Origin of the sequence: Sphingobacterium sp. HSC-15S19 (assembly GCF_050433745.1) — a bacterium.
In the GTDB taxonomy this organism is placed as follows: Bacteria; Bacteroidota; Bacteroidia; order Sphingobacteriales; family Sphingobacteriaceae; genus Sphingobacterium; species Sphingobacterium siyangense.
This window is the reverse complement of record NZ_JBNPWQ010000033.1, coordinates 1-57,671: the sequence shown is the minus strand read 5'-3', so window position 1 is coordinate 57,671 and position 57,671 is coordinate 1. Positions and strand designations below refer to the sequence as shown.

The window sequence follows — 57,671 nt, the reverse complement described above, 5'->3', positions numbered from 1 at the left end:
GTAGAAAATCGGTTTTTTGTTCCCACTTTTCTTCATGGCATTCACCATTCGACCGATATAGTCCGACGTCGTCTGAATGGCACCTGTATGGCAAGGTTCATTATTTATTTCAAAGCCTATGATGTAAGGGTCCGTCTGATAAGCATTTCCGGTATACGGGTTGACATGATGAAGTAACTGGGTAATGTATTTTTCTTGAGCAGCTATCGCCTGTGGATTAGCATGAACCTCACACTTATCATAATGATACGTAAATGCATCTGTATTTATATTTCTTTCAGGATAACCATTACCAAAATTGGTCATTCCCGTAATCAGGATCCTAATTCCCCTTTCCTGAAGTTTAAAAAGTAGATAATCCAATAGATCAAGGTGTTCATTGCTGATCAGGTTACCATTTTTATCGGAGATTTCTACATCCCAAATATGGATACGATAAGCGTTATATCCCAAACGGGCGAAGTGATAAACGTCCCGATCAATAGCCCGCTTTCGATCGATGCCTTTATCGTGTAAAGCCCGAAAGGCATGGGCAAAAGGAACGGTATAATTGACGCCATAAAATGAAGCTTCAGCTTTGGAGTCGGACCAGCGCATGACACCTTCACGGTCGACAAAAACTGTAGGGACCTTTTTAATAGCCTTCGATTGAGCGTAAGAATTGACATAGCCCAAGAGAGCAAAGCAGCATAAAATAATTACACGCATGGATTGTATCGATTTATAATTTTTTGGTTATTACTCTTACAAACCTATCAAACGTGATTATTTTTTAAAGCCACATATCGGACAAAGAACAACACAAATTGGACATTCCCAACCACCCAAAACAATAAACAACACTAACAATCAACCAATTACAAATAACCTTCCATATACACCTTTGGTGACATCCCAAATTCCGATTGAAAACATTTTGAGAAATAAGAAGCATTGGAGAATCCGACCATATACATCACCTCGGAAACGGTAAACTTTTTTTGCTGTAATAACAGCGCTGCTTTCTTGATACGAATGCTGCGTATATACTCCACCGGTGTATAGCCTGTTAGTTGCTTAATTTTACGATGGAGTTGTCTGGCGGCGACATCCGTGAGCTCACTGAGCCGCTGCACCGAAAATTCCGAATCGTCCAAATTTTCTTCGATCAGCTGTGTCACATTGGTCAGAAATTTTTCATCCGGTGAATGTACAGCTATTGCTTCTGTGGGTTTACTGATTTCGTCGATACGCAATTGAGCGACAATCTTATCTTTCCTATCCAAGAGCTGCAATAGCTGTATCTGGAGCAAGTCCAGATCAAAAGGTTTCGCCATATAAGCATCTATGCCGACGGCAACCCACTCGCGTCTGATCAGCTCATCGTCTTGTGCTGTCAGCAAAATGATCGGAATAGTTGCCGTCACGATATTTTGTCGTAGTTTTTTCACCATTTCAATTCCCCCCATATTGGGCATCATGGCATCCGTGAGAATAATGTCGGGCACAAAACTATGTCCGTCGATCAAGCGTAAGCCCTCGCTACCATCACTCACAATGCGGCAATCGTAATGCGACTGCATGGCATTTCGTAAAAAATCAGCGAGTTCGGCATTATCTTCGACGATCAGTAGCTTTCGTTTACCCCCTACCGGTATGCTATCGGTCGCATCCTTATCGTTTACATGGTCATGTTTCCAACTAAGCGTTACGGCTGTGCCCTTTTGATCGCTCGCTATATCAACGCTCCAGCCCAACTGCTCACAATAACTTTTGACCAGGTACAGACCAACGCCCGTGCCCTGTACAGCACTCACTTCTTTCAGGGAAGAACGATAGAATTTGCTGAAGACATAAGGTAGGTCTTCAGGTGCTATACCAATTCCCGTATCCCGAACGATAAGCTTGACATCCGGACCAATTACTTTCAGCTGCAGTTCCACGCTACCCTCCGGACGATTATACTTACAGGCATTAGCGATGAGGTTGTTGAGAATCGATCCCAGTTTGGCTACATCGGTCTGTATAAAAAAGCTCTCTACATCGGTAACAAAGTCAATATGGACGGTACTGTACTCAGGTACCTGCTGCCAGTCAGCTATAATTTGTCTGCTATAGGCGACCAGATCCATCTGAGAGGTAAGCAGGCCCTGCAAGGGCGTCTGTTGCTGCTCGACCTGATCAAAAGTCATCAATTCCTGGATGAGATGGCTTATTTTTAAGGCATTTCGATGAACACCATCCAACTGCTTCTTTTTGTCACTGTTCTTTGTCTGCCGCATCATTTGGCTGACAGGGGCCAAAATCAGGCTTAACGGGGTTTTCAGCTCATGCGACACAGCTGCCAGGAAGTCCATTTTCATCTTTGTGAGCTCAAGTACCTTTCTCCGTTCGCGCCTTTCCCATTTTAGTGTACTGCGAACCCTGAAAAAATTGACGACCCAAAATAGCAGGAAAATAACAACGAGGACGTAAGCAGCTTTGGCCCAATAGCTTGCATACCATGGATAACGGATCTGAATATGGTAGGTATAAATCTCCGACACAACATGACCGGCGACATCCACTTTAGCCAACTGAAGGTCGTAGTTACCCGAACTTAAGTTGGACAGGAGCACTTTGTTGTCACCCCGTTCCATCGGAATCCAGGTTTCATTTTTTCCTTTAAAAGCATAAGCTAGGCGATAGCCTAAATGATTTCCATAATCCAAATCGGAAAATTCAAGCCGAAGGTTATTCTGATCATGCGCCAAAGTGATCTCGTTTTTATACCGTAAACCATAGTCGTAATTACCGAAACGTTCATTATTGACATACATTGCGGTGAGCACAATCTTTTTGGAACCATCCAGATCCGCTTGCTCATTTTGCGCGGGCAACAGGACCAGCTCATCAATTCCGCCCAGCACCACTTCCTCCCGCTCTGTATCGTAATACATCGAGGATATCCTTTGCCCGTATCTTAATAGTTCAGTTTTTAAACTCTGCTTATTAACCTGCCACACTCCAATACTCGTTGCCAGCCAGATGTTTTCTTTGACCTCGGCCATGGCAGTTACTTCACCTTTACCAACAGGATCAAAACGAACCAATGTATTTTTCCCATCCGGAGCAATACGCCTCAATTCGCCATGTTCCCCTACCCACACCGTATGCTGTCCATCCTTCAGCATAAAGGTCGCCTGATCCAATGCATGCCCAGCGCTGTCTTTAAGCTCCGTTATTTTCCCTGTGGCCACATCAATGCTACTGATCCCCTTATTATAGAACAGCGCCAAGATCTTCCCCCTACCATTGTCAACGATCTGATTGGCAAAATCTTCCAGAAGACCGTCAGCTTTACTGAAATTACGGCTTGCTATGACCGGGCCCTTGGCTTCCAATAAACGGCTTCGGTTGACGACAAATATTCCCCCCATATAGGAGGCCACCCAGAGATTATCCTGTCCATCTTGCAAGATGTCGTACGACCATTTCGCATTTCGTCTTCCACTGGCATCGACAATTGTAAAGGTTTTAAACTGTTTCGTATGCGCATCAAACACATTGACGCCGCCGTCTGAGGCTATCCACACCAATCCCGTATGATCCTCAAATATATCCCGGATACGGTTGTGTGCCAGACGATAGGTCTTGGCATCCATACGGTACCAGCTGCTTTCCGTATTTTTGTCGTCCAGCCCACGTACACGGATCAAACCATTATCGCCGCCCAGCCAATACCAGCCATTGCGATCCCTGTTAATTTTATAAAAACGGTTGCCGTCGCTGCTCGCAGTCAATTGATAGATCGGCAGTATTTTTTCCACCTTACGGTTGGACCATAAGGAAAATCCCAGGTCTGTACCCAGCCAGATATTTTCCGACCGATCCTTAAAGATACTCCACACGATGTTATTGGCCAGCGAGTTTCTATTGCGGGAATCATGTTTGATCCGTTTGACCAACTGCTGATCCAGCTGATACGTAAAAAGACCATCATCCGTACCGACAAGCAAGGTGTTGGAATCTTTGGAAGCCATCGCTTTGATGGGATGATTTTGTAGTACCGGAGTTTTCTGAAGCGTATGGTTCTTCGTATTATAGCGATACAGGCCGTATTCTGTCCCCACATAGGTACTTGCTGATTCCGGAATAGAAAATATAGAATTCACAAATTGATTACTCCCCGGCCTATAATCTGGGAGCGGTAGAGGCACAATATCTTTTTTTGATGAATTTAATTCAAAAAGTCCATTATATGTACCGATTAAGATTCTATCGCCCACCTTTTCCAGTGCATACACGGCGGTTTTTGATTTGTTCTTTGGAAATGAATTCTGATAATCGATAAGTTTACGTGTCTTGGTATTATAGCAATACAAACCACTTATTGAACCGATCCACAAGGTATCGCCAACAAGGAGCAAAGACCTGACATCTCCAGGTCCCCCTGCCGGAAAAGATTCAAATCGGTCGAACTGATAGTTATAGAGCAGCACCCCCTGCCCTGTCCCCAATGCGAAATGTTTATTATCGATCAGTGCAATGCAGTAAACGAAAGTCTGAAAAGGAGATTTGGTCCCCGTGAGCGGCTGCAGCGCATAGCCATCATAATTAAATAACCCATTGTTACTTCCCAGCCAAAGCATCCCCAAGCTATCCTGTGCAAAAGAGTGGACTGTATTTGCATTCGTTCCCAAGGAAATATTGCGAAAAGAGGGATAATCCAGCGATTGCCCGAAAACAGCCGTACCCACGAAGGAACAGACAAGTAACCAATAGAAATAAAGAGACTGCATTTTTTATAAGCGCTATACCACAAACTTAATTATTTCAAATGGAATACTGCTTATCCAATCAATTGTGCCAAGCGAAAATAGCGTCCTTTACGCCGATGTGCAACTCTTACTTTTCTACCGTTTTCAAGCTGACTTTTACCTGGCAATCTTGCTTAAACGAAATTTTTTCAAACGAAGCCCCATAGCGGTTGTTCTTTTTTAAAAAAAAGTATATATGGCACATTTAGAAGTAAAACCGAGAAACGGAGCGCCCTGGTGGCTATGGCTGCTGCTTTCACTTATCGCGCTGGGATTGGTCCTGTATTTTATAAACCGTTACAACAGTGACGCCAGGTTAAATAACCCCACTCCAGATACAAGCATTAACGAAACAGCGCCGCAAACAGATACGCTTTAGACTCCGTTGCATATAAAAAATTGATCACCCAATAAAATTGAAGACATGGCATTAGAAGAAAAAAAATATAATCATCTGATTGAACTCGGTGGAAGCGACTACGAAATTGTCGATGGCGAACCTGATATCCGGGGCTGGAAAGTAAAGAATGAGGCCGGCCAACTGCTCGGCAAGGTAGATGATCTGCTCTTTGACCCTGAAAGCCAACAGGTCCGTTACATCATTATCGATCTCCATGACGCCGAATTTGTTATTGACGAAGATAAGAAAGTATTGGTCCCCATTGGACTGGCGTCGCTTTACGATGGCACACAGATTCAGGCCAGCAATGAGGAAGCTTACCCGACTCCAGCTGTCGAACCGATCGACCATAGCGTGATACTAACAGTAGACGAAATCCCAACGGAAGAACCCGCAACCGATTATCTGTACAATCCTGCCGATGATGGCGAAGTTGTGGTGATATCCGTCAACGAAGATCAGTTAATCCGCCTGCCTGCTTATCAACAGGATCAGCTCGATCCCGAAACAGAACTTAGTATCCGTCATGTATTTGAAGGCACCGGCGATGTGGGTTTTATCGTGAACGAAAGCAGCTATCACCCGACGGAATTCTATGATCATTATCACTTTAGTGAAGACACGTTCTATAGCGGCGGGAAAAAGACCGAAGGTCTTCCGCCGGATCAGACCCAACGGACCCGAAGAGTGACTGCCAGACATGAGCAAACCACAGGACATGAGCCAGGCACGCTCGACAATAACAGTGAATTATAGGATAATCAGATATAACTATTATATCAGGAACTATTACATCAGGCTTAAATTACAGCATTTATTTAAGCCTGATGTCTATTTATAGCTATTTTATCGGGCCGTATTTACCGAATTAACTTGTTAAAATACCCAAAACACCAGTATTTTATAACCTATCGCACAAAATAACTACCCAAATCCCTCTAACGTCCTATAAACTGCATTAAAATTGCAGGATTTGTAGAAAATCAATACAAACCGGTTATGAAAACAACATATAAAAACATCCACGAAAAGAATAGACAAACCATCAGGAGGTATTATGAAAAATATAGCTGGTATAAACTTGACCGGGAGGAGCTGGCACAGGAATTACTTATCCGCGGCGGTTTTCTAGCAATTTTTACCTGGCTGCTATGGTAAGCCGCTGTTCAATTGAATTTACGCGTATTGGTCTTTCTTAAGTGATGACTTATTCATCTACCTTGCCTTTTGCATATAGTAAATCATCACCGGTAAGCATGGTTTTGCATATTGGATAGATGACGGTATCAGCCCATAGCGGATTGCTGTTTAAATCAGTGGACCGATCAAATTTTGCAGGAAAGACTGCTTGTCCCAGTCATGAAGAATGTTTTTTTAAAGCTAGGCACCTTTCCACCTAGCTTTTTTTTATTGTATCCAGTTTTGTTTCAATAGCTTGAACGCTTCCGCATATTGGTTGCTTTTTTGTAAAAAAGCAAACGATTTATTTCGGGCATCCGTTCATGAAGTAAACATAAGTTTATTTACTTTTCTAAACATTGGATTATGAAACAAGAAACTGGAACTACGCCAAAATTTAAAGTTAAGGCTACTGTTAAAGCTGATCCAGCGTTGCAGGAGCTCTTTTTGGATGAAATAATGGACCTCTACTGGGCCGAAAACCATCTTGTCAAATCGTTGCCAAAAATGATAAAAGCGGCATCATCACCGGCATTGGCCACTGCTATCGAAAATCATCTCAAGGAAACAGAAGAGCACGTTTCGCGGCTGGAACAGATATTCAAGCTATTGGGCAAAGAAGCACTGGCTAAAAAATGTGATGCAATGGAAGGGCTTACCAAAGAAGCGGAGGGCGTCATCGAAAGTACTCCAGTGGGGACCGCAACCCGGGACGTGGGTATTATTTTGGCTTCTCAAAAAGTAGAGCATTATGAAATCGCCAGCTATGGTGGTCTGCTCCAGCTTGCTGCCACATTGGGACTGCAAGAAGTGGCCGAATTGCTTGAGCTGACACTCGGAGAGGAACAAACGGCTGACGCAATGCTCACTGAGGTGGCTGAAAATAAAATTAACTATACGGCGGCACAAGAATTATAACACATCAAGTAACATGAAAAAGAGAGAAACAGAAATAAAAAAGGGCAAACAGCCTGAAAACGAAAAAACAAAATCATTAGGTCAGCATATAGCCGATGCGACCGGCCAATTGATGACCACCGACCAGGGAGTGAAGATCAACGACGATCAAAATTCATTACGTGCAGGTGACCGCGGAGCTACGCTGCTGGAAGATTTTATCCTACGGGAGAAGATTACCCATTTTGACCACGAACGTATCCCCGAACGCGTGGTGCATGCCCGGGGATCGGGCGCACATGGCATTTTTAAGTTGTACAAACCGCTGGGAGAGCTGACCAAAGCTGGTTTTTTGAACGATACAGAAATAGAGACCCCGGTATTTGTACGTTTTTCTACGGTCGCTGGTTCCAGGGGATCCACAGATCTGGCCCGTGATGTTCGTGGCTTTGCCGTCAAATTCTACACACAAGAAGGAAATTTCGATTTGGTAGGCAACAATATGCCGGTATTCTTTATTCAGGATGCTATGAAATTCCCGGATCTGGTACATGCCGTCAAACCTGAACCGGACAATGAAATCCCGCAGGCAGCTTCCGCACATGATACTTTTTGGGATTTTATTTCCTTGATGCCGGAGTCTACCCATATGATCATGTGGTTAATGAGTGATCGAGCCATTCCACGCAGCTACCGGATGATGGAAGGCTTTGGCGTACACACATTTCGATTTATTAATAAGAAGGGAGAAGCCACCTTTGTTAAATTTCATTGGAAGCCGCTTCTGGGGGTACATTCCGTCGCTTGGGATGAGGCGCAAAATATTTCAGGTAAGGATCCTGATTTTCACCGGCGCGATCTTTGGGATGCTATCGAAAACGGCGCATTCCCGGAATGGGAGTTAGGCGTGCAGATCGTTCCAGAGGCAGATGAGTTTAAATTTGATTTTGACTTGCTAGACTCTACCAAAATTATTCCTGAAGAACTTGTCCCCGTACAGCGAATTGGAAAAATGACGCTCAATCGTAATCCCGACAACTTTTTTGCGGAAACGGAACAGGCCGCTTTTCACATAGGCAATGTCGTACCAGGGATAGATTTCACCAATGACCCCTTATTACAGGGACGTCTCTTTTCATATACGGATACACAATTGATTCGCTTAGGTGGTCCCAATTTTCACGAAATACCAATTAATCGGCCAATTAACCCATCATACAATAACCAGCGAGACGGATTTATGCGCCAGAGGATTGACCGCGGAAAAACTAGCTATGGGCCAAATTCGCTCGGTGGTAACGACCCTGCCCAGGTGAAGGAGGCAGATGGTGGCTTTACGAGCTATCAGGAACGTATTGACGCGAGAAAAGTGCGAGCACGTAGCGATAGTTTCCGCGATCATTTTAGCCAGGCAAGGTTGTTTTTTCACAGCCAGTCAGAGCCCGAGAAAAATCATATTATTGATGCGTTCAGTTTCGAATTGGGGAAGGTAAAAACCGTCGCTGTAAGGCAACGTATGATTGGTATCTTGTCTTTAGTGGATAAAGGCCTTGCTGCTGAAGTAGCGTTTGCACTTGGATTAAAGGTGCCGCAGGAACCCAAAAAGCCGATCAATCGCAGTTTTCCAGCCGATGCTGACCCCGAAAATTTTGAGCCTATCCAAGTTGAAGGAAAGGTTAAAGTTTCACCTGCATTGAGTATGAAAGATACGGTAAAAGATAGTATCCAAAGCAGAAAAGTAGCCATACTTGCTGCGGATGGAGTTGATGCGGTATCTCTGCAAACGGTAAGCGAAGCGATTGTAGCCGCTGGTGCGGTAGTGCATGTTATTGCCCCGAAACTGGGCGAGATCACGGCCTCTGATAATTCGAAAATCCCGGTTGAAGAGAGCTTCCTGACAGGGGCATCTGTACTGTATGATGCTGTATATGTGCCTGGTGGAAAAAATAGTGTGGCAACACTGGAAGCGGAGGCAAACGCGGTACATTTTCTGAATGAAGCGTTTAAACATTGTAAAGCAATTGCAGCGGATGCGGATGCAATTCAGGTATTGGAAGCTACTTATTTCTTCGATAAGCTTCCCGACGAATTTTCAGAGGAAACTGTGCTTGAAGAAGGAGTCATTGTCGAAAAAGACGCCAGTTACTTAGCGGAGAAATTTGTCAAAGCAATTGCGCAGCACCGCTTTTGGGAGCGTGAAAAACCAAGACAGGTACCGGCTTAGAAAAGTGGCGGTAACAATAAAAAAGCCCGGTAATACGCCGGGCTTTCGCTATTTAAGATGGTATTTATCCGATCGGATCTTTTCTTTAGTTTGCCAGTATCGCAATCGCGCCTTCATTGCCCTGCTGGGCCGCAAGGTCGCATACAGAAAGCCCGCGAACATCAAGGAGCGTTGGATCTGCGCCCTTGTCGAGCAACAGTTTTAACACATCATTTCGGCCAAACATGGCCGCAAACATCAGTGCTGTACCGCCGTTGCCATGTTGTAGGTTTAAGTTTGCACCATGTTGAATGAGAATCTCAGCGATATCCTTATAGCCTTTGAAGGCAACCCCCATCAATGCGGTATTGCCACCATTATCCTGTGCATCAACATCGGCGCCAGATTCGAGCAATAGCTTAGCCGCGGCGAGCTGATTATTATAGCAGGCGATAATCAACGGCGTGTAGCCTTTGGTGTCACGGCTATTTAAATCTACCTGCTGTCGAATAAGTTCCTGTAATACTTCGACATTGCCTAGGCGGGCGGCATGTATAATTACTTCTGTCATCTGTGTCATATCGGAATTGTCCTTATTTATAACTAAAAATTACTTGTTTAAGTTATTACAGGAACAAAAGCTAAAGTACAAGGGTTTGGAAAATATTGATCTGCACCGTTTCCCAGCTATTCTTACCTGGTTGTTATAGTAAGGTAACATATACCCAAGGAGATATCAATTCATAATATTCAAACCATTTGCAGTTCTGTGTTGTCCTATCTGTAAACTTAAATCAACAACACATTGAACAGATTTACACGAATTGCTTTAAAAACAATATTGTGGATTATCGGAGGAATAATTACGCTTCTTATTCTTATCGTTTTCCTATTACGCCTACCCAAAATACAGAATTATATTGCTGGAAAAGTAACGCATTATGTCGAAGGAAAGATCGGCACCCCTGTCAAAATTGGTTATATCAATATTGACTTTCCTAAAAAATTGGTTCTGGAAGATATCTATCTCGAAGATCAAAGTAAGGATACTTTAGTTGCCGGCAAAAGCATAGCGGTCGATATCAATATGCTGAAACTTTTGAAGAATACTGTGGAAATCCAAAGCCTGGAAGCCGATGGAATTACCGCCAAAATACGTCGCACCTTGCCAGACAGTGCCTTTAACTTTGATTATATTGTTAAGGCCTTTGCTTCTGAAAAGGAAAGTGAGCCTACCGCAGACACGACTTCAGCACTGCTGTTTAACCTGGATAAGGTTAAGTTTTCAAAAATACATGTGGTCTATGCCGACGAGGTTATCGGCACCAGTGCCGATGTCTATCTCGGCAGCATAAATACCAATATTAAAAAATTTGACTTGACCAAAAACATGGCCTTTGACTTGCCTAAAATTAAAGTCGACGGGCTAAATGCAACGGTAAAACAATGGAAACCAACAACTGATGGATCTGGCCCTTCGGTTGAAGATTTTGGTATCACCGATAAAACTGCACAGACCACATCCCTCCTTCCTGATGTAGGCATACAGGTAGCCGAGCTCAGTAATGTGCTGGTTCGTTATGAAGATGAATCGAGTGCACTTAAATCTCAATTTATCCTGAAAAACTTCTATGCCGCTATCAATAAGATCGATCTCAACAAAGAATTTGTCGACATCCAAAAGCTCGATCTCGACGGTTCGGATAATAATGTCCTGCTGGGAAAAATCCAAAAATCTTCGGTCTCAGCAGCAAAAACCAGCGAAGTTGAAGCCGACAGCAGCAGCGCTGCAAAGATGAACTGGATCGTTTCGGCAAAAGACATTAACATCAATAATACCAATATCCGATTTAAAGACGACAACCAGCCCCGCATCAAGGGATTCGACTATTTTAACATCCAAATGCCGGCTCTCAAAACCAGGCTGACTGATCTCTACTACAGCGCCGATTCCATCAGTGGATCATTGAAAGAGCTTATCGCTGCCGACCATTCCGGTTTTGTCATCAAGCAGCTGAAGGCTGATTTTAACTATAGCAATACCGGTGCGGAAATTAAAAATCTATATGCGGAAACTCCTCGTACCCTGATCCGCGATTACGTTAAGCTAAGTTATCCTTCTCTGGATATCATCGGCAAAAAGCCAGAACTGATCACGGTCAATGCCAACATCACAAAAAGCCATATCGATATGCGCGATATCCGATTTCTAGCGTCCTTTCTGGACACCATGCAGGTGATGAAGCCCCTGCTCGACAAGAAATTTTATATCGACACCCGCGTGGCCGGCCGTGTCGATGACCTGCATATTCCGAATATCGATTTCAGGACACTTTCCAATACCCGATTGATTGCCAGCCTGCATCTGAAAGGACTACCCGATATGAATAAATTGTCGGTAGACCTCAACCTGAAAAAACTGACGACCGGCCGTTCGGATATCGAAAAACTGGTTTCCAAATCGATGCTGCCCCAGAGCATCGAGCTGCCCAATACCATCGGTCTGAGCGGAACTTTTAAAGGTGGAATGACTGCCTTCAAGACCAACCTCGCATTGGTGACCGAAAAAGGCACTGCCAAAGTCGATGGAACGGTCCAAATGACCAAGCGCGATACCTTATACGATGCGGCAGTCAACGTTCGTGACCTCAATATTGGTCAAATCATGAAAATGGACAGTACCCTGGGCATCCTTTCGTTCGAAGGAAAAATCAAAGGCAAGGGTACCGATCCTAAAAAACTGGTGGCCAATTTTGACGGTAAAGTGAACCGGCTGGATGCCATGGGCTACCGCTACCATGATATCGACATGGATGTATCGGCCGATAAAGGTGCGATGAAGGCATCCATTCTGAGTCCCGATCCGAACATCAAACTTAAGCTGAATGCCAGCGCCAATATGAAATCGACTTATCCCAAAGTAGCATTCGAACTGCTGGTCGACAGCATCAACCTGCAAAAGTTACACCTGATGCAGGATGCGCTCAGCTACCGGGGTAAGCTGAGCGGTAACTTCAGCACAGCAGATCCAAACTTTTTGAATGGTGAAGCGCATATTACCAATTCGTTGATCCAATATAACTCCGATCGTTACGCACTGGATACTGTCTCACTCTTGGCCAAGGCCGATACCAGCCGCAATCAGCTGGTGCTGCGTTCTGATTTTCTGAATGCCCACCTGGTCGGCAAATACAAAATTCTGGAGCTGCAAAGTGCCGTCCAAGATTTGCTTCAAGTTTATTACAAACCCGAAAAGCCGGTCAAGATTCCGGCCTACTCACCTCAGATCATCGAATTTTCGGCACAGCTGACCCGCAATAGACTGATTCAGGATTTTCTGCCACAGCTGACAGAAATGAAAGCCATTACCTTGGATGGTCTCTTCAATAGTACCTCCAAAAACCTCTCGGCCAAACTGGATGCTCCACACATTGTGTATGCGGGTACAGCGATTGACAATGTGACCCTGGATATCAACAGTCTGGATAGTGCGCTCTATTATTCGGCCTTAATCTACAAAGTTAAAATGAACAGCATTGAGCTGACCAATACGGTTTTCAGTGGTAAGGTTGCTCAGAACATCGTCAACATGGGGCTTTGGATCAAGGATAAACAGGACAAAGAACAATACCACCTGGGCGCCAACATGGAGGCCAAAAATGGCCTATTTGAATTCAGCCTCCTACAGGACGGCCTCATGCTCAACTACGATAAGTGGGAGGTAGCGTCCAACAACCGCTTAAAATTTGGCAGCGCAGGACTGCTGGCCAACAATTTTGTCCTGAGCAACAAGGGACAGGAACTGCGCATTGCGTCACAGGACAGCATCCTGAACTCACCAATTGATGTGGCGTTTAAAAATTTCCGTATCGAGACACTGAGCAAGATGGTTATGAGTGATAGTCTGGATCTTGGCGGCGGCATAAACGGACAAACGACGCTATCCCGACTGGAAAGCAGTCCGGTTTTTATTGCAGATATGACCGTAGATAAGTTTTACTTCGGAAAAGATACCGTGGGCAACGTCAATATCAAAGTTAATAATGAACGCGAAAACACCTACAATGCCCATGTGAGCATTACCGAAAATGGTAACAACCTCGTCCTGAGCGGTGATTTTATCAATCCGCCGCAAGGCGACGCAACGCTCGACTTCACACTGGATATCGCGCCACTGACGATGAAGACGGTACAGGCATTCAGCATGGGAAATCTGAAGGATGCCAAGGGTAACCTGGAGGGCCAGCTAAAAATAGCAGGATCGCCTTCAAAACCACAGATTAGGGGTGACCTTGATTTCAGGGAAGCCGAGTTCAATGTGGCCATGCTCAATGCCCTATTCAAAGCAAAGGACGAACAGATCCGTTTTGATCAAAATGGAATATCGTTCCCCAAATTTGAACTCGAAGACAGCAAAGGCAATATTGCCCAGGTCAGCGGTTCTGTCAATACCCAGACCTATACCGATTTTGACTTTGACCTCAACATCGTCATGGACAATTTTGAAGTACTGAATTCCACGCAGGCAGACAATGATCTATTTTACGGAAAAATGTTTCTTGGCACCGATCTGCAGATCGGCGGAAATCTTAACAAACCGATTGTTGACGGTACCATCAAAGTACTTGACAGTACCGATTTTACCATGGTAATGCCCAACAATGATCCCGGTATGGCCGATCGGAAGGGTGTAGTCGAATTTGTAGACAAACGCGATACGGCCACCGCAAATGCCCTTGCCCGATTAGATTCCATGACCGTCACCAAACTGACGGGCATAGATGTCGACCTGAACCTGCAGACCGATAAGGATGCTAAGTTTAAGATTCTGCTTGATGCAGGCTCGCAGGATGCCCTAAACATTCAGGGCGAGGCCGAATTAAATGCCGGCGTAGATGCCAGTGGTAAAATAACCATGTCGGGCACTTTTACCGTGGAGAGGGGAAGTTATTCGTTCAGTTTTGGACCTGTGAGCAGAGACTTCAAATTTCAGAAAGGGAGTACAATTACCTGGAATGGCGATCCATTGGACGCGCAGCTCAATATTACGGCAGTGTACACCTTGAAAGCCCCTACCCTGGAACTGGTTGCGCCACAGCTTGGTACGCAGAACGCAAACTTGTATAAGCAAAAGATACCTTTCGACGTGCTGCTGAAAATTTCAGACCAACTGTTTCAGCCACAGCTCAATTTTGATATCGACCTGAATGCCAACAATGCCATCGTATCGCAGGATGTGATCAGTAAGGTAGACAATGCACTGACCACCTTACGTGATAATCCTTCCGACCTCAATAAACAAGTCTTTTCACTGATTGTGTTGGGGCGCTTTATGTCGGCCAATCCATTTGAAAGCCTTTCCGGTGGCGGAGGTACAGAGGCACTGGTACGCAATAGCGTCAGTTCGTTTTTGAGTTCGCAGCTCAACCGCCTGGCCTCCGATTTAATTACGGGAGTTGAACTTGATTTCAACCTGACCTCAGCAGACGATTACAGCACTGGAACTGCCCAGACGCGTACCGACCTGAACATCGGGGTGTCCAAAATGCTGCTCAACGACCGACTGAAAGTAAATATCGGATCCAATTTTGAAGTAGAGGGAAATTCACGACCAGGAGAAACTGCCAATAATATTGCCGGTGATATACAGCTGGATTATCAGCTTTCCCAAGATGGGCGCTACTTTGCGCGATTCTACCGCAAAAACCAATACCAGGTCACTTTGCAAGGACAGTTTGTTGAAACCGGTATCGGTTTTATCATTACTATGGATTACAACCGATTTAAGGAGATCTTTATGCGCTCCAAAAAACTCAAGGAATATTACAATACGGGCAGCAAGAAGTTTAGGAAACGTTTTGATGTCGAGCGTATGGAACAGGATTCGGCTTATCGGGACAGCGTCCGCACCGTCATCCGCGACAGCCTGATGCTCCATAGCCCCGAATACCGCAAACGCATGGAAGAACAGGAAAAAGAACAGCAGCGCCGCCAGCAGGTGGACAGCACGGCAAACAGCGCAGGGAAAAAGAGTACGCCGAAGCAGTTAGATACGATCAAAACCACAGCAATTAAAAATGAAGACGAGGAAAGGGCTTACCATGCAAATTAAACTACAGGGGCTGATTGGCCTATTTATAATAAGCGGCATCATTGCGGCCTGTTCGTCGACCAAAAACCTGCCCGAAGGCGAGAGCCTTTACGTGAAAGGAAACGTGAACATCGCATCCGATACCATTTCGAAGAAAAACAAGGAGAAACTGGCGACCTACCTAGCCGAATCGCTGCGCCCCAAACCCAATAAGCGGGTGCTGGGCATGCCCTATAAGCTTTATTTTAACAATATGGCGGGCGATACCGCCAACAGCAACTTTATAAAACGTTTCCTCAAAAAAATTGGCGAGGAACCTGTACTACTGAGCGATGTAAACCGGGAGTACAATGAAAATCTGCTGCGCAACCGGCTGGAGAATATCGGATTTTTCAATGCCGAAGTCACCTCCGATACCACAGTTGAAAATAAAAAAGCAACGGTAGACTATACCGCTAAGCCCAATCTGATCTACCGCATTAAATCAGTCACCTTTGATGTGGACAGTACGACCCAACTCGGCCGCGATATCCAGGGGACTTCCGGCGAGAGCCTGCTACGGCCAAACAACAACTATAGCCTGGATGTGGTACTCAATGAACGGGACCGGATAGACAATGTCCTTAAAAATAAGGGCTACTATTATTTTAGCCCCGACTATATCCTGGTACAGGTAGACAGCACCATCGGGGATCATAAAGTCAACCTCTATGTGACCGTAAAAAAGGAAACGCCCGAACAGGCAAGAACTGCGTCCAAAATCAATAAGATCTATATTTTCCCAAACTATACCGAAACCGGAGCTGGCTACCAGCGGTCGGCCCGGAATGCCGAACCCTTTGATAGCAGTTATTATTTTATCGATCCAAAACACAGCTTTCGCAAACCTGTTATTGCCAATCACATCTTTTTCAAGCAGGGCGACCTGTACAACCGCGATGCCCACAACCGGACCATCAGCCATTTGGTGAACCTGAACAGCTGGAAATTTGTTAAAAATAACTTTGTGGACAGCAAGGAAGTACCCAATGCGCTGGATGTATACTATTACCTCACTCCCCTGCCGAAGAAATCCATCCGTGTAGAACTGCTGGGAAAAATGGCTTCCGTCTACAACGGGACCGAAGTGAATGTCAACTGGACTCTTCGGAATGCCTTTAAGGGCGCCGAGAAGCTCAATATCAACGTATTTGGTGGTTACGAAATACAAACGGGTGGTAATGCCGATCTGAACTCCAGCTATTTCCGCTACGGTACCGAGGCAACCTTGACCTTCCCGAGGATACTGACACCATTTGGCACCATTAATCCTTCCCGTCAATATATTCCGAATACCTATATCAAGGCACGCTATGAATTTTTAAACCGGCGCAAAGCCTATACGCTCAATTCGATGGCGCTGAGCTACGGTTATACCTGGCAAGAGAACGAAGAGAAACAGCATGATCTGGCGCTGATGGAAATCACCTATGTACAGCCGAGAGGTATTTCGGAAAGCTACAAGATGCAGATGGATACCATTCCGGCGCTGCGGCATGTAATTGATCCCCAATTCACAATTGGGCCCAATTATAACTTCACCTTTCAGAATACCATGAAAAAGCACCTGCGCAATACGTTTTATTTCAAGGGAAACCTGGACCTTTCGGGCAATATTCTGGGACTGATCAAAGGTGCAGACTTTAATAAGGGCAAGACTTTTAAACTTTTTGACGCCTACTTCTCGCAGTATATCAAAGCCAGTGTGGATGGCAGGCATTATTTCAAGCTCAGCGAAAATTCACAGATCGCATCACGGGTGAGTATAGGGATGAGCTACTCCTATGGCAATTCGCGTTCCCTGCCCTATCTTAAGCAATATTATGTGGGCGGACCAAATAGTATCCGTGCCTTTGGCGCACGTGCGATCGGACCGGGTACAGTAGCTCCGGAAAGGCTGGGCAATGGACTTTTCTATGCCGATCAGACAGGCGATATCAAGCTGGAGCTGAATACCGAATACCGGGCAAAAATTGCTGGTCCTGTCCATTGGGCCGCCTTTATCGATGCTGGGAATGTATGGCTGCAGCGGGACGATGAGACCAAGCCAGGCGGTAAATTCAGCAAGGATTTCCTGCAGGAACTAGCCGTCGGCGGCGGCTTGGGATTACGGTTTGATTTTACCTTTCTGATCCTGCGTACCGACTTTTCCATCCCGTTCCGTATCCCCTATTTACCGAAGGGCGAGCGTTGGGTATTTAAGGATATCGACTTTGGAAGTTCAAGATGGCGAAAAGATAATCTGATGTTTAATCTTGCGATCGGTTATCCATTTTGATCTAGTCATGTCAACGTAATGATCACATAAAACCGAAGTCCTTATGATCAATGAAAACTTTCTGGGTATTATTGCGGGTATCCTCACATCTATTTCTATGCTGCCGCAGCTCATCAAAGTGCTAAAGGAAAAGAATGTGGATGACCTTTCTCCGGTTATGCTACTAACATTAATCATAGGACTTTCCCTATGGGTATGGTACGGCATAATGAAAAGCGAAGTACCGATTATCTATTCAAATAGCTTTGCTGTTCTCGTGAACCTTTGCCTGCTGATCAGTTATTTGATTTATAGAAAAAAGACCTAAAAAAAAGGCGGATAACATTGCTGCTATCCGCCTTTAACACGAAAACACTATTCTACAAACCGTTCAACCAACTATTCACCTCATCTTGTGTTTTACCTGTTTTCTTTTGAAGTTTACCTACTAACTCATCTTCCTTGCCTTCTGCATATAGTAAATCATCATCTGTAAGATCCGCATATTGCTGTTTTACTTTACCTTTAATTTCGTTCCAACGACCTTTCCATGTTAATTCGCTCATAATAATTTTCCTTTCGTTTTTTATTAATAGAACAGCCTGCAGCTGGAATCGTTTAAAAAAAATGTTATCAAATGTTAAAAAATATTTACGGTGATTTTACTCCGTTTTATCAATGGTCGTTTCTTCTTCATCGAGCGGCGCCGGCGGGATTTTATCGACATTGCGTTCGATTTCCTGTGTCTCTACATGGACCGCAAATTCAGAAGGTTCGATCGGAATAGCCATTTCTGTCGCGTACTCCCGCGTGAAAATAGCTCCAAAATAAAGAATTGCCGCGGTGTAATACACCCAGAGCAAAATAAGCACAAAAGAACCTGCTGCTCCATAAGTATCCTGTGTTGCCGAACGTTCTAAATAGATTCCGATCAAGTAACGGCCAATCACAAAAAGAATGGCTGTAAATAGAGCTCCGGCGCGAACAGTCTTCCATTGAATGTTGACATCGGGTAAAGTCTTAAAGATCACGCTAAAGAGGATCACAATGACCACAAAGGAACTGACAAAATTGATGAGATTCATGAGCACCACAGTAATATCGGGAAAGTAGCGCTGCAGCTGACCTGTCAAGGCCAGGATCACACCATTTATAATTAACGTAACCACCAATAAAAAACCCAGACCAATAACGAGCGACGACGACAGCAACCGGTCCTGGATTAACTTCAGCCAGCCCTTTTTTGGTTTTGGGCGCACATGCCAGATCTTGTTGATGGAGTTTTGCATATCGCCAAAAACCGTGGTTGCCCCAAGGATCAAGGTCACCAAACTGATCACCAATGCCATATTGGATTTGCCGGATAACTGGAGGTTTTGAATGACCTCTTCAATCTGTTTGGCGGCACTATTGCCTACCAAGCCATTCAGTTCGGTAAAAACCTTACCCTGAATAGCATCGGCCCCATAAAATATGCCGGCCAGTGCGATCATTAAAACTAGTATGGGGCCGATGGAAAAAACGGTATAGTACGACAGTGAAGCACTATATTTCATGGAGTCTTCATTTATAAATCCCGATACGGTATTTTTAAGTATCGTCCAATACGTTTGCAGCTTGTTTGTATTTTTCTTTTTTACATCCATTTCGTTCTTGTTTTTTGAGGAATTATTTTTTTAAAAGTTGTTATCGTTTTAAAAAAAGAAACTCCTTAAAGAGCCATAAGGTTTGTTTTTAAAAAAAATTAGGCCTAATCTGTACTCATCTGCTCTTACCCTTAAACGGGTCACAGACGCTATTAACCAACCTAAACACCCTAAAAATCAAGCTGTAAGACAAATATTATTATCATAAAAGAAATAAAGCTAAACTATTGATTAATCTAAGTTGTTCCTCCTAAAAACAACTATTAAGAGCATATGAAAAGTAATCAGAATGACCCCAATATTTTAAATGACCTTATTAAAATCAATAATGACCGCATCGAAGGATACGAGCTGGCTATTGATCTGGCCAACGAGCAGGGCGAAGGTGCCCGGGAAGCTGTGTTCAGAAAGATGATCGGGCAGTCTGAAAAGTTTATTGCCGAACTCAGTCCACTGGTTGAGCTTGCTGGCCAATACGCGACTGACCGGACCAAATTAAGCGGTGAGCTTTTTCGGCTGTGGATGGTGATCAAATCAAAATTATCGGGCGGTAATATGCAAGATTTATTGGAGCATTGTGAGCGCGGCGAGGCAGCGTTCCGAGAGGTTTACGACAAAGCGCTGGCGGAGGAAAACAAGCTGTCTATCGGGGCCAAAAACTTGATCCAGATTCAGCTGAGCCAGCAGCGGGAAGCCCATGAAAACATTAAAATTCTGTGCGGGATCTAGATTTTTCTGCATCAATGAGTCAATGCAAAAATAGTAAGAAAAAAAATAGGCTAGGGAACCAATACCTAGCCTATATAAATACAATAATCTAACTTGCCTAAGTTATCCAAAAAAACCACTGTCAGCGCAAGAATGTTTTAAAAATTTCTCAAAAATTCCGACTGAGCATCAGTAGCGTCGCCCCTATCGTCGTCAGGAAATTGATACATGAATTAATATCCTAGTTTTGCCAAACGTCCATACATCTCCACAAAAGCGCATTGATCTAACAGCCACTTGGATTTTTGCTTTTTCTCCAAAGTCCAGTCGACATCAAAAAGTCCGTCCTGATCCCTCATCTTATACCATGCACGGTCTAGGTTTTTCGCAAAAATATCAATATAGGTTCTATTTCCGTCCTGTTCAAATAAACTGATATATCCCCTCATCATTACAGCATGGAACCATAAGTTACTATTCTTTAACATTGGAAAAGTATCTTGGTCCGTGGTCTGAAAAAAATACGCTAAACAAGCTTTTGCCAGCTCTTGGGCATCAATCAGATATTTTTTTTCCTTGGTAAGCTTGTAAAGCAAGGCTGCTGCTTGCAATATCTGTCCGGAATTATAGGAATACTTGGCCTTACCAATATTTCCATTGAGCTGAATATTATCCCAATAGAGTTTATCCGTTGGGTCTTGCAGACCTGCCTTTGTCCACGCATAGAGTTGTCGCGCTTCATTCAGATAGTCTCCCTCTTTAGTAGCTTCAAACAGCTTTAGTGCAAATACTGCCGCAGGAGCATTGGAACAGGTATTTTTAGATTCTTTTTTCTGTTCACACCAATAGATTCCACCACCGAGCTTGTCATCCGCACCACTTTTTACAAAAGCCCAGATCTCTTTCGCATGCTTAAGATAATCGACCTTTTTTGTCTGCAGATAACTATCGGCAAAGTCAATACCCAACCAGACGTTATCATCATAAAACCGGTCTGATGGCGGAGCAGAATTGATATAGGAAGCATAACCAACAGGCTCTCTGGAATGATCCCTATATTCCATTAATCCTGGCAGCACGCGTTGGTCCAGGATCTTTTGGTAAAGCGCTTTGTTCTTTGGGAGTTCCATCAATGTGTTTACAGCGGAAAAGCTTCCGGAGAATGGCCATAGGTAAGCATATTTCTTTTGCACGGTCGCCTGTTCGGAATTATCAAGATAATCCGCTTTAAAGGTTTCGTCGAAGGGATATTTCTCGGTCAACAGTTGATTTTTGGCATTTCCATACTTAGCGTAAACAATAGCTAACGTTCTTTGGGCACGTTCGGCAGACTGTCCTTTATTGAATTGCCCATAGCCTGTTAAATAGCATAAACCCGACAGCAGCACAGTTGTCGTTATCTTATAGATTTGTCTCATCAGCATATGTATTTTAAGAAGCCTTCGAAACCTTTTGGGTCACGAAGGCTTCTTTGTGTTCATTCCATTATTTTAATTTATTTTCATAGCTTGCTAATCCTTCAAAAAGCATCGCAGCACTTGCATAGGCAGTAATTTCACTATTGCCAATAGGTGGTTGCGCCCAGGACGGACCAAAGAACAGCGTCGGTAGACTTGTTCCCTTGGTCCAGGCAATTTTACCATTATTGACCAAAAATTTCTCAAACTTACTGCGGTAGGCTGCATCAATTCCTTCCTGATTTAAATAGTCTACAAAATATCGTATAAATATCCCTTTAAACAATGCGCCGTCGCCGCTTCCCTCGTCGCGCAAAATATTATTCCCGCCATCGATACAACGTGTGATTGTGTAATAACTAATTTTTTGCGCATCAACCAGATAAAGCTGATCTTTAGTAATCTTAAAAAGCTCCACTGCGGTACCAAGGAACGTCCCCTGATTATAAGTCAGTGTTGTCATATCCACATTACCTGTCTGACCATTAATATTGTCATAAACAGCGCCCGTTGACGGATTGTACAGTGTTGCTTTTTGCCATTCGTAGATCTTCTTGGCCCAGGTCAGGTAGTTTTCATCTTTTGTCAAACGATATAGTCTAGCTGCCAGAATACTAGCTGGCCCATTCGAGCAAGCATTTTTGCTATAGCGCATATCTTTCTTCCAAGCCAATCCACCGCCTGCATATTGCTCATCCCATGCGCCAGCAATATCTGTCCATAAAAGCAATACCGTGTCGAGATATTTTTGATCCTTGGTAATTTCATATAAGCGTAATATGGTCAGTGCATTCCATTCCATGTCATCATAGAATACGTTATAATAGGTATTGCCATTTTTGATCTTCACACCTTCAAACCATTTGCTGAAATAGGCACTATATCTGCTGTCCTTCGTTCGTAGATAGGCATCGATAACAACATCCATCGCATGTGCATTGGGCCAATATTGAAATCCCAGATCGGATTGATTGATCGCATTGTTAAAATACCCGGCCTCATTCCAGAATCCGGCAATCATCTTATCGGAAACCTGCGTTGCAATAGTTGTCCAGCTTTCCTGTACAGTGTCGTCATAGGGGTAGCTGTCCTCAATCTTGGTGCATCCTAAGAGTAGAAACAATAGGGATGACAGTATAATCATTTTATTCATCGGGTCTCCTCCTTTAATTTGGTACGACAGTATGCGTATAGTCTTTGTCGCCTTGTAAAATCATCGATATTTTTGTTGGATGGCCGTCTACTGCATCCGCAAATTTCCATTTATCGTCCCATTGTGAAAGATTGGGCAATATTCGGACGAAATAATAAGAAGGAGCTGATGAACTATTGGGCGGACTGTCCGTCCCGTTTTGAGTTCCCAACTGTAAGGTTTCAGCCTTTCCAGCCTTGACGGTTTCCATTTGGAACTTATAACGTTGGTCACGACCCCAACTTTCCTGTTTAAAATTGATGATACCTGTTGCGGACCAAATTCCCTTACCTTGATAAGGTAGATCCAACACCACAGCTCCGGATGGAGAAAAATAAACGCCCATGTTTTTGATCTCTGTGTAAGTAACTGCTGCCACATTGAAATCAATTCGAATACGATATACTGCTGTCTTGGCAATGCTGTTACTTCCGGTTTCACCTTCTTTTATTTTGGTTTGATCTTCCGAATAGAAAACACGTCCCTCAGCAGACTTGCGATCCGTAAAGGTGTATTTTTTTCCGGCTTCCAATTTTGTAAAGATCTCATATTCACCATTACCTACCAATTTAAAAGGTAAAGATGCGGCAACATCCGTCCCACCCTCAGTCGCCTCTCCAGTGATAAATAATTCATCGGGGATCTCTGCAAAGCCTTCCAGTGTTTTGATATTCAATACTTTCTTTGCTTTGCTCAATACCCGTTTCATTCCACGGATAGCATATACGGACCAGATCACATCGCCGCTCTCACCAGGGTTAATCCCAGCTTTCGTTGCTACCTGATTCAATATTTTGTGACTAATATTGGCGCCGTTTGAGTTTCCATTATTATCCGACGTGACTGTATAAAGAGGCTTGCTAAAATCGCCATCGAGCTTATCAAAAACAACTTCATATTGCGCTGCCCCACCATCGGCCACCAAGGCCGACTCCCATTCAAAATACAGCGCTGCTGAGCTGGAACTTAATAATTTGACAGCTTTTCCATCTGCAGGAGCATATAGGTTCTCAACAGCCGACACCTCTGCGTCGGCGTATTTCATATCGTCTTTTTTACAGGAAACGATGCTCGCAGCCAATGCGACCATTGCTATAACTTTAAAATACCATTTCATGTCTATATCATTAATTTATGGTTCGAAACGTACATTTTTTAATGCGCCGTTTGCGCTAGTTTTTGAATTAAATTTAGTTTGAGTAGCCCAGATTGTTAGGCAATAAATTTTTATTTAGATCGATCTGAGTTCGTGGTATCGACCAGAGATAATCTCTACTTTCATCAAATCGGCGGATATCCAGTTTGATATTACTATTGTTACCACCATATTTAGCACCCAATACCTGGCCGTCCAAATAGGTTTTACCAGCTTTCCAGCGCATGATATCATAGTAACGCAATCCCTCAAGAGCAAGCTCACTTCGCCGCTCATTTCGGACAATTGTTTTCAGATCCCCGGTAGTCGGAAAGTCTAACGCTTTTGATGCTTCAAAACCAGCCCGCTGACGAATAGGTCTGATCGTCATATCCCACACTGCTGCATTGAGTTGTCCCAGTGCTTCTTTTGCTTCTGCATACATCAATAAGATATCGGCGTACCGAAACATGATGATGTTCAATCCAGCATCGTATTTTACCGTTGCTGTTACATCGTAGTATTTCTTTACGTAATACCCTGTGGCGGAAGCGTTGGCACTTGCACCCTGATATTCATCGAGCCGTTCCTTATCTGTTGTACCAGAGCCGGGTTTGATAAAGATCTTACGTGTTGTACCGTCAAAATCAGTCCATTGCCCACCATGAAAAACGATGGTTGCGGCCATGCGTGGATCGCGGTTGACATAGGGATTATTGTCGTTATATTGCGGATCCGTAGCAATGGTATTTCCGCCCAGTGTCAAATAATTATCGACCAGACTTTGTAATGGTGCATAACCATTTAAACGTGCTTGAGCAGAGATTGGTGCTGCATCATATAACTTATTCCAGGTTTTTAATAAAGGTACATAGGCATAATCCAGAATAACCTCTGAATTATATTCATTGGCTGCAGTAAACAACTCCGGATAACTGCGGAATAAAGCGTAAGTGCCAAATTCCGTTTGTTTTTTCATCAGATTTTCACAGTATTCCAATACTTTATTCCAGTTGCTTTCATAGAGATAGGCCCGGGCTTGAAAGGCTGAAGCGGCCCCCTTGGTAATCCGGCCACGGTCGTCTACCGGTAAAGCATCTCTGTTCGGTAGATCGGCCATACATTGATCCAACTCTTGATGGATAAAGGCCATGATAGTCGCTTTTTCTGTCCGAGAAAGAGTCTTAGACTCTTCCAATGAGATATCTTTGGTGAAGAAAGGCACAGCGCCATAGAAATTAACAAGTCTAAAATAGAGAAATGCACGGATAAAGCGTACCTCGGCGATACGGCGTTTTTTGAGTGCCGCATCCATTCCGGGCACACGCTCTACATTCTCTAGATAGACATGGCAGGTCTTAATACCACCGTAAAGATCGGACCACTCTGCCCCAAAACGGCCCAGTGTTGGATCGGCGGTTCCATTACGAATTGCGCGCTGGTCTGTGTTTGAGCGCCCCTCAAAAATATTATCACTCAGGGCTTCATCATTCCACATACGATCTGCTGAATACAGCTGATTATAGGCCATATTGACCATTTTTTCGGCGTTGTCTGGATAGTCCCAAAAATTTTCATCGGTAAAGCGATCTGTTGGCAGCGTATCCAACTTATTACAGGATGTTAATTGGAGAATTGCCATTAAACTCAAGCCTCCAATAAGTATCTTATATAGTTTCATTACATAAAAGGTTAGAATTGAATATTTAATCCACCGCCATAGTATTTCAACGTCGGATAATTGCGGGCACTATTGGCCGAACCACCCATGTTAGAATCAAATTCGGAGGATTCGGGATCTATCCAGGAGTTTTTGCTCAAAGTCAGCAGGTTTTGGGCATTGATGAAAAAGCGAACACGCTGCAATCCCAATTTCGACACGACTTCTTTGGGTAACGAATAACCTACCTGTATATTTTTCAATCGAGCGTATTTCCCGTTGAAAAGATAGAGATCAGAATCTTTCCCAAAGTTGTTGGTCGATGCTGTTGATCCATTTGCAGTCAGTCGGGGCCAGCGTCCATCAATATTGGTCGGCGTCCAGTAATCGAGTTGATGCTGATAAATGGTATATGAATAATTCTGATGAAATGGTTCGATCAACTCTCCCCGGATCATCATATCGCGCTTGCCTACCCCTTGCCAGAACATACTAAAATCAAAATCTTTATAATTCAGGTTATAGGTAAGCCCAAATGTAAAGCGGGGGAAACCATTGCCTAATACAAAGCGGTCCCGTGCATCGATAATTCCATCGTTATTCCGATCGACATACTTTACATCGCCGGGACGCAGATCTGCTGCCGTAATACCGCTCGGCAAGGCCGAAGTTTCAATATCCGTTATATTTTGAAAGAATCCGGCCATCTTGTACCCATAGTAGGAATTATAAGGTAGCCCAACACGCGTCAATTTAGTAATGTTATCGACTGTCGAAATACGGTCATCACCGGGCATCGCAATAATCTTATTGTGACTATCGCCCATATTCGCATTGATCGTGTGTTGGAAATCGCCAGTTGTAGCACGGTAGCTGAGGTTGATTTCCCAGCCCTCATTGTTCATTTCACCTAAATTCTGATTCTTTAGGGAGGTTCCGAATGTGGAAGGTATTTGTGGCGACATCAAGATATCAACTGTACGCTTTTTAAAATAATCGAAACTGGCCGTTAATTTATCATGAAAGAAGGTGGCGTCCAACCCAACATTGAAATTATAGGTTTTCTCCCAGCGCAGATCCAGACTGGCATAATTAAATCCCGCAGCAGAAACAGGTTTGTTGTTAAATCCATAACTGTTCTGATAAGATTCATAGGTAAAATAATACGCATAGTCGTCTACGGCCTGATTGCCAAGAACACCATAGGTAGATCTGATTTTTAGGCTACCGACATGTTGTTTATACCAATTCATAAATACTTCGTCGGATGCCCGCCATCCTAAGGATCCCGAAGGAAAGAAGCCCCAGCGATTAGCTTTCGAGAACTTAGAAGATCCATCGTAGCGAAAGCTAAATTCGGCAAAATATTTACTTGCAAAGTCGTATCCGGCACGGCCGAAGATCGAATTGATACTATTTTGCAGTGTTCCATTTGGTGTCACACGGGCACTCACAGGATCAATAACTGTTCCTGTGGTAGGTGTGCCGAGGACAGGATCAGTAAATTTCATTTTCAGTTCGTTTTGTCGGCGTGTATAGGATTCGTTGGATGCTCCAAATAGACCTGATACATGATGACTACCAAAAGTCCGGTCATAATCCAGGAGCAGCTGAAAGTTCAGTAACGAAGCTTTTTCGTTAAAATCTTCGGTATTGCGGTCTGAATTGACGTAGACCTGAGGTTGCGTGGCATCCGGATTGGAATATAATGGCACCTGGATTCTACGGATAGAACGGTGATCGGCATAGATGTCAGCTCCGAAGATACCACGCAGTTTTAAACCTTCGAAGAGTTTTGCTTCGAGATTCAGGTTGATATTAAAATAGTCGTTATCGTTTTTGATATAGCCGCCTTCATTCAGTTCAGCCAAAGGATTTTGATCTGTCAGTGCATTGTTGACAAGATATTTTCCATTGTCAGCCTGCATGCGATAATAGTAATAAGGCGGAAGTCTGGAAGCATTGATAATGGCACTTCCGGCCGTGTTGCTCATGTTGTTGTTGCGGGTATAGGCTAAGATTGAGGTCAGTTTAAAACGGCCTATCTCTGTACTGAGATTACTCCGCAAATTGTACCGCTTAATGCCAAAGTCCTGTCCGACAAAGTTGCTGGGCTGATTGTAGAAGCCGCCGGAAAACAAATAGGAACTTTTATCTCCACCCCCGGCCACACTGATATTATATTTTTGCTGGAAAGAGTTTTTCATGATTTCCGGCAAGTTCCACCGCTCGATATCCTGATGGGCATATAAGTCTGCAATAGCCTCTGGTGAAAACTGTGGATCCATTCCTGAGTTGGTCAGTGCAAGATTACGAAGGGTCGCATTTTCATATCCTGCAACAGGTGAAAATAAAATTTTAGGTTCTTGCACGCCCCACTGGGTGCCGACAGTCACCGCAGGCCGCTGATTTTGGCGTCCTCTTTTGGTGGTTACCAAAATAACGCCATTTGCAGACCTCGAACCGTATATAGCCGTAGAACCGGCGTCTTTCAATACCGACACCGTTTCGATGTCATCTGGATTGATCTTATTGAGTGTTCCGCCTTCTGTAATAATTCCATCGATCACCACCAGCGGTGCATTACTGTTTATGGTAGATATCCCACGAATATTGATATTCATCGAATTATCATTGGGATCCATGCTTTTCTGTTGGATGGTCAAACTTGGTGAGGCTCCTTGAAGGGCTTGCGTTACATTGCCTACAGGTCGGTTTTCGAAAGTCTTCGCACTGATCTGGTCAACGGCCCCAACAACACGCTGACGTGTCGTGGTACCATAGCCGATTACGATAACTTCTTCGAGCTGACTGTTGCTATTTTTCATGATCACATTGAGCTGCCCCGATCCATCGGTCCGCAGGGAAGACAGTTCTCCGCTCAATGCATCATAACCAACAGAGGAGAATATCAGCGTTGCTTTGGGTGAAAGATTTGTGAGGGTAAATAGACCATCACTATTGGTGGTAGTACCTATAGATTCATTTCCTTTGACCCGCACAGAAACATTTGCGAGCGGTTCGCCACGTTCATTGGTCACACGTCCTTTTACAGGGACTTGATTTGGGATCATCGTAAACTCCCTCGGAACGGACGTTATGGAAGCTTTTGGCTTATCATAAATGACCACAGTCTTATTATCCAACTGGTAGGACAAGGGCTGATCTTTAAAGATCTGGTCTAATACATCCGACAATTGACGGTCCCTAACTTTGATGTCAACAGGCTTCGCGTTTACCATCTGCCGTTCAGTGTACAGAAAATTGTATCCCGTCTGGGATTTGAGTTCCCTAAATATTTTCTTAAGGCTCATGTTGGAGTATTCTAATGTTACCTTTTGTGCAAAGGTGGTAGCGCTAACCTGCATAAAAGTAACCAAGATAATTATGGTTGTCAATCGCATAATAAGCCATAGTTTACGGAATAGCAGATACGCTATCTCCTTTTTTCTGATATAATTTTGATACATTTGTAAGGTTTATTTGCAGTGTATTCGAGTCGTCCAAAACAGAAACATACTGCAGATTGGATAGTTAAAATTTAATTGTCCCAAACGGCAACCGAGCTCCTTCAGGATCTTGGTTGCTTTTTTATACCCCCCTTCGTGGCTATTCGTTTTGTCGTTTTTTGTTCATCGGTTCGTTTATTTAGGTTATTGTGTCATTAATTATTTAGCGGATTATTACGGCAGTACATGTATTTTTTTTCCGTCGATTCTGAAATGAACGGCACCCGTTTTTTCGAGCAGGCTTAAGACTTTTTGAACATCATCAAAACGCGATATTCCGCCACCAAATTTCTCGGTCGTTTTTTTACCTTGATAGATGACCTCCACATTATACCAGCGTGCCACCTTGCGCATGACACTTTCGATATCATCTCCATCGAACATAAATTCGTTGTTTGTCCAGGCAATAACCGGCGCAGTATCTATTGGACGGGATTTTAGCACCCCATGAGCTGTAAGGCTCGACTGCTCACCCGGTGCTAATAACAGTTTTTGACTGTGGGAACTGACCTGTACACGACCTTCCAGTAGGGTGGTCTGTACCGCCGATTCGTCGGCATAACTATTTACATTGAAATGGGTACCGAGCACTTCGACCTGCTGATCTGCTGCCTGCACAATAAAGGGGTGTTTGGAATCCTTCGCTACTTCAAAATAAGCTTCACCGGTCAGTGTGACAGTTCTGTTTTTTTGATTTGCAAAACGAACCGGATAGCTGAGCGAAGAAGCCGCATTGAGCCATACTTGTGTACCGTCAGGTAGCTTAATCCGATAGGTTTCTCCTTTGGTTGTCGATAAGGTATTTTGCTCGATTTCGCCCTGCGAATTATCGCTGACTTCGTAAATCAATTGGCCATCTGTTGTTTTAGAGATTCTTATACCCGATTCTTCCGCAATCCGACCGTTTTGTGTTTCATGTAGATGAATCTGCTTGCCGTTGGCCAGCGTTAAGGTCGCCGATTGTTTTCCGGGTGATATCACATTTTGTGCAGCTTGCGGAGATACGTTTTTATTTTCAATGGTAAGAAACCAGCGACCAATAATTAATAGTCCGATAACAACAGCTGCGCTTGCGCCAATACGTTTCCAAGCCCATAGCGATCTTGTTTTTGGTTTATTGATCTGGAGATGCAATTGGTCCCAGGTATTATCCAGTACGGCCAATAAGGTTGGATCGTCCAATAGATGTTGATCGATGGGATCGTCCAAAACCTCTTGGATGAGTTCTTGAAGTAATATTTTATCTCTGCCTGATTTTACATAGGACAAAAACGCACGGGAATTTTCTTCGCTAAGTTTTCCCTGTATATATCGCCTTAACGTATATCGAAGTGTTTTCTTTTCCACAATTGGTTACCCTCTTTTCAGCTAATACACTTCAGCGGTAAACGTCATCTGCTCTGGTTGCGAATTTATTTTACTTTTTTTCTGTGCAATGAAAATTAGATGCGTTAATGCTGTTGGAGAAGTATAAAAGAAATAATGAGCAATGTGGATTTATCCAGGATTCCATGCTTCTCTTTTATATATTTCGTGGCTTTTACGATATGGTCGTTAATCGTAGAAGTCGATATACTCAACAAGTCGCTTACTTCGGCGTAGGTTTTGCCCTCAATTTTACAAAGTTTATAGATCAGTTTGCGTTGCGGCGGCAGCTGGTCAATGGTCTGTGACAGCCATTCTTCATACTGCTTTTCATAGAGTTCTTCTTCGACGTGACTGTACAAGGCAGTATTGTGAAGACTAAGATAGGCCTGAACTTGTTTTTCGAGGTTATTTCGCCGGATAAAATTATAGACAGTATATTTGGCGATCTGGAATAGATAAGCTCGAAAAGGCTGCTCGGGATCAATCAACTCCCGCTTATCCCATACTTTAATAAATACTTCCTGTAATAGTTCGACTGCGTCTTCTTCGGACTTGACCATCTTACGGATGTTGAGATAAATACGCCCACTATACATACTGTAGACCTGCCGGAAAGCACGCTGACAGCCAGAACGAAGGGAGATCAAGACAGACTTCTCTTCAGTATTGCAGGAATATTTCATAAGTTGGTCTTTCACGTACTGTGTCCTAGTAATTTGTGGATTACTCCCTTAATGGTTACGAACAAATATAACAAAACTAAAACGGTTTTGCTTTTTTAAATAAAAATTTAAAAAGATTAAGAAATTTTGATCTTTTTCAAGCAAATATAACAGGAATTCTCCTTCGCATAAAAAAGGAGACTAGGGTTAATAATCCCTGTCTCCTTCATATCCCAACGATACCTCGCGAAGCCTTTCTCTAGCCCTCCTTCCAAAAGCAAACTAAGGCAATAGACGAGATCTATACCATCTCCAAAGGAGAAAAAGAAGCAAGGCCAAGCCGATGATCCAAACCAGCTGGGCAGCTAGCATTTGGTTGCCACTTTTTTCATGGTTGACCTGCTTTTGTTTTTCCTGTTCGCTTTTTTCAGTCAGCTCCAATACCTGTTTGCTGACTCTTTTGGCGGACTCATGCCATACTAAACCTCCCGACCGGGCAGATAGACCACTATCTGGGGAGAAACGGAAAGCGCTGTCCGTCCAAAAATACCAAAGGCGGGAAAGCGTATCCTGATGGTCGGAATACAGCCTTTGGAGCTGCTCGGTATACTGCCGGCGCGTATCCGTTTCTTGTTGTCTCTGATATTTTTTACTATCGTAGACCTTACAGGAGACCAGCAAGGATAAGAGTCCCCCGTAAGATATCATCTGGTATAGCCTTGTTTTCATCATTCCTCCTTTCAGTCCAGCCAGTTTGAAAAGGCATAAATCGTTGCCAAGGGACGCCGCTTACACAATACACGATTATCCACATTTCCTTCGACAGTCACGATCCAATTGCCCTCCTTTTTGCACACAATCCCCACATGGTTGATACGCTGCAGACTGGAGCTATAGATGGCGAAGAGATCTGCCTGCCGGATAGTCCCCTGGTTGATCTGCCGGGCCGTATAACGCCGGGCTAATGGAAAAAGTGCCGGGCTCCAGGCATTCCGCGGAGCTGCTAGTCCAGCTTTGCCATAACACCAGGAGGCAAAAGCCGCACACCAGGCATACCCCTTTCCAAGGCCAGTATACGCGAGGTATTCCTCTACCCGCCTGCCATCGTTGTTACCAGTCATCTCTCGCACACCGATCTCCTCCACAGCTATATCGACAATACGTTCACGTACGCCCGCTCTAGCCCAGCATTTCACTGATGTGTCATTCCCATGCTCCACTGCGGGATCGGTGCTTAGCATCTCAGTATAGTTGCCTGTCAGGCTCTTGTCGTCTACAGCAGCATTGCGAGCACGGCCAGGAAAGAGAATAGCGATAGAAAGAATACCGAAAAATAGATAATGCATTGTTGCCATGAGGTCAATTGATTAAAGTGAAGACTAAATTCCTGACGGAAAAACTTAAAAGGCTGCCAAAGCATTTCCTGAAGCCAAAAGCAGCAATAAATAGCCGCTAGACCAGCAAGTATACCAAAGAGCAGCACGGAGAGGGTACCAAGATCCAATACCCCAGCTGTCGGATCGATTGCTTGTAGCAAGAATCCCGATAAAATAAAAAATAAAAGAAGACAGGCCAGTACGATGCCAAGCAGCTGCCTTCCCGTTAAAGGCCAATAGATATCTTCGATATCGGAGACCATTTGTTTTTGTACATATTCCATTTTACTTTTTTAAAAAATTATTTAATCAGATAAGTCCCTAGATACTGGCTCCGTGCATACTTTATACCATCTCTTTCGCAGCAGACAATATAAAGCAAGAGCTCTTTTCCGAGCAGTGAAGGAGGGATATCCAAGGCGACCTGTTTCTCGCTGCGCAAGGCTAGGCGCTGACTTCGTATCGCCACACCTTCTTTCACCTGATATGCGATCAGTTTGACATGATCATCCCAGGCACAAAATGAGGAAAAACTATCGTAACTGACCAGTATCCGCCCAGTTTCCTCGACTATATCTGAGACCAACACCCCAGGCAACGTACCGTCGCTGAGCCATACTTTTTCGGGATCCACAAAAGGCCCCTCTTCCTCTTCAGCAATGGCCATGTTAAGTACATGTGAAAGGGCGAGGTTAAAGGGATATACCAGTCTTTTTTTTCGTTTGGCTAGAAATTTATATCCATCAGCCAGAATCGATTTCAGCGGTGACAAAAAACTCATTGCCAGCGCAAAACGTTTCTGCTGGTCAAGTTGGGCAGCAGACCGTTTCTTATTTGATTTTTTCTTCATAATAGAAAAAAATAGAGGGGAATATCATCCATAGCGGACGATATTCCCTATGAATAACTAAATGAGCTGTATCAGCCCCAAATAACTACTTTTGGATACGCGCTTTTTCTTGCGGTCGGCCATAAAGATCCACAGATGCGCCGAGCCACCGAGCAAATGTGCAGGCACTACAAAAGTCGTGGTACCTACCTGGCGGGTTGGCACGATAGAGGGTGCCAAAAACTCGTCCTGTTCGGGATGATACCCGATGATGTACACACCGTCATCGTCTGCTGAGCCGTAGATGTCATTGTTGTTCGAATCCCAGGTGACCGTCATCTCTTCATCGGCGAAAGACGCACCTTGGGGCGGCCCCAGAAAAAAAGCTCCGTCGGCAATTCGGATTTTACTATAGTCCAGTGTAAAGCCCGGATAAGTACCCTGGATAGCCAAAGGCAGATTAAACTGAAACGCAGCATTGAGGGGTGTCTGCCGATCGGCTTTTTTCTGTCCGAATCCGACCTGCAGGTACGAATTGATGGGCATTAAAAAACGCATCAGCAATTTGAACTTTGCCTGCGTGATCAGCTGCTCCTGACTAGCCGGTTTATTACTTTTTTTATAAAGCCCTTTGAGGTAGTTGATACTCTTCCAGCTGGAGCCTATCACGGAGCCGGTCTTACCGCTTATACCTCCGTTTATTCCATTTACTATTGTTCCCATTTTTCTGTTTTTTAAAAATTAAACCCTTGTCAGTGGCTAAGACATACCGGTATTTAAGCCTGACACCACAAACGTAAAAACTTAAAAAACAAAAACATACAGCAACAAAAAGACTGACAGAACATTGGCAGGAGCAGTTCGGTAATTAGGCAGGGAGCTGGCAGGACAGCCCCCATATACCATCCTTTTTATACACTTGCATCCGACCAACACCCAAGCAAGTCCCGACGCTGCTCGGGCTTTCCAGCAGTTTTCATGCGGTCCGCTTCGGGTCACACCCGAACAGATCCCGATGGCCACCCGAAGAAAACCCAAGGAACGGTCGAACAAAGGCAGGCGAAAGGTTGAAGATGGGTAGGTGTTGGTCAGGTATTGCTCCGAAAGACAAAATAAAAAGGTCCTCCGAAAACGAAAGACCCCAAAAATAATCTCAATCCATCCTGGATTTACAGATTCCAGTAGGCACGTTTAAACCGTTCTACGCTGGTCTGCAAAAACAGGCGTTTGCCATTTTCCTTACGTACCGTTCCGAGCATCCCCTTATGCTGGTATCGGTATAAGGTTCTCTCGCTGATACCGACAAATTCCTGTACGTAAGCCGCATCCCACCAGACCGCAGCGCCTTCATCAGGGATTTCATTCTTGATTTGCATTTTTTGCAATTTGCTGTACAGCATATGGAGGGCAAACAATATCGTAGCATCATTCCCTTTATGTGTATTTTTTCGTGTTTTATTCAAAATTATCTTCATAAAATCAGTATTAACATTACATCCTTTGACTCGTGTTCGCCATCTCTTTTCCCTCCCTGACGATACCATGTATCTGAAACTTACCACTAATGGAATTCTGCTCAATCCACTGGTCAAAATATTGGTATTTTCCCTTTTCACCGCGGTTTATTTCTATACCAGGAAGGAATACATGATGGGCAGTCACCCCCAGCACGTGCTTGAGAGAAACCGCAACACTTCGGTGTACCTGTGCAAAACTCGCCTTGGGTAACAGGGCGAGCATATTACCGAACGATTCGTTGACTTCAACGAAAGTTTTATCATTCATCCATATTCTGGTCTGATTATTTTTTGCTTCAATATAACAGATCTCATCATAGTTTAGCCTCTTTTTTACAGCCCCCCGTTCCCCATAGAAAAAGCACTTATTATCATCATTCAAGTTATTTAAACCATAATGCTGAATTCTCTTTTTTGCTCTGTCCATAGCTTTATAAAAACGTTCCTGTTCGAAGGGCTTGAGAAAATAATCGGTTACCTCGTAGTGAAACATTTTGTCGCCTACTTCTCTATTCGTACTGCAAACAATCACCTGAAGATTTGCAATACCCGTGTTGCCCCGCTTGAGACTTTCCAGCTGCCCCAAAATATCCAGTCCCCCAACGATGGGCATCTCAATATCAAGAAATAGAATATCCAGTTTTAAGCGACGCAAGGCCACTAAGGCTTCCTTGGGATTGGTCGTCGCATACACACATTCGACACCATCTGTCAAGTCTACGTATCTTTTAAGATCATCTACAACATCAGGATCATCATCCACAATCCCCACACAGATTTTTTGGAGCCGTCCCTCCTGCTTTAATATTTTTTTTATTGTATCCATGTTAAAAATTTATATCCAAGTTCAAGTAAAATATGCCGTCAGCCATTTGTTTTATCAAGGAAAATGCTTCGCCGTATTCCAGACGGAGCAATTTTGTCAATTGTTCTAAACCAGTGCCTCCTTCTTCAAAGATCCAGGCAGACTGTGATGAAACCTTATTGGTACAACTTATTGATACCCTCTCCATATCACTAAACACATAAATAATACTTTCAAAAGAGCTGTCGCTATAATCGCCGTGTTTGACCATATTTTTATACAGGCTCAATAGCATCATGGGAATAATCGGATGGTTCCAGTCCTGAATATCCGACTGCAGATGAATGTGATGCTCACCATACAGGCGCATCAGCTGCTTCAGATAAAAGAGCTCATCTTCCAATTTTCCCGATATATGCTGTCTAAAGTTCATCGTTCGCATAGCATAGGCTTCCAGACCAAAGAACAGTTCTATTCGGGTCAGAACTGCAGGTCGCTTTCGTACCAGACGGGTAAAGCTCTGTGTCAGATTGCCCATGAAATGAACGGCCCAGTTACGAAAAAGCCTTGCTTTCAGACTTTCTAGAGAATGTATTCTTTTCCATCCCAAATGCCTGAAAAGACCTGCACTGAGATTGTAAATGATCTCAATAGCCAGAATTAAAATGCCTTTGAGCACAAAAGTCACATAGAAAGTAAATACGTCGATTCCAAAGTCTACCGCTCTGAACAATTTGGGGTTTTTGAGTACTTTCCGGCTAAGCTCTGTCGGAAATTGATATAGCAGCAGAAAAACTGCTAGGGCTGTCAGCAAAAAATAACCGATCATGATGCCCACCCGTTGCAAGGTAAAACGCCTAAATAGCGCACGTCGCAACCAAGCTCGATTGGTATAGCTAATGCCCAACATAAAGGGAATCATTAGTATGATAATACATACATGCCCCCAGCCGAATTTATAGATATTGACTAGGCTAATCCAGGCAAAATAGCCACCCCAAAAAATAAAGTGAAATCGCGCTGATAATGGTTTAAGAATACTGTCCTTGATCATAATTGGTTTAGGTAATAAAAAAACAAATCCTTATTTTAATAAATAAATTATTTTAAGAGACAATTTATCAATTAAAGAAGATTTATACAACCTCAGTCAAAAAAAACACGTTTAAACATTCAACCATATCTTTCTAAATTTTTGACGGGCTATTTCAAATTCCTTGATTCCAATAACCACCGAACGACCAGTCGCCAGATCAAAGAGCATTCTTTTTCCCTGCACAACAAACGGTAGCCAAAGGTTTTGTAAAGGCATCTGCTCCTGCTTTATCAGCAGCTCATGATCAAAGACTGCCGGCAGGCATTCCCATTGGATCAATTCTTCCGCAGCAAGGTCCCCCACAAGATCAAGAATATACTGCAGCGCAGGTTGGTAGTCGGACCTATTGTTCACATATCGTCCTTCCTCTCCAAACCGAAGGGTAATTTGCCCGTCTACCATTGTCATGATGGCAGCTCTGATTGGTACCTTAGTCCAAAAGCTTAACGCAGCGATCCCCTCACGTAAAAGCAGCTCCGATTTATGCAGTGTGACCGGTACCCATCCCTTTGAGGCCTGACCAGCAATAAGCTGCCCATCGATAAAGAAAATCAGGTGGTAGTTTTTCCGAAGTGCTTCCCTGAGCTTTAAAAGCGGATTACCCTGATCAGCACGAATGAAGATTAATTCGTTCTCGGTCGCTTCCCGACCAAAGGAGAGCCGGAACTGCTTCCTGTAAATCTGTCCCTGCGCTTCAAAGACATCGGAACGCAATAATATGGCCAGCTTATGCCCCAGCAGCATCAATGCCCTTGCGATCAGGCCATATGGACCAATATGTAAGCAGGCCCAGATGCGAGGCCCCGGATCGTTCCCAGGCCAGGCTTTGATCAGCTGCGCTAATAAATTGTCATCTACCTGATAATGCTGCTGATTGGACCATTCCTGATGTATCCGCAGGGAACGGATAAGCCCCCCTGCATCCCGAATCAATTGCCAATGGTATAAGAGGGCTACAGCTTTGAGCGATCTGTACCAGCTGTGGCTATTCAGGGCTAATGTATCTGTCATTAAATCGGAGTTATGCCCCATATTTTGAGGTATATTGTTCATACTTGTTCGAGTAATTGGTTATCAAAAAAGGGTGTCCGGATCACCCATCAGTTTACTATTTGTGCTTAGAAATAGTAGATATCACATTTTTCCTCCTCAGCATCGCCCAAGAGCTCTGCTGTTTCCGCATTGGAAAAGGTACAAAGTGCCTGGTTAGCCAAAAGTTGCAATTCTATAAAAAGCTGTTCCATATTGATTTCATCTTTTTTGTATCCGTCCAGCACCAAACTTGCCCAGTTTGGTCACTTTGCTTTCGGGCCAGGAAAGCGAGATGATCACGGTGGCGAATTTGGCAGAAATGCAAGACATTAGCTTCATTTTTGGGTACATCGGTTGTAGATCAGGGTGAACCGCTAATTTTTTAGCCCGTTAAAATTCACCCTACTTCTAGACCTGTTCGCCATCTCCCCAGACCCATGTACACTTTTTTTTGATAACCTCGCTCCGTTTTATTAGAATACATTTTTCAACAGATTAAAACCAATAAATCAAACAGTTAAACCAGCCATTATTAGCTAAAGTTGATCTTTATGGAAAGAAGTTATGACTTTGTCCTGCCACAGGAATATGAGCCTGTTACCTCTCCGATACAGCGTCTGACTTATCCTATTCGCAATGCCCATGTACAGCATTGGCAATCGGTACATAACTGCATCTGCGAGCAGACTTTTGATGGCCGCTATGGCTATCTCTATTATTATGAATTTTGGATGGAACATGAAGAAACCATCCCAATCTATACCTCTATGGGCGACCTACATCTTACCTACCCTTTGCTAAGTGACTCCCCCTTAAGGCAAAGCCATTACACACAGGATTTTGCTATTGAATTTGCCAAAGGGCGGGGTGCTTATCTTTATCTTGCCAAAGGCGAATACCGATTAACCATTCCAAAAGGTCGTCACATCTTGGTGGGCTTTATTTTGGATGCCGGACTTTTTCGGCCACCTGCCAACCGGCACTTCGGTTTTTTGGATCATCTGGTACAGGCCAAGAAGAATCAGTCACCGCAGTCGGACAAGAGTGTTACCTTCCGTGTGGGCGATGTCACCAAGCAGCAGCTACAATTGCTTTTCAGCAAGATCAACCCCAATATCCTCGACAATGAGCATATGCTCTTAAAGCAGCTGATCTTTCTGATCCAGCTGAGCCGTTTTAAGATACAAGACGATGGCAAGGAAGAACTGATTGAGCAGGCGCGGAATTTACTGCAGATAATGATTTTGCACCAGGGGGCGCAGGTTCGGTTATCTGATATAGCTGGAGTACTGAGGAAGTCCAGAGATTATATCAACGAAGAACATAAAAAAAAGTATAAGTGCACATTTCATGATTATCGGAATCAGCTGCTGTTGCATCATATTGCTTCCACTATCGTGGGCAATGAGAAATTGGCTACTACGGCCGAAGAGTGTGGATTTAGCAGTGTTATTGAACTCAACAAATTTATCAAAAACCAGACAGGACTTACTCCGGGATCTTTTAAGCAACAGCAGGAAAATGCGGGCAATGACCCCTTATCTGCCCGAGGTGCTCAAGAACCGCCTTCCTAACCAATCCTGTTTTCTGCCAATCGATCGCTTGTTTTCTGCTTAACGCTCGCCCTTTTATCGCTGTAATTTAGCATTGTAAAACTTGGTAAACGGTTAACAAAAAAGACTATGGAACGAAGCGGAAACTATATACAACATGATGGAACTGGGGTGGCAGGTACAGTTTCCAAAAAAGCTAAGCAATCAAAATGGCAAACCTATATGGAGTGGTATATTCTGATCGCATTAGTCATGCTGATCCTATTACTTTTCTTCACTGGACTTGGAAAAGTATTTAACCATGCAGCATTTGTGAGTCAACTTCACAAACAGCCTCTTCCGCAATGGTCGATGTCCATTTTGAGCTATTTGCTTCCGATGTTGGAGCTGGGGACTGTCCTCCTGATGTGTATTCCACAGGTAAGGATATGGGGCTTGGGGCTAGCTATTTTATTAATGACAGCCTATTCGATCTATGCCTATTTGGCTTATATCGAAATCTATGGTTATGTGCCCTGTGCCTGCGGAAAAGTATTTGAGAAAATGAGCTGGAAACAACATTTTCAATTCAATCTGGCGGTTACTTTACTTGCGGCACCGGCATGGCTGATGGAATACAAACTAAAAAAAGCAATAAAAACTATGCATAGCGAATCCCGACGGGGATTCGACCAGCAGGAAAGGTAGTCAATAGTTGAGCGATATCTTCTTTCGGGATTGCGACAATTCAGATATATCGATAAACCTACGACAAGGCAAGTCTCCGAGACAGGATATTGAAGGATTAGAAACTACCGACCTGCATTTATAAACTATAAATATCAACAACATGAAAAAAGCAAAATTATTTATCCCAATTCTGGGAGCAGTTTTGGGATTGGGTGTCTATGCTGGACACGCCAATGAAATCAGTAGAAAAGCGACAAGCACTACTGAGCAATCGTGGGAAGTCATTAATCCAAGTGGTGATCTGACCGACCCAGACAATTACCAGCCCTATTCGGGTGATATTGCCACATTATGTCCAAGCGACGAAGTTCTATGTGGTATCAAAGCTGAAAATGACGGTGCTGGTAAACCACAAATGACAAACGAGCTTAAATCTGAAATCAATTCAGGAACGCCAACTAGTCATGTGTTCTATCGCGCGGAAAATTAAGATCTGCAAAAAATAGGAAAGGGCGGTGGTTCGCCCTTTCCTATCTATCGTGGATTCTGGACAAGCCCTCCAGCAACGACAACCGAGTATGGGATCAATAGCGCAAATCGCTTATCGTTAGGTTCTAAAATATATTCCTTTCCATCAAAGTTACGTACGATTCGAATGCCCGCATTATAGTGCTTATTCAGCCGTTTTATGTCCGACCATCGCGTACCAAAGCGAAAAGCCAGTTCCTTTTTACGTTCGCTCAATATAAAGTCGATCAGTTCAGCCTTTCCAGCGGGTACAATGGGTAGCTTGCTTGTTTCATAACGTGCTTTCAACAATTCAACCATCGTATTACCAGCATCAATCAACTGATTTGACCTTGCTTCACATTCGGCTTTAATCAAATAAAGTTCATCTACTGCAAGACCGCAAAATGCATAGCTTCCTATTGTACCCGCATAGTTTCCTTTGAAATTGTAAAATCCATTTGCATTTTTTTTGTAATACAGTGTCTTCCTCAAATCACCTCCGTTGTACTGTTCAAACAGTACTGTGTCGACAAAAGATTTTGTTCCCGTAAATATGCCACCTGATGACGCCATACCACTATGAAAGATAACTTCCTTATTCATTAATTCAAATGGAATTGCCGCTGTTGGCGACACCATCCTATAATCAATAAGATCCTTTTGGATCGCTAAGGAAAGATTCGCATAGTTTAAGGCTTCACTTACATTCCCCATGTAGAGGAACACCCTGGCCAGTACAGCATAAGCGGCAGCTTTGGATGGTCTCGTCTTTTTGAGCGGCAGATTGGGGAGCAGACCAGCCGCATCCCGAAGATCTTTGGTGATTTGCAAAAAAGTATCTTCCAGATTAGTACGTTGAAAGTTAACATTGATATCTGAGGTCGTACGAAGTGGGATGCCAAGCTCGTTCTTTGCAGTACCAGCTTCATAAGCCTGCGAAAACTCCTGAGCCAGCCAGAATAAATTCCATCCCCTGTGAAACAACGCCGTTCCCTTGACCAAATCCCTTTCCGAATTTGACATACCGTCTAAATCTGCCTGATCAACGTTATCCAAAACGATATTTGCATACATAATCTTTTTGTAGCTTTCGGTCCAGTCTGTCAATTTAGTCTGTTCGTTATTCAAAAGATAAACATCACTTAATTCTGCCGCCAAACTCTTCACGTCTTTATCGTTCATAAAATAATAGTCAGAGGCGACATCCATCCCGATCGGAAAGCTGCGTACGGTATAGAGCTCATAATCCATTAAAGCCTGTAGATCTTTCAATGTTTTGGGAACTGCCAATGAACTTTTGGATTTCTCATCCAAGAATTTATTACATCCTACCACTATTATCAACAAGCAGCATAGTATAGTTGAAATTATGTTTGTCTTCATCGTATTAAAATTGAGCGTTTATACCTAGTGAAAATTGCGAGGGAATCCGCATAGTAATTCCATTTGGATCCAAATCTAGCTTGGTCGCCTTCCAGATCACACCAAGATTGCGGGCATAAGCCTGTAAGGAAATACTTTTGAAATAGCCCAGTTTGGGTTTCAGGCGGTAGATCAAGCTAATATCCTGCAAAGTGATGTTATCACCTTTCTCGACCAAAATGTCGGAGTTCATATAAAACTGATCCCTGTTGGAATTCAATGGGTAATTGAATGCAGGAACATTAGTCGTCGCCTCATCACCCGTTTTTTGCCATCTTTTATAATAATCGCTGTGTAGCGGGATATTAGAGGATAAGGAGGAATAATTGACGGATTCTCTTCTAAAAAAATAATTGAAACGATAAGCGATGTTGATACCGGCTTCCCAAGCACCGAAAGTAAAACTGTTTCTGATACTCCCAAACTGTTCAGGAAGTGCAGATCCATGGAATACCAGATCTTCAAGAGAAACTTTGGACCTTAAATCGGCGTAATTGGAATAAGGCTGTCCGTTTACACTAAACTGAGGATTACCGGCATCAGCTGTGAGTCCCATAAACCGGTAACTGACTAGATTATAAGCAGCATAACCCTCTATTGGTGTAAGCGATTGGCCCGAATTTACCATATCAGCATTCACGTTTGACCGATAGCTATAGTTCATAATCCGGGTTTTATTGGACGAAAATAACCAGGTGGTACGCCATTGCAACGGGGCATCGATGTTGAGCGTATTGAGCTGTACTTCCCAGCCCTGTGTACGCAGGCTTGCGGCATTTCTTTTTAAATAATCGACACCTACAGTTGGATCAACATTCACAATGGCGATCAAATCGGTTGCTTTTTTATTGAAGTAAGCTACCGATCCAGTCACTCGATTGTGCTTTAGGCCAAAGTCGAGTCCAAAATTTAACTGGCTTACATCCTCCCATCGCAGGTCTGGATTGGGCGGATTATTGACATAGGCATTGGTGAATCCCCCCAGTACACCGGGACTGGAGTTATAGGTTATGGTCGTCTGTGCAGGAACTGAATTGTTTACATTTCCACTTTTTCCGTAGGTCGCCCGTAAGATTAAGTGCGGCATCCAAGCCCAGTTATAGAAACTTTCGCGATCGACATTCCACATACCACCAATTGACCACAGCGGTTTCCATCTATTGTTGGTATTTACACCGAACAGATTTGATGCATCACGACGTGCGCTTGCTGAAACTGTATACTTTTTGAGCAGATTATACGATCCGTTGAAGAAAACGGAGACAAAACGGTCTACATTACGTTCATCATTAAAGTTATACCAGATCGTATTGCTTCCAAGGCCAGCGTAGTAAGTAAAAATTGTGCGATAATCAACAGGTTGGGATATGTTGAGTTCATTGTCGTATCCGTACTGCCGATAAGTGTGCAGTAGCCCCCGATTGTCCCTTACCTCCCCACCTATCAACACATTCAGATCGCCCAGGCTAGATTGTTTATCGTAGGAAATCTGTGCCCGCATATTGTGACCATACTGTCTGTTTGAAGTTCTATCCAAAATATCACCCAGTGGAATAGGACGCTCAATGACATTACTTTTTAACTGGCTATATTTATTGATGAGATCGCGCACATAAAATGAGTTATGATCCATCCGATCCTCGAGGAGGCCATTCGATGTAAAATACTGGTACCGCAATTCAGACCGCAGCCCTTTTATCCATTCATACGCTGCTGCAAGGTCAAATTTCAGCACATTCGTATTATCCGTCTTATCCAATAGTTTCTGATCTGCCAAGGGATAATACGACCAATCCAACAATTTGCCTTCGCCCAGCGTATCCAGAAAACGACTTCTGTAGTTCTGCTCCAATCGACTCGGATTGCCATCGCTATCCAATAGCCGCGAATAAGGATAAGCTAGCCCAGCACTTCCGATTGCTAAGGATGAAATACCATTGTTGGTCACTTTATTTGCATTGAACTGCATTCCCCCCGTAAGTACCAATTTAGAAATCGGTCGCCAGGTCTGCTCTGTACGAAGTGTAAACCGACTATTTTCATTGCCGACAATATTACTTCTTACCCTATCAAATCCGGCCGACCAAATAGACGCCAGCTTCTCGCTTCCAGTACTCAGCTGCACATTATACTGTTGATTAATTCCCTTTTGACGCAGGTACCGCGCTATATCAGCACGCAAGTTTCCCTGAGCAATTGCATTCAATTGGGATTCCAAGGCCGAGTCGTCGATCAACTTATTACGATGATCGTTTAAGAGCTCAACCACAGGACTTACCACAGGATTATACACCTTATTATTGAGCGTATTGTCGTAATAGCCCTGATTAAAGAGAAGTCGCTCCACCTCGATATAGGTTGAATTGTCTACCTGCGATCGATAATAGGGATCCTCCCTATCAATCACGGAGATATTACTCGTTACCGAAAGACGGATCGGCATATCAAATTTCCCTTTCTTTAGCGTAATTACGACCACGCCATTGCCAGCCTTAGCACCCCAAATAGACGTCGCAGCAGCGTCTTTCAATACGCTAATATTTTCCACATCATTGGGATTAATATCATTGATATCGCCCTCATAAGGAAAGTTATCCACCACAATCAATGGACCTTTGATGGTTTCGGTAATCGTACTCAGGCCCCTGACCATAAAATTGCTCGGATTGCCACCACGTTTATCAAAAAGTATGGCACTACTCAGTCCATCCAATCTATTAAGGATATTAGAACCTATCTGTCTATCCAGTTCCTTTTTCCCGATCAGGTCAAAAGCTCCGGTTGCTCTCTCTTTGGGTAGGGTCTGATAACCTGTCGATACCTGTACCTCTTCCAATTCATTGACCAGAGGTGTGAGGTATACCAACCAACTATGTCGGTTTAGCGCTTCCAGCGATAGGGTATCAGGGTGATAACCAAGGCGTCGAAAAACAAGACAGCTTATATGTCCTTTCAGTAACAACTCTCCTTTTGCATCCGTGGCTCCGAAAGCCTTTCCTTCGCAATCTTTAATAGATACAGCAGCAATAGGCAGTTTTGTATCGCGATCCTGAACCCTGATTGCTTGTCCCTGTGCGAATGTTTTCAAACAAAATACGACACAAATCAACACGACTAAAAGATATTTTTTCATCGTATCAGCTCCTTTCTTCCCTTAGCTACATAACCGTAGCGCGTCAATTTCATTACACTACCACTTTCTTTAAATCCATCCTGTGTTAAGACGAACATGATCATCTTCCGCCTTTCAAGTGATAAAGTCAGTCCCTGTACTGCAAATGCCTGTTTCAATTGGTCTATATCGCTGAGATTATCGGAAAGCGGTAAGTCTATCCTTTCATCAAGCCCTGTTTCATCGATCATAAAGGGCAATACCGAGAAAGACCTCAGGTTAAACAGATTGGGGATATTTTTTATTTCAACGCCAATAAATGCATTCTTTGGCTTATCGTTTCCAAGCTGTGCCTTTTGCAAAAACTTGCCGTCTGAGCTCCCATCGTTCTCCACCAGACCGTTCAATATGACCGTTGGTACCTTAGCCAATTCCTTACTTTGGCGAGGCTTTTTACCATCAGCACGGCGCATCACCAGGCATTCAACATCACGTAATTGATAAGATGCTTTCATTCCGAGATAGAAATTGAGGTCGCTTTCCATTTTTTTGTAAACGGTATAATCATTCCACACCGCTGGGCTTACCGATTCGTAAGTATATTTCCAGAAATTCCGATCCTGCTCCAATCTGTGGATTATACTATCGGGACTTTTTATTTCGAGTATCCGTCTAGCGCGAATCTTGGAAAGGCCGGCAATATAATTTTGAGCATCTTGCAATGCGATACCATATTGCATAAATACATTGAGATTGGGTACAACGAGGTGCTTATACTGATGCGTGGAGTCCACCGTAAAACTGCTTGCCTGCGATATCCCCTGACCATAGGGCAGTAAGGTGCTATAATAATAATTGATGATCTTAGCATCATAATAAGGTTGCAATAACGGCTGGTCAAATGAGAGTACTTTGGCCGCAACAGGCACTGCGTTTCGGTCTTTGATCATCTGCTTTAAAGCAAGCGCATTTAGTTCACTCGGCATTGCTAGTGCACGTACCACACCATTGTTGTCAATACAGACTGTAAATGGGATTGCGTCTTTATCAAAAAACTTGGTCAGCAGCTTGTCGTTGACAATGGAGGAAAACCTATTAGCCAATCCATGGGTTTGTATAAACTCACTTTTGCCAATAAATTTCTCTACGGCAACACGATCTTGGTAAGTAACTGAAAGTACTTTGACCTGGCTGTCCATATCGTCCTGCAATTTATAGAGACTAGGGAATGAGGCTATACATGAGGAACACCAAGTAGCCCAGAAATCTAGAATAATCAGTTTCTTATTCTTATAGTCGCGGAGCGTCAATTGTTTAGATCCAGCCTGATGCCCTACGACATTAAGCTGTATATCCCAAAGAGCCTGCGGGATAGTATCCCCTATTTTGAGATGTTTGATTAATAGCCCATCGGCCCCGCTTTCCTTGCGGGGCGTCTGAGCTGATAAACTAAACATAGAAACTAAAAGGTATAAAATCACTAATACCGTGACCTTAAGTATTTGAATATATAGCAGTGTGCTGCTATTGGATTGTAGTTTTAATTTTTTCATCATTTCAGGAATTGATATTGGATGAGGATACGCGCCGAAAGAAATCGGAAATCGCTTTGGAAGTATCTATCGATTCTTTGTGTAGCTCGATAGAAATAGATACCTTACCAAGATCCAATTGAGTCGTATGGATCATTAAATAAGCTATCAGGACGCGGAGAAGTTCGACGGAAAATTCAGACAATTGCGGATTATCTTTCGTTTTTTCGTTATCAACCGTATCGGGATGCAAAACAACGATATAGTCTTTGATTGTACTTAGAGGATACTTATCCCAAAAGTCTTGAACATTTTTCACAGGATCATATCCTGATCTATGAGTTTCATAAATTACCAAATCCAGTAGAATTAGGTGAGCGTAATTAGATCTCATTCTTTAGATTTTTAATGGCGAGTTTAGAGCATACCTATTCCAGTTCGACTGAATCGGTTACTTTTTAGGCCGTAAACCGCCCGTAATAAAATTGGTTAATTGGGATAGCTAGAATTCTAGTGAATGGATATGACTCGGTATATAGTTGGGCATCTCGAATTCCATAGCTGATGTTACCAGATCATTGCTGGCGAAATCAAACCGAGCTACTCGGGAGATTTGAAGATGTTTTTTGTGCTTTGTTTATTTTCTTTCATTACTCACTTAAAATTAAATTTTATAAAGTGAGTCCCCTAAGGTTTTTAAGAACTATAGCGGGCTCCTATCAACCGTATAGCAGGCTTCCGACGGCCTAGTGAAACGGAATTACGATAGTCGCCCATGAGCTATAGCTTGCACAAAAGTACAAAAATATCTACATGGGCATTGGACTACCGTCTCGTTCACTAGTAATTTGTCGGAATTCACTATCGAGACTCTTTTAGTCAAATGCCATTCTATCCAAGATTTGAATGAATATTTAGCAAATATACAAATTCCATTTATTCAATACAAATATGTATCGAATAAAACTCTCGATTATGTCAACATTTGGTTTATGACCAACTATTCAAAAATCGAAATAGAAATTATTAATATCTCACTAGGACTAACTGTCAAATTAAGGAGACTAGAATACAAGTACTCTCAGCTTGATTTAGGTATTATTAGTGAGACCGACAACACCTTGATAGGCAGGATTGAAAGAGCGGAGCATATTGTTGGTTGGAATGTCATCATGTTGGTGAGCCAAAAATTAAATATTAACTTCTCATCACTATTTGTACTTAAGACCAAGGAGGAAGTTTTAGAATTAATCGAGGATTGTTTAGCCCTAGAGACAAAGTTAACACAACAGAAAAGAGCATTTTATGACAAATTGAAGGGGAGGGTAAATGATTTGTATGATAAAATAACTCCACCTCAATCACACTTGAGCTATTAATGCCCTAAAAAATTCTTTTGTATATGAAAATATACGATGCACAAATCGCAAAAAAGAATATTTTCCTCTGAGATACTGGTTAACTGCAATGTGAGCTATCTTTTTGACAAACTCCAAGATGGTTTTTGCTTCCTCTAAATCTGTTCCTTTCTTTTTCAAGATTTGTACAACTCTTTCGGGTGTTACATCGTTCGCTTCTTCTTTCTCCATCTTCAACTGATTTTTGTCTGTTAACCACACGGATTAATCCGCACAGACAAACTTATCCCACTGATGGAGTGGATATTGGATTGTGTCTTTGGGTTGAATTACTTGGCATAGTCTGCCTGTTTAGAACCATTTCGGCAATGCTATCCTCATTACTTCCACGATTGGTTTTACCCGAAAACGCCAGTATGCCTGTTGTTCACCTTTCATGGAGCAAAGGTTGGACGTGTTCTTAAGGGAAGCAAAAGGTCATGCAAGTTTGAAAAAAAAATCTCCACCCGTTGGGTAGTATTTGTTTTCCAAAACCTTGTGCATCCTAGACGCTAACCTAAACTGCTCCCGAAACGAAACACAGCATACTCCGGCTCTTTACAAGAATAAAAAAAATGTCAGGCATGAGGAATATAAGCATTGGAAATGGTATTGAAACAAAACAACAGCACCACCTCTCATTGCCGAATAAATCAAAAAAATTAATTCAAAACAGTAAAGAAATGACACATCAAATAATCACATCGGAAGCAAGGGTATATGTTGGCACATACGCAAAATTTAATGACGGTTCAATCTTCGGGGAATGGCTAACGCTATCCGACTATGCGGACAAAGACGAATTTTACGATGCTTGCAGGGAGTTGCACGATGACGAGGAAGACCCCGAATTTATGTTTCAAGATTACGAGAACATCCCAAACGGCTTAATCGGCGAATGTTGGATAAGCGATAGCATATTTGATGTTTTGGAGGCTTTGGAAAATATGAACGAAACCCGAAAAGAGGCATTCCTAATATGGTGCGACAATGGACACCGTAGGCTATCAGAGGCTGATATTGGCGACCTAATGAGCGACTTTGACGATGACTATATAGGGGAATACAAAGACGAGGAAGATTTTGCCTATGAATAGGTAGAGCAAATGGACTTGCCCGAATTTGCAAAAACGTACTTCGATTATGAGGCTTATGCCCGAGACCTGTTTAGCGACGACTATTGGAGCGATAGAGGTCATGTATTCTACAATTCATAATTTTTGGGGAACGTTTAACCGTTTCCATTTTTTGAAAAAATCATGTCGAGCAAAAAATACAGATCCTCCTCAGGTCGGAACCGTCTTTTTTGCAGAAAGCCGAGCGCTCGAAATATTGATTTTCTCCAATTTTTAACCCTAAATTTAAATGATGCAAAATTCACCTGTAGATTGAGATACTATTATAACATCCAATTTGCTCCCTAGCTGTATGTTTTCTTCTGGTAAATTTATCCAGCCTTCAAAATCATTAGAGTAGAAATAAGCTTTTGAGTGATTTTCCTTAACATATGTCACTCTGATTTTGTCACCATATTCAGGCAAATCGAATTGATCGAAATAGTCTTTACGAGTTAGAGAAATAGTTTTTCTTTTATCATCCATACCTAATATGTAGAAATCAAACGTTTCTCCAATTGGCAAGTAATAAGGAAGATCTTCATTTTCAACAAATGCCAAATTCGATATAATTTTTTTTGCTATGTAAGACTGTACCGTAAATCCATTAGCAACCAACTCTATCTGCACACTACGGTCAAAATATCTAATGACTTTGCCTCGCACAGGTTCATCAACATTCACATAGCGAAACCATTCATCAAATTGATGTTTATATTGCTTTTTGACACTAAATTTTAAACTATTCTTATCTGCATCAAATGCCGAAAGTACAACCTGAATTTTGTCAGAAGGATTGAAAATGTTTTCAAATCTACCTACGTACCCATATCCAATTTCCGAAAAATGAATAAACCCTGTATTTGTACCACCCTCATACTTTACAGCAATCCCTATGTCTGGTACAACTCTTACAACTTCAACTTCAACAATTTTATCTAAGTTTGCATCATAAAATTCGAGCTCAGGAGTTTTTACAAGCCTTTTAATGGAAGTCTCAATTCTTTTTCTGTCCTCATCAATAGCTAGAATTTTAACGTCAATCTTATCATCTATTTTATATGACGAAGTGACGCATTCCTGTGGTACCCAAGATATTTCTTGCCTTGCAAAGCGGCATTCCAAGCCTTCAACTATTTCACAGATTACGGTAAACTCATTAATTTGCTTGACCTCTACATTTAAAACATCATTTATTCTTAATTCTCTAAATTTCTCGCTATCCCATGGATCTTTAAGGTCTATCAGGCTACCAATAAAATTAGATGTCGTGGATGCATAACGCTGAATTTTTACATCTAAGAGACTACCTATTGGGAATTTGCTGTTAAGGTCAAGAAATCGACTTGCTGTGGCATTATGTGTAGGAATAAAAAGCCAATTTTTAAATGAAGAGTTTGATACTTTTAAACCAATCTGTAATCCTCCTCGATCCGTTTGAACTTTTTCTACACGGCACGAGTATACCATTTCTTTGTTTAAAACCGCATCAATATAATGTTTAGGGTCAGATATAGTTCCCTTATTCGATAAAACAATATGATGTTGTTCCGGATTAAATTCGATAATATTTAGGTAAAGTTCATCTTCATTTTTAAATACTTTTCTCGCATCTGATATCTCTATCTCAGAAAGATATTTTTTTGAAATCTCAACTTTTAGCCCAAAAACATTTACTATTATAGTTTCTTTTTGTACGGTATCAATGATTGCTGGTACTGGTTCTCCATTCGCATTCCAAAGTCAGGGTTTTGTATGGATTTTAAAATGGATTAGTGATGAACGATAACAACAAAAAGCAATTGAAAAAGACCGGACGTCGCCCCAAAGAAGACCCGGCGACCATCCGCTATACGATTTCCTTTAACGAGCAGGAACACGCCCATTTTCTTGCCCTGTTTGATAAATCAGGTATGCAGGTAAAGGCGCATTTCATAACGTCCTGCATCTTTGACAAGACCATAAAAACCATTCAGATTGACAAGGGAACGGTTGATTTTTATATGCGGCTGACCTCTTTTCACAGCCAGTTCCGTTCCATAGGTGTGAACTATAACCAAATTGTAAAGGTGCTGTACAAGAATTTTTCCGAGAAAAAAGCCGCAGCGTTCCTGTATAAACTGGAGAAACAGACGGCTGAAATGGCAATGCTGTGTCAGAAAATCATTCAGCTTACTGAAAAATTTGAGGAAGAATACCTAAAAAAATAATGTAGAAGTGATAGCAAAAATTGGAAGAAGTGCAAATTTATACGGAGCGTTGGCGTACAATCAGCTTAAAGTGGAGAATGAAAACGAGCAGATTTTGTTTGCCAATAAGATGATTGAAACCGCAAGCGGTCATTATTCCGTGGCACAATTAGCCCAGTCTTTTGCACCTTACCTGATAGCCAACCGCAATACCGAGAAACACACGCTGCATATTTCGCTAAATCCTGACCCGAACGATAAGGTAAGCGATGATAAGTTTAGGGAAATGGCAGAACAGTATATGCGGGAAATGGGTTACGGCGAACAGCCTTTTGTGGTATTCAAACATACCGATATTGACCGTAGCCATATACACATTGTATCGGTTTGCGTGGACGAGCAGGGCAAAAAGATTTCGGATAAATTCGAGAAAATGCGGTCTATGAATGTATGCCGTGAACTGGAAAGAAAACACGGGTTGATACCCGCAACAGACAAAGAGCGCAATCAGAATGATAAGGTTTTCCGTCCGGTAGATTATCGGGCAGGCGATGTAAAAAGCCAAATTGCTTCGGTCGTTCGCCACCTCCCGAATTACTACCAGTACCAAACTTTGGGCGAATACAATGCCCTGCTTTCCCTGTTCAATATTACCGCCGAGAAAATCGAGGGCGAATTGCAGGGAGAGATGAAGCAGGGCTTAATATATATTCCGCTAAATGAAAAAGGCGAAAGAGCCGGGCATCCGTTCAAGGCTTCGCTGTTCGGAAAGAGCGCAGGGCTTCCGGCTTTGGAACTGCATTTTGCGAAATGCAAAACGGCTTTGAAAGATAGCCCCACCAAACAGACCCTAAAATCTGCCGTTACCATTGCCCTGAAAACCACGAGCGATGAACAGGCATTTAAAAAGCAGTTGGTGGAACAGGGTATTAACGTTGTGGTGCGCCGAAATGATACAGGGCGTATTTATGGCATCACATTTATAGACCACAATTCCAAAGCAGTTTGGAACGGTTCACGTTTGGCAACAGAACTTTCTGCCAACACCTTTAATGATTATTGGAACAATAACATCAAACCGAATATTAAAGAACCTGCCGTTTTACAACCCAAATTATCCACATCAAATGATGCGGATCTTCCTGCGGAAGAACCACACCATTTGTTCGACTTCTTACATACTGAAAAACACGAAGACGGTTTGATTGAAGCACTGGGAGGTTTATTGCCCGAAGCCCAGGGCGAAGATTACGAAGAACAGGACTTTGCCAATAAAATGAAGAAGAAAAGAAAACGCCAAAGAGGTCAGAAGTAATATTCAGCCAAACACTGCCACAGAACGCCACTGGCTGCCACATTCTTAGAGCCACTCCATAGAGCCTTTAAATTCACGCCCGAACATTAAAACTTTAGATAATGCAGGGAGAAGACGATTTAAGAGGGCTTTCCAAGATAATGGCTTTTATGCGGGCAGTCAGTATTCTTTTGGTGCTGATGCACCTTTATTGGTTCTGCTACGGTTTCTTTTTAGAACGTGGTTGGACGTTGGAAGTAATCAACAAGATATTAGGCAATTTCGACCGAACGGCGGGTTTGTTTTCACACACTCTTTACACCAAAGTATTCGCTTTGGTCTTACTGGCTTTAAGCTGTTTAGGGACAAAGGGCGTAAAGAACGAAAAGATAACCTGGACTAAAATTTACGTGGCGTTGGGCGTTGGCTTTGTGCTGTTCTTCCTGAACACACCTTTGTTAAAGCTATCTCCGGCAACAGGCACATTCCTGTATATGCTTACTATCTCATTAGGTTATATCGCCTTGCTGATGGCGGGCGTATGGATGAGCCGCCTGCTTCGTACCAACCTGATGGACGACGTATTTAATAATGAGAATGAGAGCTTTCAGCAGGAAACCAAACTGATGGAAAACGAGTATTCCGTTAACCTGCCCACCAAATTTTACTACAAAGGCAAATGGAACAACGGTTGGATAAACATTGTAAATCCATTCAGGGCATCAATAGTGTTGGGTACTCCCGGTTCCGGTAAATCTTATGCCATCGTAAACAACTACATCAAGCAGCAGATTGAAAAAGGCTTTAGTATGTATATCTACGATTTCAAGTTTGACGACCTTTCTACTATTGCCTATAATCACTTACTGAAGCATCGGGATAAATACAAAGTTCAGCCGAAATTTTACGTGATAAATTTCGACGACCCACGCAAGAGCCACCGTTGCAACCCACTCAATCCCGATTTTATGACGGACATTTCTGATGCTTACGAAGCGGCATATACTATAATGCTAAACCTTAACAGGTCGTGGATACAGAAGCAAGGGGATTTTTTCGTGGAAAGCCCAATTATTCTTTTGGCTGCGATTATTTGGTATCTGAAAATCTACGAAGATGGTAAGTATTGTACGTTCCCTCACGCCATTGAATTACTGAATAAAAAGTATTCGGATGTATTCACGATTTTAACTTCATACCCGGATTTGGAAAATTATTTGTCGCCCTTTATGGATGCGTGGCAAGGTGGAGCGCAAGACCAGTTACAAGGACAAATCGCATCGGCAAAAATTCCGCTATCAAGGATGATTAGCCCACAACTTTACTGGGTAATGACGGGCGATGATTTTACGCTTGACATTAACAACCCGAAAGAACCTAAAATTTTGTGCGTGGGTAACAATCCCGACCGTCAAAATATTTATTCCTCAGCTTTGGGTTTATACAATTCGAGGATTGTAAAGCTGATAAACAAAAAGGGACAGCTAAAGAGTTCCGTTATCATAGATGAGTTGCCCACAATTTATTTCAGGGGACTGGACAATCTTATCGCAACGGCGAGAAGTAATAAGGTAGCGGTATGTTTGGGTTTTCAGGATTTTTCGCAATTAACAAGGGATTACGGCGACAAGGAAAGCAAGGTAATACAGAATACTGTCGGTAATATATTCAGTGGTCAGGTGGTTGGCGAAACAGCAAAAAGCCTTTCGGAACGTTTCGGTAAAGTATTACAGAAACGCCAGAGTATGACGATTAACCGCAATGATAAATCTACCTCTATTTCGACACAGTTAGACAGCCTTATTCCGGCTTCCAAAATCTCAACACTTACACAAGGTTTGTTTGTTGGTTCTGTATCAGATAACTTTGATGAACGTATCGAGCAGAAGATATTTCACGCCGAAATTGTAGTGGACAATGAAAAGGTAGCGGCAGAAAGCAAAGCCTATCAGCAAATACCGCAAATCTTATCTTTTGTAAATGAGCAGGGCGAGGATAAGATGAAGCAGGAAATAGAAAACAATTACAAGCAGATAAAATCAGACATTCTGAATATTGTTGTTAGTGAAATGGAGCGTATCAAGAATGACCCTAACTTACAGCATTTGGTGCAGAAAGAATGATTATACTAAATATTTTTGTGATTTTTCTATTAATATATTGTTAGAAGAATTAAAAGTAACAGCACCATTACGTCAACATATAAAATGCCAAATTTTAATACTCATAATTTAGCATTTGCTTAAATAAACAAATTAGTTACATTTGCATTATGGATAATACTTCTTGTACACGACAACAGGCAGACATTAAACAAATCAATCGCTGTAAAGAAAGAGTTTCGGAACTCCACAGTTCGTTTGACTATTTGTCGAACGCACTTGAATTGACTGGAAACAATGTAAGACTGAAAATTCTGTTTCTTCTTTATGAAGAAAAACGACTTTGTGTTTGTGATGTGAGTGAAATTCTTGGAATGACAATTTCAGCGATTTCTCAGCACTTGAGAAAACTTAAAGACCGAAAGCTTATTGAAACCGAAAGAGAGGCGCAAACCATTTTTTACTCATTGACAAAAGAGTATGAGAAAATGTTGGACCCATTTTTTAAAATACTTGACGATAAAAAAAATTTAGAAACAATATGGTAACGGACGGAAAACTAATTGGGACTGGACTTTTGACAGCAATAGCAGCTTCATTATGTTGCATTACACCTGTTTTGGCTCTCATAGCAGGAACAAGTGGACTTGCTTCAACTTTCTCTTGGCTCGAACCTTTTCGTCCATATTTTATCGGGTTAACTATTTTAGTGCTTGCTTTTGCTTGGTATCAAAAATTGAAACCGCAAAAGAAAATTGACTGCAACTGTGAAACAACTGAAAAATCAAACTTTATGAAAACAAAATCATTTTTAGGAATTATTACCGTTATGGCGGCTTTACTTTTATCATTTCCGCTTTATGCTCACATTTTTTTTCCAAAGACCGAAAGTAAAGCAATTATTACCCAAACTTCCAAAATTCAGAAAGTTGAGTTTACAATCAAAGGGATGACTTGTTCAGGTTGTGAACACCACGTTAAAACGGAAGTTAGTAAACTAAAAGGAATTGTGGAAGTTGTGGTTTCTTATGAGAAAGGCAATGCCATTGTTAAGTTTGACAACAAACAAACAAGTATTATAGAAATTGAAAAAGCTATCAATTCGACAGGTTATAAATCACTAAAAAGTAAAATTATATCATAATGGAAATTAAATTACAATCAATTATAACTTGCCCAAATTGCGGATACAAAAAAGAGGAAACAATGCCAACAGATGCTTGCCAATATTTTTATGAATGTGAAAATTGCAAGACAAGATTAAAACCATTACAAGGCGATTGTTGTGTGTATTGTAGTTATGCCAGTGTTCCTTGTCCATCAATACAACAGGATAAAAAATGTTGCTATTAGAAACCAATTAAGAGAAAAAAATGTTCAGTTTTTTCAAAAAATATTTTCAAAAATTTAAGAAGAATACTTATGCTATCAACAGAAAAAACATTATCAGAAGTAATTGAAGTACTAAGACAAAGGGGTTATACGGAAGACTTTAATCTATTGGAAGAAAACATTTCGTACAAAATAGACGGAGAGAAAGTTAATTTAAGGGACATTGTTATTGATAAAATTTATCGTTTTACTGGGCTTAATGACTTGGAAGATGAGGCTATCTTATATGCGATGAGAAACCAAAAAGATGGAGCAAAAGGTGTTTTCGTAAATGGTTATGGTACATACTCTGACAGTGCAGCAAACAGCATCATTGAGCAAATATCAGTTGACGAGGACGATAATGATGATTGGACGATAGAAAATTAAATCACAATGACTGAATTAGAAAAAATTTTACTGCAAAAAGCTATAAAACCCACCGCTATGCGTTTGTTGGTGGTTGAAAAGTTATTGAAACAACAATATGCAGTAAGTCATAAAGAGCTGGCAGAACAGTTTGAAAAAGCAGATAATATTACTCTCTTCAGAACACTTAAAGTATTCCTGGAATACAAACTTGTCCATACCATTGATGATGGAAGCGGAGTGATTAAATACGCACTTTGCCAATCAGGATGCAATTGTAATTTATCAGAACTGCACACACATTTTTATTGTACCGACTGCAAACATACTTTTTGCCTTACTGAAACAGAAATTCCGAACATCGAAGTTCCTCAAAACTTTAAATTAGATGGAGCTAATTTAGTTCTTAAGGGGAAATGCGACAAATGTAACAAATAGATTTTTTCAACTTTGCAATTCTATTGCACAATCTATTTATTTATATTTGTAGCTGATGAAACTATTTATATTCATATTCAGTATATATTTTCTGACATTATCCGTAATGCCGTGTACTGATGCGTGTGGTATGGATACCAGTAATACTTCAAAATCAGAGCTTTCTAATACAAGCAATGGTCAAACGAAAAACGGCGATTTATGCAGTCCTTTTTGTTCTTGTGCTACTTGTCATACCGTTGTGAATTTTACGTTTCAAACGTTCAAAATAAACGAGGCAAAGCCAAGTCTTAGCAAGATACAAAAATTCCCACTTCAAAATTTCAATTTCATTTCCAATTATCACGGAAACATTTGGCAGCCGCCAAAGATTAATACTTAATATTTTCAGCAAATGTATTTATTGGTAATGGATGATATATTCATTTACTATTAGATAGGTGTATTATCTAAATTGCACATTTAGCTGTCCTTTCTGTAACGGACAGAAAGTATTTATATCCATTATTATTAATTATTAATCAAATGAATTGTGTTAGACAGTATCATAAAATTTAGCATTAAGAACAAGCTCGTCATTGGAATAATGACATTGTTGCTCATTATTTGGGGAGTGTGGAGTGCCACAAAATTACCCATTGATGCCGTACCCGATATTACAAATAATGGATCATACCGAAAGTTTGGGGGAGGAGAAGTTTTTAAGCATACAATTTCATTACTCTATATAGGAAGAATGTGGTGTCTCTTACACCGCGAAAG

General features: G+C 42.4%; 51 protein-coding genes and 1 pseudogene (1 of these 52 running past the window's edge). 24 read left to right on the top strand and 28 right to left on the bottom strand.

All coding sequences use genetic code 11. The features are described 5' to 3' along the window. Positions 1 to 708, bottom strand: the start of a protein-coding gene (locus L1283_RS22295) for a hypothetical protein (protein ID WP_286801358.1). 1,869 nt of this gene lie to the left of the window's left edge; the window shows 708 of its 2,577 coding nt (coding positions 1-708); its start codon is at positions 706 to 708; its stop codon lies off the left edge, out of view. Positions 709 to 857: 149 nt separating this feature from the next. Continuing rightward, positions 858 to 4,760, bottom strand: coding sequence for an ATP-binding protein (locus L1283_RS22290; RefSeq protein ID WP_088162361.1), 3,903 nt, complete (start codon positions 4,758 to 4,760; stop codon positions 858 to 860). A 214-nt stretch (positions 4,761 to 4,974) separates the two neighbouring features. Between L1283_RS22290 and L1283_RS22285 the strand changes: the two genes are divergently transcribed. The 5 genes from L1283_RS22285 to L1283_RS22265 all read left to right on the top strand — a co-directional run bounded on the left by L1283_RS22285 (position 4,975) and on the right by L1283_RS22265 (position 9,478). Further along, complete coding sequence (locus L1283_RS22285) at positions 4,975 to 5,157, top strand: hypothetical protein (protein WP_088162362.1); 183 nt, start codon at positions 4,975 to 4,977, stop codon at positions 5,155 to 5,157. Between the two features lie 45 nt (positions 5,158 to 5,202). Continuing rightward, complete coding sequence (locus L1283_RS22280; protein WP_088162363.1) at positions 5,203 to 5,934, top strand: PRC-barrel domain-containing protein; 732 nt, start codon at positions 5,203 to 5,205, stop codon at positions 5,932 to 5,934. 243 nt (positions 5,935 to 6,177) lie between these two features. Then, positions 6,178 to 6,336 (top strand): hypothetical protein, encoded by a 159-nt coding sequence (locus L1283_RS22275; protein WP_157698528.1) that lies wholly within the window; start codon positions 6,178 to 6,180, stop codon positions 6,334 to 6,336. Positions 6,337 to 6,723: 387 nt separating this feature from the next. After that, positions 6,724 to 7,275, top strand: a complete 552-nt coding sequence (locus L1283_RS22270; RefSeq protein ID WP_088162364.1) for a ferritin-like domain-containing protein — start codon at positions 6,724 to 6,726, stop codon at positions 7,273 to 7,275. A gap of 13 nt (positions 7,276 to 7,288) precedes the next feature. Continuing rightward, positions 7,289 to 9,478 carry a catalase gene (locus tag L1283_RS22265; protein ID WP_429626461.1) on the top strand — a complete coding sequence of 730 codons (2,190 nt, stop codon included), beginning with the start codon at positions 7,289 to 7,291 and terminating at the stop codon, positions 9,476 to 9,478. Positions 9,479 to 9,563: 85 nt separating this feature from the next. Here L1283_RS22265 and L1283_RS22260 read toward each other — a convergent pair whose 3' ends face one another. Further along, positions 9,564 to 10,028, bottom strand: a complete 465-nt coding sequence (locus tag L1283_RS22260; RefSeq protein WP_349681250.1) for an ankyrin repeat domain-containing protein — start codon at positions 10,026 to 10,028, stop codon at positions 9,564 to 9,566. Between the two features lie 234 nt (positions 10,029 to 10,262). Here L1283_RS22260 and L1283_RS22255 point away from each other — a divergent pair, with 234 nt between their 5' ends. From L1283_RS22255 to L1283_RS22245, 3 genes are read left to right on the top strand one after another with little or no spacing between them, the layout of a single operon-like run. Next, positions 10,263 to 15,569, top strand: a complete 5,307-nt coding sequence (locus tag L1283_RS22255) for a translocation/assembly module TamB domain-containing protein (RefSeq protein ID WP_429626460.1) — start codon at positions 10,263 to 10,265, stop codon at positions 15,567 to 15,569. Further along, entirely contained in the window at positions 15,535 to 17,865 is a 2,331-nt protein-coding gene (locus L1283_RS22250; RefSeq protein ID WP_429626459.1) for a BamA/TamA family outer membrane protein, read from the top strand. Before L1283_RS22255 ends, L1283_RS22250 begins: the two co-directional genes overlap by 35 nt. A gap of 43 nt (positions 17,866 to 17,908) precedes the next feature. Continuing rightward, a complete protein-coding gene (locus L1283_RS22245) occupies positions 17,909 to 18,172 on the top strand; it encodes a SemiSWEET transporter (protein WP_070568180.1) in 264 nt (87 codons plus the stop codon). A gap of 52 nt (positions 18,173 to 18,224) precedes the next feature. Here L1283_RS22245 and L1283_RS22240 read toward each other — a convergent pair whose 3' ends face one another. Further along, entirely contained in the window at positions 18,225 to 18,410 is a 186-nt protein-coding gene (locus L1283_RS22240) for a CsbD family protein (protein WP_046675215.1), read from the bottom strand. A gap of 96 nt (positions 18,411 to 18,506) precedes the next feature. Next, positions 18,507 to 19,490 carry a YihY/virulence factor BrkB family protein gene (locus L1283_RS22235; RefSeq protein WP_070568183.1) on the bottom strand — a complete coding sequence of 328 codons (984 nt, stop codon included), beginning with the start codon at positions 19,488 to 19,490 and terminating at the stop codon, positions 18,507 to 18,509. Between the two features lie 273 nt (positions 19,491 to 19,763). Here L1283_RS22235 and L1283_RS22230 point away from each other — a divergent pair, with 273 nt between their 5' ends. Next, positions 19,764 to 20,219, top strand: a complete 456-nt coding sequence (locus L1283_RS22230) for a PA2169 family four-helix-bundle protein (protein ID WP_088162370.1) — start codon at positions 19,764 to 19,766, stop codon at positions 20,217 to 20,219. Between the two features lie 212 nt (positions 20,220 to 20,431). Here the strand turns inward: L1283_RS22230 and L1283_RS22225 are convergent, their stop codons facing one another. The 17 genes from L1283_RS22225 to L1283_RS22145 form a co-directional block, all read right to left on the bottom strand. Beyond that, positions 20,432 to 21,616: a glycoside hydrolase family 76 protein gene (locus L1283_RS22225; protein ID WP_088163677.1), complete on the bottom strand. Its 1,185-nt coding sequence runs from the start codon at positions 21,614 to 21,616 to the stop codon at positions 20,432 to 20,434. Positions 21,617 to 21,683: 67 nt separating this feature from the next. After that, positions 21,684 to 22,808 (bottom strand): glycoside hydrolase family 76 protein, encoded by a 1,125-nt coding sequence (locus L1283_RS22220; protein WP_088162371.1) that lies wholly within the window; start codon positions 22,806 to 22,808, stop codon positions 21,684 to 21,686. A 13-nt stretch (positions 22,809 to 22,821) separates the two neighbouring features. Continuing rightward, on the bottom strand, positions 22,822 to 23,964 hold the full coding sequence (locus L1283_RS22215; protein ID WP_075993610.1) for a SusE domain-containing protein: 1,143 nt from the start codon (positions 23,962 to 23,964) through the stop codon (positions 22,822 to 22,824). Positions 23,965 to 24,037: 73 nt separating this feature from the next. Then, a complete protein-coding gene (locus L1283_RS22210) occupies positions 24,038 to 25,663 on the bottom strand; it encodes a RagB/SusD family nutrient uptake outer membrane protein (RefSeq protein ID WP_286801366.1) in 1,626 nt (541 codons plus the stop codon). A gap of 11 nt (positions 25,664 to 25,674) precedes the next feature. After that, the gene (locus L1283_RS22205; RefSeq protein ID WP_286848788.1) at positions 25,675 to 29,112 is read right to left on the bottom strand and encodes a TonB-dependent receptor; all 3,438 of its coding nucleotides are present in this window, start codon (positions 29,110 to 29,112) and stop codon (positions 25,675 to 25,677) included. Between the two features lie 213 nt (positions 29,113 to 29,325). After that, positions 29,326 to 30,498, bottom strand: coding sequence for a FecR family protein (locus L1283_RS22200; protein ID WP_286848790.1), 1,173 nt, complete (start codon positions 30,496 to 30,498; stop codon positions 29,326 to 29,328). 104 nt (positions 30,499 to 30,602) lie between these two features. Continuing rightward, complete coding sequence (locus L1283_RS22195) at positions 30,603 to 31,217, bottom strand: RNA polymerase sigma factor (RefSeq protein WP_232475577.1); 615 nt, start codon at positions 31,215 to 31,217, stop codon at positions 30,603 to 30,605. A gap of 246 nt (positions 31,218 to 31,463) precedes the next feature. Then, positions 31,464 to 31,913: a hypothetical protein gene (locus L1283_RS22190; RefSeq protein WP_088162375.1), complete on the bottom strand. Its 450-nt coding sequence runs from the start codon at positions 31,911 to 31,913 to the stop codon at positions 31,464 to 31,466. A gap of 8 nt (positions 31,914 to 31,921) precedes the next feature. Continuing rightward, the gene (locus tag L1283_RS22185; RefSeq protein WP_286848793.1) at positions 31,922 to 32,536 is read right to left on the bottom strand and encodes a CHAP domain-containing protein; all 615 of its coding nucleotides are present in this window, start codon (positions 32,534 to 32,536) and stop codon (positions 31,922 to 31,924) included. Next, entirely contained in the window at positions 32,455 to 32,841 is a 387-nt protein-coding gene (locus L1283_RS22180; protein WP_159333194.1) for a hypothetical protein, read from the bottom strand. Before L1283_RS22180 ends, L1283_RS22185 begins: the two co-directional genes overlap by 82 nt. A gap of 17 nt (positions 32,842 to 32,858) precedes the next feature. Next, entirely contained in the window at positions 32,859 to 33,407 is a 549-nt protein-coding gene (locus L1283_RS22175) for a DUF6266 family protein (protein WP_070568210.1), read from the bottom strand. Between the two features lie 57 nt (positions 33,408 to 33,464). Beyond that, positions 33,465 to 34,109: a DUF6266 family protein gene (locus L1283_RS22170; protein ID WP_070568213.1), complete on the bottom strand. Its 645-nt coding sequence runs from the start codon at positions 34,107 to 34,109 to the stop codon at positions 33,465 to 33,467. 446 nt (positions 34,110 to 34,555) lie between these two features. After that, positions 34,556 to 34,861, bottom strand: coding sequence for a hypothetical protein (locus L1283_RS22165; protein ID WP_157698533.1), 306 nt, complete (start codon positions 34,859 to 34,861; stop codon positions 34,556 to 34,558). Positions 34,862 to 34,877: 16 nt separating this feature from the next. Then, positions 34,878 to 35,729 carry a LytR/AlgR family response regulator transcription factor gene (locus tag L1283_RS22160; RefSeq protein WP_115050273.1) on the bottom strand — a complete coding sequence of 284 codons (852 nt, stop codon included), beginning with the start codon at positions 35,727 to 35,729 and terminating at the stop codon, positions 34,878 to 34,880. A 1-nt stretch (position 35,730) separates the two neighbouring features. Next, positions 35,731 to 36,762 (bottom strand): hypothetical protein, encoded by a 1,032-nt coding sequence (locus L1283_RS22155; protein ID WP_159333195.1) that lies wholly within the window; start codon positions 36,760 to 36,762, stop codon positions 35,731 to 35,733. A 111-nt stretch (positions 36,763 to 36,873) separates the two neighbouring features. After that, complete coding sequence (locus tag L1283_RS22150) at positions 36,874 to 37,857, bottom strand: hypothetical protein (RefSeq protein ID WP_159333196.1); 984 nt, start codon at positions 37,855 to 37,857, stop codon at positions 36,874 to 36,876. Between the two features lie 65 nt (positions 37,858 to 37,922). After that, on the bottom strand, positions 37,923 to 38,048 hold the full coding sequence (locus L1283_RS22145) for a hypothetical protein (RefSeq protein ID WP_262507962.1): 126 nt from the start codon (positions 38,046 to 38,048) through the stop codon (positions 37,923 to 37,925). 339 nt (positions 38,049 to 38,387) lie between these two features. On the opposite strand from L1283_RS22145, the gene L1283_RS22140 reads away from it, so the two are divergent. The 3 genes from L1283_RS22140 (at position 38,388) to L1283_RS22130 (ending at position 40,548) form a co-directional block, all read left to right on the top strand. Further along, positions 38,388 to 39,410: a helix-turn-helix domain-containing protein gene (locus L1283_RS22140; RefSeq protein ID WP_159333197.1), complete on the top strand. Its 1,023-nt coding sequence runs from the start codon at positions 38,388 to 38,390 to the stop codon at positions 39,408 to 39,410. 108 nt (positions 39,411 to 39,518) lie between these two features. Continuing rightward, positions 39,519 to 40,076, top strand: coding sequence for a MauE/DoxX family redox-associated membrane protein (locus tag L1283_RS22135; protein WP_115050264.1), 558 nt, complete (start codon positions 39,519 to 39,521; stop codon positions 40,074 to 40,076). 142 nt (positions 40,077 to 40,218) lie between these two features. Continuing rightward, positions 40,219 to 40,548, top strand: a complete 330-nt coding sequence (locus tag L1283_RS22130) for a hypothetical protein (RefSeq protein WP_115050263.1) — start codon at positions 40,219 to 40,221, stop codon at positions 40,546 to 40,548. A 44-nt stretch (positions 40,549 to 40,592) separates the two neighbouring features. On the opposite strand, the gene L1283_RS22125 is transcribed toward L1283_RS22130, so the two are convergent. The 4 genes from L1283_RS22125 to L1283_RS22110 are packed head-to-tail and all read right to left on the bottom strand — an operon-like array spanning position 40,593 to position 47,028. Next, positions 40,593 to 41,951 carry a RagB/SusD family nutrient uptake outer membrane protein gene (locus L1283_RS22125; RefSeq protein WP_112375974.1) on the bottom strand — a complete coding sequence of 453 codons (1,359 nt, stop codon included), beginning with the start codon at positions 41,949 to 41,951 and terminating at the stop codon, positions 40,593 to 40,595. 4 nt (positions 41,952 to 41,955) lie between these two features. Further along, on the bottom strand, positions 41,956 to 45,123 hold the full coding sequence (locus L1283_RS22120; protein ID WP_159333199.1) for a SusC/RagA family TonB-linked outer membrane protein: 3,168 nt from the start codon (positions 45,121 to 45,123) through the stop codon (positions 41,956 to 41,958). After that, entirely contained in the window at positions 45,120 to 46,658 is a 1,539-nt protein-coding gene (locus L1283_RS22115) for a TlpA family protein disulfide reductase (protein WP_313236622.1), read from the bottom strand. The genes L1283_RS22120 and L1283_RS22115 overlap by 4 nt, the downstream gene beginning before the upstream one ends. Position 46,659: 1 nt before the next feature. Next, positions 46,660 to 47,028, bottom strand: coding sequence for a hypothetical protein (locus L1283_RS22110; RefSeq protein ID WP_157698535.1), 369 nt, complete (start codon positions 47,026 to 47,028; stop codon positions 46,660 to 46,662). A gap of 598 nt (positions 47,029 to 47,626) precedes the next feature. Between L1283_RS22110 and L1283_RS22105 the strand changes: the two genes are divergently transcribed. After that, positions 47,627 to 48,013 (top strand): hypothetical protein, encoded by a 387-nt coding sequence (locus L1283_RS22105; protein WP_115050253.1) that lies wholly within the window; start codon positions 47,627 to 47,629, stop codon positions 48,011 to 48,013. Here L1283_RS22105 and L1283_RS22100 read toward each other — a convergent pair. Beyond that, positions 47,996 to 48,223 (bottom strand): hypothetical protein, encoded by a 228-nt coding sequence (locus tag L1283_RS22100; protein WP_146753172.1) that lies wholly within the window; start codon positions 48,221 to 48,223, stop codon positions 47,996 to 47,998. The two genes, L1283_RS22105 and L1283_RS22100, sit on opposite strands and share 18 nt — an antisense overlap. A 383-nt stretch (positions 48,224 to 48,606) precedes the next feature. On the opposite strand from L1283_RS22100, the pseudogene L1283_RS22095 reads away from it, so the two are divergent. Then, positions 48,607 to 49,248: pseudogene (locus L1283_RS22095) on the top strand (antirestriction protein ArdA). Between the two features lie 144 nt (positions 49,249 to 49,392). On the opposite strand, the gene L1283_RS22090 reads toward L1283_RS22095, so the two are convergent. After that, positions 49,393 to 50,616 (bottom strand): S1 RNA-binding domain-containing protein, encoded by a 1,224-nt coding sequence (locus L1283_RS22090; RefSeq protein WP_429626457.1) that lies wholly within the window; start codon positions 50,614 to 50,616, stop codon positions 49,393 to 49,395. A gap of 308 nt (positions 50,617 to 50,924) precedes the next feature. Here L1283_RS22090 and mobA point away from each other — a divergent pair, with 308 nt between their 5' ends. The 10 genes from mobA to L1283_RS22040 all read left to right on the top strand — a co-directional run. Next, on the top strand, positions 50,925 to 51,356 hold the full coding sequence (gene mobA, locus L1283_RS22085; RefSeq protein ID WP_024566610.1) for a conjugal transfer protein MobA: 432 nt from the start codon (positions 50,925 to 50,927) through the stop codon (positions 51,354 to 51,356). Between the two features lie 7 nt (positions 51,357 to 51,363). Further along, positions 51,364 to 52,650, top strand: a complete 1,287-nt coding sequence (gene mobB, locus L1283_RS22080) for a conjugal transfer protein MobB (protein WP_429626456.1) — start codon at positions 51,364 to 51,366, stop codon at positions 52,648 to 52,650. 101 nt (positions 52,651 to 52,751) lie between these two features. Further along, complete coding sequence (gene mobC, locus L1283_RS22075; protein ID WP_112375955.1) at positions 52,752 to 54,752, top strand: conjugal transfer protein MobC; 2,001 nt, start codon at positions 52,752 to 52,754, stop codon at positions 54,750 to 54,752. 149 nt (positions 54,753 to 54,901) lie between these two features. After that, positions 54,902 to 55,279, top strand: coding sequence for an ArsR/SmtB family transcription factor (locus L1283_RS22070; RefSeq protein ID WP_024566613.1), 378 nt, complete (start codon positions 54,902 to 54,904; stop codon positions 55,277 to 55,279). Next, the gene (merTP, locus tag L1283_RS22065; RefSeq protein WP_024566614.1) at positions 55,273 to 55,875 is read left to right on the top strand and encodes a mercuric transport protein MerTP; all 603 of its coding nucleotides are present in this window, start codon (positions 55,273 to 55,275) and stop codon (positions 55,873 to 55,875) included. Before L1283_RS22070 ends, merTP begins: the two co-directional genes overlap by 7 nt. After that, positions 55,875 to 56,084 carry a GDCCVxC domain-containing (seleno)protein gene (locus L1283_RS22060; protein ID WP_078679374.1) on the top strand — a complete coding sequence of 70 codons (210 nt, stop codon included), beginning with the start codon at positions 55,875 to 55,877 and terminating at the stop codon, positions 56,082 to 56,084. Before merTP ends, L1283_RS22060 begins: the two co-directional genes overlap by 1 nt. Positions 56,085 to 56,153: 69 nt before the next feature. After that, a complete protein-coding gene (locus tag L1283_RS22055; RefSeq protein WP_024566615.1) occupies positions 56,154 to 56,492 on the top strand; it encodes a hypothetical protein in 339 nt (112 codons plus the stop codon). Between the two features lie 6 nt (positions 56,493 to 56,498). Beyond that, positions 56,499 to 56,909, top strand: coding sequence for a Fur family transcriptional regulator (locus L1283_RS22050; RefSeq protein WP_024566616.1), 411 nt, complete (start codon positions 56,499 to 56,501; stop codon positions 56,907 to 56,909). Between the two features lie 55 nt (positions 56,910 to 56,964). Beyond that, positions 56,965 to 57,291 (top strand): DUF6660 family protein, encoded by a 327-nt coding sequence (locus L1283_RS22045; RefSeq protein WP_429626455.1) that lies wholly within the window; start codon positions 56,965 to 56,967, stop codon positions 57,289 to 57,291. Between the two features lie 150 nt (positions 57,292 to 57,441). Further along, positions 57,442 to 57,671, top strand: a 230-nt coding sequence (locus L1283_RS22040; RefSeq protein ID WP_429626454.1) for a hypothetical protein, incomplete at its 3' end; no start/stop codon positions are given.

Bases quoted from the DNA above. Each gene is read 5' to 3' on its own strand.
- L1283_RS22290 (WP_088162361.1), bottom strand. From the start codon at position 4,760: ATGCAGTCTCTTTATTTCTATTGGTTACTTGTCTGTTCCTTCGTGGGT.
- L1283_RS22285 (WP_088162362.1), top strand. From the start codon at position 4,975: ATGGCACATTTAGAAGTAAAACCGAGAAACGGAGCGCCCTGGTGGCTA.
- L1283_RS22280 (WP_088162363.1), top strand. From the start codon at position 5,203: ATGGCATTAGAAGAAAAAAAATATAATCATCTGATTGAACTCGGTGGA.
- L1283_RS22275 (WP_157698528.1), top strand. From the start codon at position 6,178: ATGAAAACAACATATAAAAACATCCACGAAAAGAATAGACAAACCATC.
- L1283_RS22270 (WP_088162364.1), top strand. From the start codon at position 6,724: ATGAAACAAGAAACTGGAACTACGCCAAAATTTAAAGTTAAGGCTACT.
- L1283_RS22265 (WP_429626461.1), top strand. From the start codon at position 7,289: ATGAAAAAGAGAGAAACAGAAATAAAAAAGGGCAAACAGCCTGAAAAC.
- L1283_RS22260 (WP_349681250.1), bottom strand. From the start codon at position 10,028: ATGACAGAAGTAATTATACATGCCGCCCGCCTAGGCAATGTCGAAGTA.
- L1283_RS22250 (WP_429626459.1), top strand. From the start codon at position 15,535: ATGAAGACGAGGAAAGGGCTTACCATGCAAATTAAACTACAGGGGCTG.
- L1283_RS22245 (WP_070568180.1), top strand. From the start codon at position 17,909: ATGATCAATGAAAACTTTCTGGGTATTATTGCGGGTATCCTCACATCT.
- L1283_RS22240 (WP_046675215.1), bottom strand. From the start codon at position 18,410: ATGAGCGAATTAACATGGAAAGGTCGTTGGAACGAAATTAAAGGTAAA.
- L1283_RS22235 (WP_070568183.1), bottom strand. From the start codon at position 19,490: ATGGATGTAAAAAAGAAAAATACAAACAAGCTGCAAACGTATTGGACG.
- L1283_RS22230 (WP_088162370.1), top strand. From the start codon at position 19,764: ATGAAAAGTAATCAGAATGACCCCAATATTTTAAATGACCTTATTAAA.
- L1283_RS22225 (WP_088163677.1), bottom strand. From the start codon at position 21,616: ATGAGACAAATCTATAAGATAACGACAACTGTGCTGCTGTCGGGTTTA.
- L1283_RS22220 (WP_088162371.1), bottom strand. From the start codon at position 22,808: ATGAATAAAATGATTATACTGTCATCCCTATTGTTTCTACTCTTAGGA.
- L1283_RS22215 (WP_075993610.1), bottom strand. From the start codon at position 23,964: ATGAAATGGTATTTTAAAGTTATAGCAATGGTCGCATTGGCTGCGAGC.
- L1283_RS22210 (WP_286801366.1), bottom strand. From the start codon at position 25,663: ATGAAACTATATAAGATACTTATTGGAGGCTTGAGTTTAATGGCAATT.
- L1283_RS22205 (WP_286848788.1), bottom strand. From the start codon at position 29,112: ATGTATCAAAATTATATCAGAAAAAAGGAGATAGCGTATCTGCTATTC.
- L1283_RS22190 (WP_088162375.1), bottom strand. From the start codon at position 31,913: ATGATGAAAACAAGGCTATACCAGATGATATCTTACGGGGGACTCTTA.
- L1283_RS22185 (WP_286848793.1), bottom strand. From the start codon at position 32,536: ATGGCAACAATGCATTATCTATTTTTCGGTATTCTTTCTATCGCTATT.
- L1283_RS22180 (WP_159333194.1), bottom strand. From the start codon at position 32,841: ATGGAATATGTACAAAAACAAATGGTCTCCGATATCGAAGATATCTAT.
- L1283_RS22175 (WP_070568210.1), bottom strand. From the start codon at position 33,407: ATGAAGAAAAAATCAAATAAGAAACGGTCTGCTGCCCAACTTGACCAG.
- L1283_RS22170 (WP_070568213.1), bottom strand. From the start codon at position 34,109: ATGGGAACAATAGTAAATGGAATAAACGGAGGTATAAGCGGTAAGACC.
- L1283_RS22165 (WP_157698533.1), bottom strand. From the start codon at position 34,861: ATGAAGATAATTTTGAATAAAACACGAAAAAATACACATAAAGGGAAT.
- L1283_RS22160 (WP_115050273.1), bottom strand. From the start codon at position 35,729: ATGGATACAATAAAAAAAATATTAAAGCAGGAGGGACGGCTCCAAAAA.
- L1283_RS22155 (WP_159333195.1), bottom strand. From the start codon at position 36,762: ATGATCAAGGACAGTATTCTTAAACCATTATCAGCGCGATTTCACTTT.
- L1283_RS22150 (WP_159333196.1), bottom strand. From the start codon at position 37,857: ATGAACAATATACCTCAAAATATGGGGCATAACTCCGATTTAATGACA.
- L1283_RS22145 (WP_262507962.1), bottom strand. From the start codon at position 38,048: ATGGAACAGCTTTTTATAGAATTGCAACTTTTGGCTAACCAGGCACTT.
- L1283_RS22140 (WP_159333197.1), top strand. From the start codon at position 38,388: ATGGAAAGAAGTTATGACTTTGTCCTGCCACAGGAATATGAGCCTGTT.
- L1283_RS22135 (WP_115050264.1), top strand. From the start codon at position 39,519: ATGGAACGAAGCGGAAACTATATACAACATGATGGAACTGGGGTGGCA.
- L1283_RS22130 (WP_115050263.1), top strand. From the start codon at position 40,219: ATGAAAAAAGCAAAATTATTTATCCCAATTCTGGGAGCAGTTTTGGGA.
- L1283_RS22125 (WP_112375974.1), bottom strand. From the start codon at position 41,951: ATGAAGACAAACATAATTTCAACTATACTATGCTGCTTGTTGATAATA.
- L1283_RS22120 (WP_159333199.1), bottom strand. From the start codon at position 45,123: ATGAAAAAATATCTTTTAGTCGTGTTGATTTGTGTCGTATTTTGTTTG.
- L1283_RS22115 (WP_313236622.1), bottom strand. From the start codon at position 46,658: ATGATGAAAAAATTAAAACTACAATCCAATAGCAGCACACTGCTATAT.
- L1283_RS22110 (WP_157698535.1), bottom strand. From the start codon at position 47,028: ATGAGATCTAATTACGCTCACCTAATTCTACTGGATTTGGTAATTTAT.
- L1283_RS22105 (WP_115050253.1), top strand. From the start codon at position 47,627: ATGACCAACTATTCAAAAATCGAAATAGAAATTATTAATATCTCACTA.
- L1283_RS22100 (WP_146753172.1), bottom strand. From the start codon at position 48,223: ATGGAGAAAGAAGAAGCGAACGATGTAACACCCGAAAGAGTTGTACAA.
- L1283_RS22090 (WP_429626457.1), bottom strand. From the start codon at position 50,616: ATGGTATACTCGTGCCGTGTAGAAAAAGTTCAAACGGATCGAGGAGGA.
- mobA (WP_024566610.1), top strand. From the start codon at position 50,925: ATGAACGATAACAACAAAAAGCAATTGAAAAAGACCGGACGTCGCCCC.
- mobC (WP_112375955.1), top strand. From the start codon at position 52,752: ATGCAGGGAGAAGACGATTTAAGAGGGCTTTCCAAGATAATGGCTTTT.
- L1283_RS22070 (WP_024566613.1), top strand. From the start codon at position 54,902: ATGGATAATACTTCTTGTACACGACAACAGGCAGACATTAAACAAATC.
- merTP (WP_024566614.1), top strand. From the start codon at position 55,273: ATGGTAACGGACGGAAAACTAATTGGGACTGGACTTTTGACAGCAATA.
- L1283_RS22060 (WP_078679374.1), top strand. From the start codon at position 55,875: ATGGAAATTAAATTACAATCAATTATAACTTGCCCAAATTGCGGATAC.
- L1283_RS22055 (WP_024566615.1), top strand. From the start codon at position 56,154: ATGCTATCAACAGAAAAAACATTATCAGAAGTAATTGAAGTACTAAGA.
- L1283_RS22050 (WP_024566616.1), top strand. From the start codon at position 56,499: ATGACTGAATTAGAAAAAATTTTACTGCAAAAAGCTATAAAACCCACC.
- L1283_RS22045 (WP_429626455.1), top strand. From the start codon at position 56,965: ATGAAACTATTTATATTCATATTCAGTATATATTTTCTGACATTATCC.